Annotated in this window: 48 protein-coding genes and 1 other RNA gene (1 of these 49 cut by a window edge); 16 read left to right on the top strand and 33 right to left on the bottom strand. The window is 71.2% G+C overall.

Features of this window, described 5'->3' with window-relative positions; all coding sequences use genetic code 11:
- From ABD785_RS32010 to ABD785_RS31970, 9 genes are all read right to left on the bottom strand, one after another.
- Positions 1-895, bottom strand: partial view of a lipid-transfer protein gene (locus ABD785_RS32010; protein WP_344835747.1) — the 5' portion only. Its footprint begins 296 nt before the window's first position; 895 of the gene's 1191 nt are visible here — the first part of the coding sequence; its start codon is at positions 893-895; its stop codon lies beyond the left edge, outside the window.
- Positions 892-1329: a Zn-ribbon domain-containing OB-fold protein gene (locus tag ABD785_RS32005; RefSeq protein ID WP_344835746.1), complete on the bottom strand. Its 438-nt coding sequence runs from the start codon at positions 1327-1329 to the stop codon at positions 892-894. Before ABD785_RS32005 ends, ABD785_RS32010 begins: the two co-directional genes overlap by 4 nt.
- A gap of 95 nt (positions 1330-1424) precedes the next feature.
- Positions 1425-2930: a serine/threonine-protein kinase gene (locus ABD785_RS32000; protein ID WP_344835745.1), complete on the bottom strand. Its 1506-nt coding sequence runs from the start codon at positions 2928-2930 to the stop codon at positions 1425-1427.
- A gap of 30 nt (positions 2931-2960) precedes the next feature.
- A complete protein-coding gene (locus ABD785_RS31995; RefSeq protein WP_344835744.1) occupies positions 2961-3416 on the bottom strand; it encodes a MarR family winged helix-turn-helix transcriptional regulator in 456 nt (151 codons plus the stop codon).
- Positions 3417-3513: 97 nt separating this feature from the next.
- Positions 3514-5115, bottom strand: coding sequence for an acyl-CoA synthetase (locus ABD785_RS31990; RefSeq protein ID WP_344835743.1), 1602 nt, complete (start codon positions 5113-5115; stop codon positions 3514-3516).
- A complete protein-coding gene (locus ABD785_RS31985; RefSeq protein ID WP_344835742.1) occupies positions 5115-6272 on the bottom strand; it encodes a thiolase domain-containing protein in 1158 nt (385 codons plus the stop codon). Before ABD785_RS31985 ends, ABD785_RS31990 begins: the two co-directional genes overlap by 1 nt.
- Before the next feature lie 3 nt (positions 6273-6275).
- The gene (locus ABD785_RS31980; RefSeq protein WP_344835741.1) at positions 6276-7319 is read right to left on the bottom strand and encodes a thiolase domain-containing protein; all 1044 of its coding nucleotides are present in this window, start codon (positions 7317-7319) and stop codon (positions 6276-6278) included.
- Positions 7320-8240: a Zn-ribbon domain-containing OB-fold protein gene (locus ABD785_RS31975; protein WP_344835740.1), complete on the bottom strand. Its 921-nt coding sequence runs from the start codon at positions 8238-8240 to the stop codon at positions 7320-7322. It abuts the gene before it with no gap.
- A gap of 10 nt (positions 8241-8250) precedes the next feature.
- Positions 8251-9816, bottom strand: coding sequence for an acyl-CoA synthetase (locus ABD785_RS31970; RefSeq protein WP_344835739.1), 1566 nt, complete (start codon positions 9814-9816; stop codon positions 8251-8253).
- Positions 9817-9992: 176 nt separating this feature from the next.
- Between ABD785_RS31970 and ABD785_RS31965 the strand changes: the two genes are divergently transcribed.
- Positions 9993-10811, top strand: a complete 819-nt coding sequence (locus tag ABD785_RS31965) for a crotonase/enoyl-CoA hydratase family protein (RefSeq protein WP_344835738.1) — start codon at positions 9993-9995, stop codon at positions 10809-10811.
- Positions 10812-10846: 35 nt separating this feature from the next.
- Here the strand turns inward: ABD785_RS31965 and ABD785_RS31960 are convergent, their stop codons facing one another.
- The 3 genes from ABD785_RS31960 to pgfA form a co-directional block, all read right to left on the bottom strand.
- Positions 10847-11986: a thioester domain-containing protein gene (locus ABD785_RS31960; protein ID WP_344835737.1), complete on the bottom strand. Its 1140-nt coding sequence runs from the start codon at positions 11984-11986 to the stop codon at positions 10847-10849.
- A 245-nt stretch (positions 11987-12231) separates the two neighbouring features.
- A complete protein-coding gene (locus tag ABD785_RS31955) occupies positions 12232-13344 on the bottom strand; it encodes an NAD(P)H-dependent flavin oxidoreductase (RefSeq protein ID WP_344835735.1) in 1113 nt (370 codons plus the stop codon).
- A gap of 49 nt (positions 13345-13393) precedes the next feature.
- Positions 13394-14416: a cell envelope lipid trafficking protein PgfA gene (gene pgfA, locus ABD785_RS31950; RefSeq protein WP_344835732.1), complete on the bottom strand. Its 1023-nt coding sequence runs from the start codon at positions 14414-14416 to the stop codon at positions 13394-13396.
- A 94-nt stretch (positions 14417-14510) separates the two neighbouring features.
- On the opposite strand from pgfA, the gene ABD785_RS31945 reads away from it, so the two are divergent.
- The 4 genes from ABD785_RS31945 (at position 14511) to ABD785_RS31930 (ending at position 21327) form a co-directional block, all read left to right on the top strand.
- A complete protein-coding gene (locus ABD785_RS31945) occupies positions 14511-16046 on the top strand; it encodes an MmpA family trehalose lipid delivery protein (RefSeq protein WP_344835730.1) in 1536 nt (511 codons plus the stop codon).
- Positions 16047-16108: 62 nt separating this feature from the next.
- Positions 16109-16240 (top strand): hypothetical protein, encoded by a 132-nt coding sequence (locus tag ABD785_RS31940; protein WP_344835729.1) that lies wholly within the window; start codon positions 16109-16111, stop codon positions 16238-16240.
- Between the two features lie 13 nt (positions 16241-16253).
- Entirely contained in the window at positions 16254-17444 is a 1191-nt protein-coding gene (locus tag ABD785_RS31935; RefSeq protein WP_344835727.1) for a glycosyltransferase family 4 protein, read from the top strand.
- On the top strand, positions 17434-21327 hold the full coding sequence (locus tag ABD785_RS31930) for an alpha-(1->3)-arabinofuranosyltransferase domain-containing protein (RefSeq protein WP_344835726.1): 3894 nt from the start codon (positions 17434-17436) through the stop codon (positions 21325-21327). Before ABD785_RS31935 ends, ABD785_RS31930 begins: the two co-directional genes overlap by 11 nt.
- Here the strand turns inward: ABD785_RS31930 and lipB are convergent.
- Positions 21235-21900, bottom strand: coding sequence for a lipoyl(octanoyl) transferase LipB (gene lipB, locus ABD785_RS31925; RefSeq protein ID WP_425547845.1), 666 nt, complete (start codon positions 21898-21900; stop codon positions 21235-21237). The two genes, ABD785_RS31930 and lipB, sit on opposite strands and share 93 nt — an antisense overlap.
- Positions 21901-22088: 188 nt before the next feature.
- On the opposite strand from lipB, the gene ABD785_RS31920 reads away from it, so the two are divergent.
- Positions 22089-22241 (top strand): hypothetical protein, encoded by a 153-nt coding sequence (locus ABD785_RS31920; protein WP_344835724.1) that lies wholly within the window; start codon positions 22089-22091, stop codon positions 22239-22241.
- A gap of 28 nt (positions 22242-22269) precedes the next feature.
- On the opposite strand, the gene ABD785_RS31915 is transcribed toward ABD785_RS31920, so the two are convergent.
- The gene (locus ABD785_RS31915; protein ID WP_344835723.1) at positions 22270-23400 is read right to left on the bottom strand and encodes an acyltransferase family protein; all 1131 of its coding nucleotides are present in this window, start codon (positions 23398-23400) and stop codon (positions 22270-22272) included.
- 86 nt (positions 23401-23486) lie between these two features.
- Here ABD785_RS31915 and ABD785_RS31910 point away from each other — a divergent pair, with 86 nt between their 5' ends.
- Positions 23487-24251: an FkbM family methyltransferase gene (locus tag ABD785_RS31910; RefSeq protein ID WP_344835722.1), complete on the top strand. Its 765-nt coding sequence runs from the start codon at positions 23487-23489 to the stop codon at positions 24249-24251.
- Positions 24252-24282: 31 nt separating this feature from the next.
- Positions 24283-25152, top strand: coding sequence for a hypothetical protein (locus tag ABD785_RS31905; RefSeq protein ID WP_344835721.1), 870 nt, complete (start codon positions 24283-24285; stop codon positions 25150-25152).
- On the opposite strand, the gene ABD785_RS31900 is transcribed toward ABD785_RS31905, so the two are convergent.
- The 8 genes from ABD785_RS31900 to ftsE all read right to left on the bottom strand — a co-directional run bounded on the left by ABD785_RS31900 (position 25153) and on the right by ftsE (position 34647).
- Positions 25153-27192, bottom strand: a complete 2040-nt coding sequence (locus ABD785_RS31900; protein ID WP_344835720.1) for an acyl-CoA dehydrogenase family protein — start codon at positions 27190-27192, stop codon at positions 25153-25155.
- Positions 27193-27247: 55 nt separating this feature from the next.
- Positions 27248-28513, bottom strand: a complete 1266-nt coding sequence (locus ABD785_RS31895) for a hypothetical protein (protein WP_344835718.1) — start codon at positions 28511-28513, stop codon at positions 27248-27250.
- A gap of 370 nt (positions 28514-28883) precedes the next feature.
- Positions 28884-29258: a transfer-messenger RNA gene (ssrA, locus tag ABD785_RS31890) on the bottom strand.
- A gap of 327 nt (positions 29259-29585) precedes the next feature.
- Positions 29586-31583, bottom strand: a complete 1998-nt coding sequence (locus ABD785_RS31885; protein WP_344835716.1) for a penicillin-binding transpeptidase domain-containing protein — start codon at positions 31581-31583, stop codon at positions 29586-29588.
- Between the two features lie 61 nt (positions 31584-31644).
- On the bottom strand, positions 31645-32121 hold the full coding sequence (smpB, locus tag ABD785_RS31880; protein WP_344835715.1) for an SsrA-binding protein SmpB: 477 nt from the start codon (positions 32119-32121) through the stop codon (positions 31645-31647).
- 15 nt (positions 32122-32136) lie between these two features.
- Complete coding sequence (locus ABD785_RS31875; RefSeq protein WP_344835713.1) at positions 32137-33027, bottom strand: S41 family peptidase; 891 nt, start codon at positions 33025-33027, stop codon at positions 32137-32139.
- Between the two features lie 9 nt (positions 33028-33036).
- Positions 33037-33948 (bottom strand): permease-like cell division protein FtsX, encoded by a 912-nt coding sequence (gene ftsX / locus ABD785_RS31870; protein WP_344835711.1) that lies wholly within the window; start codon positions 33946-33948, stop codon positions 33037-33039.
- 9 nt (positions 33949-33957) lie between these two features.
- A complete protein-coding gene (ftsE, locus tag ABD785_RS31865) occupies positions 33958-34647 on the bottom strand; it encodes a cell division ATP-binding protein FtsE (protein WP_344835710.1) in 690 nt (229 codons plus the stop codon).
- A 146-nt stretch (positions 34648-34793) separates the two neighbouring features.
- Here ftsE and ABD785_RS31860 point away from each other — a divergent pair, with 146 nt between their 5' ends.
- Positions 34794-34979 (top strand): hypothetical protein, encoded by a 186-nt coding sequence (locus tag ABD785_RS31860; RefSeq protein ID WP_344835708.1) that lies wholly within the window; start codon positions 34794-34796, stop codon positions 34977-34979.
- A 24-nt stretch (positions 34980-35003) separates the two neighbouring features.
- Here ABD785_RS31860 and prfB read toward each other — a convergent pair whose 3' ends face one another.
- Entirely contained in the window at positions 35004-36125 is a 1122-nt protein-coding gene (gene prfB / locus ABD785_RS31855) for a peptide chain release factor 2 (RefSeq protein ID WP_344835707.1), read from the bottom strand.
- Positions 36126-36221: 96 nt separating this feature from the next.
- Between prfB and ABD785_RS31850 the strand changes: the two genes are divergently transcribed.
- Together ABD785_RS31850 and ABD785_RS31845 are read left to right on the top strand one after the other, a co-directional pair.
- Complete coding sequence (locus tag ABD785_RS31850; RefSeq protein WP_344835705.1) at positions 36222-37220, top strand: DUF8094 domain-containing protein; 999 nt, start codon at positions 36222-36224, stop codon at positions 37218-37220.
- A gap of 85 nt (positions 37221-37305) precedes the next feature.
- Positions 37306-38262 carry a DUF8094 domain-containing protein gene (locus ABD785_RS31845; RefSeq protein WP_344835703.1) on the top strand — a complete coding sequence of 319 codons (957 nt, stop codon included), beginning with the start codon at positions 37306-37308 and terminating at the stop codon, positions 38260-38262.
- A gap of 90 nt (positions 38263-38352) precedes the next feature.
- Here ABD785_RS31845 and ABD785_RS31840 read toward each other — a convergent pair whose 3' ends face one another.
- On the bottom strand, positions 38353-43158 hold the full coding sequence (locus tag ABD785_RS31840) for an NAD-glutamate dehydrogenase (RefSeq protein ID WP_425547844.1): 4806 nt from the start codon (positions 43156-43158) through the stop codon (positions 38353-38355).
- Positions 43159-43246: 88 nt separating this feature from the next.
- Positions 43247-44683 (bottom strand): serine/threonine protein kinase, encoded by a 1437-nt coding sequence (locus tag ABD785_RS31835; RefSeq protein WP_344835700.1) that lies wholly within the window; start codon positions 44681-44683, stop codon positions 43247-43249.
- Between the two features lie 325 nt (positions 44684-45008).
- Between ABD785_RS31835 and soxR the strand changes: the two genes are divergently transcribed.
- On the top strand, positions 45009-45494 hold the full coding sequence (gene soxR, locus ABD785_RS31830; protein WP_344835699.1) for a redox-sensitive transcriptional activator SoxR: 486 nt from the start codon (positions 45009-45011) through the stop codon (positions 45492-45494).
- A gap of 53 nt (positions 45495-45547) precedes the next feature.
- On the opposite strand, the gene ABD785_RS31825 is transcribed toward soxR, so the two are convergent.
- From ABD785_RS31825 to ABD785_RS31795, 7 genes are all read right to left on the bottom strand, one after another.
- Positions 45548-46069, bottom strand: a complete 522-nt coding sequence (locus tag ABD785_RS31825) for an NADPH-dependent FMN reductase (protein WP_344835698.1) — start codon at positions 46067-46069, stop codon at positions 45548-45550.
- Positions 46070-46113: 44 nt separating this feature from the next.
- Positions 46114-46821 (bottom strand): HAD family hydrolase, encoded by a 708-nt coding sequence (locus ABD785_RS31820; RefSeq protein ID WP_344835697.1) that lies wholly within the window; start codon positions 46819-46821, stop codon positions 46114-46116.
- Between the two features lie 32 nt (positions 46822-46853).
- Positions 46854-47441 (bottom strand): hypothetical protein, encoded by a 588-nt coding sequence (locus ABD785_RS31815; protein WP_344835696.1) that lies wholly within the window; start codon positions 47439-47441, stop codon positions 46854-46856.
- 130 nt (positions 47442-47571) lie between these two features.
- The gene (gene pruA, locus ABD785_RS31810; protein ID WP_344835695.1) at positions 47572-49200 is read right to left on the bottom strand and encodes an L-glutamate gamma-semialdehyde dehydrogenase; all 1629 of its coding nucleotides are present in this window, start codon (positions 49198-49200) and stop codon (positions 47572-47574) included.
- 175 nt (positions 49201-49375) lie between these two features.
- Positions 49376-49837 carry a hypothetical protein gene (locus ABD785_RS31805; protein WP_344835694.1) on the bottom strand — a complete coding sequence of 154 codons (462 nt, stop codon included), beginning with the start codon at positions 49835-49837 and terminating at the stop codon, positions 49376-49378.
- Between the two features lie 72 nt (positions 49838-49909).
- The gene (locus ABD785_RS31800; RefSeq protein WP_344835692.1) at positions 49910-51529 is read right to left on the bottom strand and encodes a glycoside hydrolase family 3 protein; all 1620 of its coding nucleotides are present in this window, start codon (positions 51527-51529) and stop codon (positions 49910-49912) included.
- A gap of 163 nt (positions 51530-51692) precedes the next feature.
- Entirely contained in the window at positions 51693-52715 is a 1023-nt protein-coding gene (locus ABD785_RS31795; protein WP_344835691.1) for an N-acetylglucosamine kinase, read from the bottom strand.
- Positions 52716-52778: 63 nt separating this feature from the next.
- Here ABD785_RS31795 and ABD785_RS31790 point away from each other — a divergent pair, with 63 nt between their 5' ends.
- Together ABD785_RS31790 and ABD785_RS31785 are read left to right on the top strand one after the other, a co-directional pair.
- Positions 52779-53699, top strand: a complete 921-nt coding sequence (locus ABD785_RS31790; RefSeq protein WP_344835690.1) for a MurR/RpiR family transcriptional regulator — start codon at positions 52779-52781, stop codon at positions 53697-53699.
- The gene (locus tag ABD785_RS31785) at positions 53696-54631 is read left to right on the top strand and encodes an N-acetylmuramic acid 6-phosphate etherase (protein ID WP_344835689.1); all 936 of its coding nucleotides are present in this window, start codon (positions 53696-53698) and stop codon (positions 54629-54631) included. The genes ABD785_RS31790 and ABD785_RS31785 overlap by 4 nt, the downstream gene beginning before the upstream one ends.
- On the opposite strand, the gene ABD785_RS31780 is transcribed toward ABD785_RS31785, so the two are convergent.
- Positions 54604-55800, bottom strand: coding sequence for an acyl-CoA dehydrogenase family protein (locus ABD785_RS31780; protein WP_344835687.1), 1197 nt, complete (start codon positions 55798-55800; stop codon positions 54604-54606). The genes ABD785_RS31785 and ABD785_RS31780 overlap by 28 nt on opposite strands.
- 64 nt (positions 55801-55864) lie before the next feature.
- Here ABD785_RS31780 and ABD785_RS31775 point away from each other — a divergent pair, with 64 nt between their 5' ends.
- Positions 55865-56527: an HAD family hydrolase gene (locus tag ABD785_RS31775; protein ID WP_344835685.1), complete on the top strand. Its 663-nt coding sequence runs from the start codon at positions 55865-55867 to the stop codon at positions 56525-56527.
- 56 nt (positions 56528-56583) lie between these two features.
- Positions 56584-57084 (top strand): DUF6912 family protein, encoded by a 501-nt coding sequence (locus tag ABD785_RS31770; protein ID WP_344835684.1) that lies wholly within the window; start codon positions 56584-56586, stop codon positions 57082-57084.
- Positions 57085-57175 lie beyond the last annotated feature (91 nt).

The following is a 57175-nucleotide window of genomic DNA, read 5'->3' as shown; positions in this document are numbered from 1 at the left end:
ACAGGTCGTAGACCTCGGCCAGGGAGACGTCGGAGGGGGCGACGCCGGCCTGGGTGAAGGCGTCGTGGGCGAGGGACTCGCGGAAGGTCCGCTCCCCCGGGTCGACCGTCATCGCCGAGTCGGTCGCGAAGTCGGGCAGGTCGATGACCGTCTTGGGGAAGGCGGGCGTCCGGGTGGACAGGCCCGCGATCCGCACGGGGTGCAGGCCGCGGGAGCGCGCGAACTCGGCCGAGGTGAGGACCAGGGCGGCGCCGCCGTCGCTGGTGGCGCAGATGTCGAGCAGGCGGAGCGGGGAGGCCACGACCGGGGACTCCAGCACCTCCTCGACCGCGACCTGCTTGCGGTAGCGGGCGTTGGGGTTGGCGAGCCCGTGCCGGGAGTTCTTCACCTTGACGTGCGCGAAGTCCTCGACGGTCGAGCCGTACAGCGCCATGCGGCGGCGGGCCGCGAGCGCGAAGTACATCGGGTTGGTCGCGCCGAGCAGGCGGAACCGCAGCCAGTCGGGGTCGTCGGGACGGTCCCCGCCGACGGGCGCGAAGAAGCCCTTCGGGGCGGCGTCCGCGCCCACGACGAGGGCGACGTCGCACAGTCCGGCGAGGATCTGGGCGCGGGCGTTGGCGATGGCCTGGGCGCCCGAGGCGCAGGCGGCGTAGCAGGAGGAGACCTGCGCGCCCGACCAGCCGAGCGCCTGGGCGAAGGTCGCGCCCGCGATGAAGCCCGGATAGCCGTTGCGGATGGTGTCGGCGCCCGCGACGTACTGGACGTCCCGCCAGGACAGCCCGGCGTCCGCGAGGGCCTCGCGGGCGGCGGCGAGCCCGTACTCGACGAAGTTGCGGCCCCACTTGCCCCACGGGTGCATGCCGGTGCCGATGACGGCGATGTCTCTGCTGCTCATGCGACCGGGCTCCACATCCACACGACGTACTCGGCCTCGTCGTCCTCGTAGAGGGTGCCGACGGTCAGTTCCATCTCCTGGCCGACGCTCAGGTCGTCCAGGGAGACGCCGGGGGCGACCTGCCCGAGGATGACGAGCTTCTCCTCCGCCAGCTCGACCGCGGCCAGCAGGTAGGGCCGGAAGGGGTCGGGCGAGACGTAGGGGGCGGGCGGCTTGTAGCGGGCGTCCGCGTAGGACCAGAGCGTCCCGCGGGTGCCGAAGGCGTACTCCGACAGCTCGGACCCGTCCTTCGGCCCGGAGCATCCCGGGTTGCGGCAGGCGAGCTCGTTCCGCGGGAAGTAGGGGGTGCCGCAGGAACCGCAGCGGGTTCCGAGCAGGGCCACCGGGTCGGTGGTGAACCACCCCTCGATGGCGAGCCTTCGTTCCTTGAGCACCCGACCTCCTCAAAAACCAACCAAGCGACCGCTCAAATGTACAAGACGCGGCCGGGGCGGTACATGACGGGGCCGCCCTGGCCTGTAGACGGGTGCTAGCCGAAGGCGGGCTTGGTGAGGGCCATGAGGCCGGTGTCGAGCCTGGCTATGCACCGGTAGTAGCGCACGCCCTCCTTGAAGGAGGCCTCGGAGGGCGGCAGCACGTCGATCACCCAGCGGCGGGCGGGGATGCGGGCGCCGGCGCCCTTGCGCGAGGCGAGGAGGGTCCTGGTGCCGCAGACCCGGCGCATCGCCGGATCGACGGGACGGTCGTTCCGCACCAGCTCGGCGTAGTTCCAGGTCGGCGGGTCGGGGAGCGGCGCGACGGCGAAGGTCTCCCAGGTGTGCTGCCCGGTGCAGACGCCCTTGGTGCCCCTGGCGTCGCCCGAGCGGATCTCGATGCCGTCCCAGCACTCGGGGCTCTTGGTGCAGGTCGCCTCCAGCCCGGAGATCTTCGCCGCCGCGCAGCCGTCGTCGCTGACGTCGATGCCGGGGTAGGGGTCGGCGGCCGGGTCCTTCTCGTCGGCGCCGTTCTTCGGATCGGCGGACGCCGTCCTGCCGGGATCGTCCCGCGAACCCTGGTAGAGCATCACGCCGACGCCGCCCAGCGCGAGGGAGGCCACCGCCAGCGCGGCGACCCCGACCAGGAGGTGGGTCCGGCTCCTGCGTACCGGCAGGGCCCGCTCGGCGGCGGGCTCGGTGGGCGGCGGCCACGCCGGTCCGGTCTCCTCCGCACGGCGGGTGACCGGGCCCGCCCCGGCCAGGTCGAGGGCCGCGAGGGCGTCGCGGAAGGCCGCCGCCGAGGGCGGCCGGTCCTTCGGCTCGAACGCCAGCGCCCCGCGGAGCAGGTCGTTGAACGCCTGCGGAAGGCCGGGCAGCGGCGGGACGGGCTGCCGGAGCGAGGCCGCGAGCTGCATGATCGTCGGATTGCCGGTCTCGGGGTAGTGCGGCGGGCGCCCGCGCAGCAGCGCGTAGAGCGTGGCGGCGAGCGAGTAGACGTCGCCCGCGGCGGTCGGCTCCTCGTGCCGGAAGGCCTCCGGCGGGGCGAACGCCGGGGTCAGCGCGTTGCGGGTGGCCGACATCTCGGCACCCGCGACCTGCTCCGCGGCCAGCCCGAAGTCGGCGAGCGCGACCATCCCGTACCGGTTGACCAGCAGGTTGCCCGGCTTGAGGTCGCGGTGCAGCACCCCGGCCCCGTGCGCGGCGGCGAGCGCGTCGCCGATCCGCACGCCGAGATCACGGACCTCCTCCGCCGGGAACGGTCCCCGCTCGCGGAGCCGGTCGGCCAGCGACCCGTTCGGGCACAGCTCCATGACCATGTAGGGGCGGCCGTCCGCCAGGACGCCCGCGTCATGGACCGCGACGACGTGCGGATGCCCCGAGAGCCGTCCGGCGGTCGTGACCTCGCGCATGAACCGCCTCCGGTCCCGTTCGGTCGCCAGCACCCGGCTGTCGACCTTCAGCGCCACCCGGCGCCGCACCGACAGCTGTTCGGCCTCGTAGACGGTGCCGAACCCGCCCTGCCCCAGAACCCCGCCGATCTCGTATCCCGGAATCAGCATGAAAGTCATCTCCCGTCAGGATCGGGAGAATTATGGCAGCGCGCGGAGCTCCTGGATCACATCCGGCATGACCCCGTGGACGTCGTCCAGGAAGCGGATCAGCACCCGGCGCTCCTCGTCGGTGTACTTCTCCAGCCGCTCCCACGCGGCGTCCGCGACCGGGCGGAAGTACTCGGAGAACTGCTCGACCTGGTCGGCGACCGGCTCGACCAGGACACGGCGCCGGTCGGAGGGGTCGGGCACGCGCCGGACGAAACCGGCCCGCTCCAGCCGGTCGATGAGCGCGGTGATGGCCCCGCCGCTGGTCAGGCTCATCGCCTGCGCGAGCTGGCCCGGAGTGAGCGGCCCCGCCATCGTCAGCAGGTCGATGCACTGCGTGTCGGTGGCGTTCAGCCCGACCTTGGCCGCGGCGGCGCTGTGCAGCAGCACCGACCACATGGCGTTCCGGCGGACCTTGTCGCGCAGCTCGCATCCCAACTGATCCACGATTCAACAATAGTCGCCGCACGCCATGCCGCGAACGCGCCGGTCCCGCCCCCGCGGGCTGCGGGGACGGGACCGGACAGGGCGTACGTCAGGTGGCTCAGGACCCCTGGGCGATCTCCTTGGCCCAGCGGTAGTCGGCCTTGCCCGCGGGGCTGCGCTTCATCTCCGGGACGAAGGCGTAGGTGCGGGGGACCTTGTAACCGGACAGCTCCTTGCGGCAGTGGGCGTCGAGGTCCTCGCGGGCGACGTCCGGATCGCGGAGCTGGACGACCGCGGCGACCCGGTAGCCGAAGCGCTCGTCGGGGATGCCGGTGACGACGGCGTCGAAGACGGCCGGGTGGCCCTTGAGCACCGCCTCGACCTCCTCGGGGAAGACCTTCTCCCCGCCGGTGTTGATGGTCTGGGAACCGCGGCCGAAGACGGCGATGGTGCCGTCCTCCTCGACCGTCGCGATGTCGCCCGTCAGGAGCCAGCGGCGGCCGTCGGGGGTGGTCGGGAAGGTCTTGGCGGTCTTGGCCTCGTCCTTGTAGTAGCCGCGGGCGATGAAGCCGGTGCGCGCCACCTGGCCCATGACGCCCGACCCCGGCTGGACGATCTCGAGCCCGTCGTCGAGGACGGCGATGTTCTCGACGTCGGGGGCGAAGCGCAGCCCCTTCTCCGGGGACGACCCGGTGGTGGCCTGCGCGGTGGAGCCCGACTCGGTCGAGCCGAAGCGGTCCAGCACCATGACGTTCGGCAGCAGCTCCTGGATGCGGTCGCGGACCGTCCCGGTGAAGATGGCGCCGGTCGAGACGTAGGCGAACAGCGACGACAGGTCGTAGCCGTTCCCCTCCTTGACGGCCTTCTCCAGCGCGTCGGCCATCGGGATCGCCATCGCGTCGCCGGTGATGGTCAGGGAGTTGACCTTCTCGGTCTCGATGGTCTTCCACACGCCGTGGCCGTCGAACTTGCGGGTGAACACGACGGTCGCGCCCATCCACCAGGCGATCCAGATGGCCACCTGCGCCGCGCCGTGCATCAGCGGGGCGACGGGCATCATGGTGAGCGTGCCGGAGTTCGCGGCGTGGTCGATCCAGCCCTGCGGCGTCTCGGGCGCCGGGTAGGTGGGGTTGGCGAAGGCGAACAGGATGTCCTTCGTGTCCCACATGACGCCCTTGGGCATCCCGGTCGTGCCGCCGGTGTAGACGATGTAGGTGTCGTCCTCGCGGCGCGGCCCGAAGCCCCGCCCAGCGGGCTGCCCGGCGAGCAGCGCGTCGTACTCGACCGCGCCCGGCACCGCGCTGGCGCCGCCGACCGCGATCAGCGTCCTCAGCTTCTCCTGGACCGGCGCGACGTTCGCGACCCGGGCGTCGAACTCGACGTCGTACAGAAGCGCGACGATGTCGGAGTCGCCGTACAGGTACTCCAGCTCCGCCTCGACGTACCGGTAGTTGACGTTGACCGGCACCGCCCGGATCTTCATGGTCGCGATCAGCGCCACCACGTACGGGACGCCGTTGTAGAGCTGCATCCCCACGTGCTGCCCCGGCTGGACGCCCGCCGCCAGCAGGGCGTGCGCCAGCCGGTTGGCGACCTCGTCGAGCTCGCGGAAGGTCAGGTGCTCACCGTCGCAGGCCAGCGCGACGCGGTCGGGCAGCCGGTCGGCGATGCCCTCGAACAGATCGGCGTGGTTGAAGACCGGGCTCGGGTTCGCATCCATCAGGGCTTCTCGCTCCCAACGATCCACATGGCGTAGAACTGGGCTCCGCCGCCGTAGGCGTGGCCGAGGGCGCGGCGGGCCCCGTCGACCTGGTGCTCCCCGGCCATGCCGCGGACCTGGAGGGCCGCCTCGGCGAACCGGATCATCCCGGACGCGCCGATCGGGTTCGACGACAGCACCCCGCCGGAGGCGTTCCACGGGATGTCGCCGTCCAGGGCCGTGGCGCCGGACTCCGTCAGCTTCCAGCCCTCGCCCTCGCCGCAGAAGCCGAGGTTCTCCAGCCACATCGGCTCGTACCAGGAGAACGGCACGTAGACCTCGGCGACGTCGATCTCGCGGCGCGGGTCGGCGATGCCGGCCTGCCGGTAGACGTCGGCGGCGCAGTCCTTGCCGCCCTGCGGGTTGACCGTCTCACGGCCCGCGAAGAAGATCGGCTCGGAGCGCATCGCGGTGCCGTGGACCCAGGCCGGCTTGTTGGGGGCCTGCTTGGCGGCGTCCTCGGAGGCGAGGACCATCGCGCACGCGCCGTCGGAGGACGGGCAGGTCTCCAGGTAGCGGATCGGCTCCCACAGCATCGGCGTCATCTCGACCATCTCGCGCGAGATGCCCGGGATCTTGAGGTGCGCGTAGGGGTTCTTGAGCGCGTTCTGCCGGTCCTTGACGGCCACGAGCGTCCCGATGTGGTCGGGTGCGCCCGAGCGCCGCATGTAGGCACGGATGTGCGGGGCGAAGTAGCCGCCCGCTCCGACGACCAGCGACGTGCTGTGGGGGCCGCCGACGGTGAGCGCCCAGGTGGCGTTCGACTCCGACTGCTTCTCCCAGGCCACGGTGAGGACCCGCCGGTGGACGCCCGACTGGATCATGCTGGCGGCGACGATGGCCGTCGAGCCGCCGACCGATCCGGCCGTGTGGACGCGCATCACGGGCTTGCCCGTGGCGCCCAGGGCGTCGGCCAGGTAGGCCTCCGGCATCATGATGCCCTCGAACATGTCGGGGGCCTTGCCGAGGACCACGGCGTCGATGTCGTCCCAGGTGAGCGCCGCGTCCTCGAGGGCGCGCAGGGCGGCCTCGCGCAGCAGCCCGGCGACGGAGACGTCGAGGCGCTTGGTCGTGTAGTGGGTCTGTCCGACCCCGATGATCGCGCAGGGGTTGCCCATGGGTCAGGCCTCCAGGACGGCGACGAGGTTCTGCTGAAGGCAGGGACCGAGCGTCGCGTGGCCGAGGGTCTTGCGGGCCTCGCCGCGGTGGATGCGGGCGGCGGCCTCGCCGATCCGGATCAGGCCGGTGGCCATGACCGGGTTGGCGGACAGCGCTCCGCCGGACGGGTTGATCCGCACGTCGTCGCCCAGGTTCAGGGCCTCGCGGAGGATCAGCTCTTCGTGCGAGAACTGCGCGTGCAGCTCCGCGACCTCGATGCCGGGGCCGACGCCCGCCTTCTCCCCCGCGATGCGGGCCGAGGCCGAGACCGACAGGTCGCGGACGCCCGGCGAGTGCGCGTCGGAGATGTGGGCGATGCCGCGGATCCAGGCCGGCTTCAGGCCGGTCCGCTCGGAGATCTCGCGGACCTTGTCGCCGGTCGCCAGCACGATCACGGCGGCTCCGTCGGCCTCGCCCGCCACGTCGTGGACCTTCAGCGGGGCGACGTCGTAGGGGGCGTCGCCCGCGGGGTCGTCGAGGTGCAGGGCGAAGGGGTTCTCGCGCCCCGCCGCGCGGGAGCGGGCGGCGACCGCGGTGAGGTCGCCCTCCTTCGCGCCGGAGCGGGTCAGGTAGGCCTGGGCCTGGAGCGCGGCCAGGCTGACCTGGTCGACGCCCAGCGGCGCCAGGTAGTACGGGTCGAGCTGGCGGTTCATGACCTCGCGCAGGCTGCCCTGCGACGGCTTGCCGAAGCCGTAGACCAGAGCGGTCTCGATGTCGGAGTACTGGATCTTCACCCAGGCCTCGTAGAGCGCCCAGGCGGCGTCCATCTCGACATGGCTCTCCGAGATCGGCGGCCAGGCGCCGACGGCGTCCAGGGCGGACACGAAGGAGAACGGGGCGCCGATCAGGTAGTCGCAGGAGCCGGAGCAGGTGAAGTCGAACCGGCTGATCCCGACCTGCTCCTTGATCTCCTGGAACAGCGGGAGGAGCAGTTCGGTCTCGGAGTGCCCCTGGTCCTCGGCGGTGTGCTTCGTCTGCGTGAACGCGACGATCGCGACGTCTTTCATCTAGAGGTACCTCTCGATCTGCTCGAAGGGCAGGTCGGCCTCGCCGGTCGGTTCGAACCACCGGATGTTGGTGATGGTCCGGCCCCACTCCTCGCGCGGCTTCCACGCCGCCTTGACCCGCATGCCCATCCGCACCTGGTCGGCCGGGATCCCGGCGACGAGGGCGAGCATCGGCAGGTCGGCGCCGTCCAGGAGGATGTAGGCGCTGACGAAGGGGACCTCGGGCGCCCGGGGGTCGGGCAGGTTGTTGACCGCGAAGGTCGTGACGGTGCCCACGTCGGACACCTCGACCTCCTCGCTGGTCGGGACGCCGTCCTTGGGGCACAGGCCCTTCATCGGGACGATGACCTTCGCGCAGACCGGGCAGCGGTGGCCGAGGAGCTTGCCGTCGGCGATCCCCTCCAGGAAGCGGTCCAGGGCCTTGCCGGGCTTCAGGTCGAACTCCAGCCGGTTCGGCGCGGTGATCATGGTGACCTCCGGCCGGAACGCCTTGATGTCGGAGATGTCGCCGACGCGTTCGTCCTTGTACTCGGGCCGGACCCGCAGGCCGACCTTGAGGCGCTTCGGCGGCTTGGCGCCGCGCTCGTACTCGCCCACGTCGAGGGCGTGCAGGATCGCGGTGTCGGCGCCGTCCGGCTTGACCAGCGCCCAGGCGAAGGGCCGGTCGAAGGGGTGGGAGGGCAGCGGCTCGCCGACCCACGCGTAGGACTCGACGGTGGCCAGCGGGCCGACCTCGACGAACTCCTCGGTGACGGCGTGGCCGTTGGCGGGGTCGTACTCGGTCGGCGGGAAGATCACTCGGCCTTCGGCCGTCTTCACCCCGACCATGCGGCCGTCGCGCAGCTCCGACAGGAACCGGCCGATGACCGGGCCGACGCTGCGGGTGTAACCGCCGGGGAACTCAAGAATGTGGTTGGGCACTGTCTCTCCGTCAGATCGCGGTCGACCGGCCCGCCCAGTACGGGTCGCGGAGCTTGCGCTTCAGCAGCTTCCCGTTGGGCTCGCGGGGCAGGGACTCGGTGTAGTCGATCGTGCGCGGCCATTTCATCTTGGCCAGGCGCGGCTTGAGGAACTCGAAGATCTCTTCACTGAGGGCGGCACCGGGCTCCACGCCTGCGGCGGGCTCGATGACGGCCTTGATCTCCTCGCCCCACTCCTCGTTCGGGATGCCGAACACGGCGACGTCCGCGACCTTGGGGTGGAGGATGATCTCGTTCTCGATCTCGGCGGGGTAGATGTTCGCCCCACCCGAGATGATCATGTCCGACTTGCGGTCCGACAGGAACAGGAAGCCCTCCTCGGTGAGGTAGCCGATGTCCCCGACGGTGAAGTAGTCGCGCAGGCGCTCCTTCTTCGTCTTCTCCAGGTCCCCCTTGTACTCGAACTCGACGCCCATCATCTTCATGTAGATCGTGCCGGGGGTTCCGGCGGGGACCTCGTTGAAGTCCTCGTCGACGATCAGCAGCTCCGAGATCGGCCACTTGCTGCCGACCGTGCCCGGGTGGGCCAGCCAGTCCTCGGGCGAGGCGACGGTGCCGCCGCCCTCGGTGGCCGCGTAGTACTCCCAGACGCACATGCCCCACCACTCGATCATCTGGTGCTTGATCGGGACGGGGCAGGGGGCGGCGGCGTGGATGGCCTGCTTCATGGAGCTCGTGTCGTACTTGGCGCGGGTCTCCTCGGGGAGGGTGAGGAGGCGCTTGAAGTGCGTCGGCACCATGTGCGTGTTGGTGATCTCGTGCTTCTCGATCAGCCGGAGGGTGTCCTCGGCCTCCCACTTGTCCATGTAGACCAGGGTGTGGCCCATGTGGAGCGAGGAGCCGCCGAACTGGGTGACCGCCGTGTGGTAGTTCGGCGACGTCACCAGGTGGGCCTCGTGCTGCCCGGTGACGGGGCGTCCGGGGGTGTACTTGAAGAAGCTCAGCAGGAAGGTCATCAGCTCGGCGCTGTCGTCGGGGTCGATGCCGGCGAGCTTGCGCTTGACGCCCTTGGGCCGTCCCGTGGTGCCCGAGGTGTAGTGCATCGCGGCGCCGTTGCTGCGGTCCTCGGGGAGGGTGCCGGGGGCGTCCCGGGTGAAGTCCTCGAAGGGCGTGAACCCGGAGACCTTCCCGAAGGAGATGCGGCGGCGGGGGTCGAGGTCGGCCGCGTCCGCGCCCGCGACGCCCAGGTCGGCGAACCTCTCGTGGACGAGGAAGGCCTTCGCCTCGGCGTCCGCGACGATGTAGCCGATCTCGGGCCCGGTCAGGTGCCAGTTGATCGGGGTGTAGTACCAGCCTGCCTGCAGGGCCGCCAGGTAGACCACCAGGCCGTCGACGCCGTTCGGGACGAGCGCCGTGACACCGTCGCCCTTCTCCAGCCCGAGTCCGCGCAGCGCGTGGACCAGCTTGTTGGCCCGGGCGAGCAGGTCACCGGCGCGATGCTCGGTGCCGTCGGGGTCCACGGCGGCGATCCAGTCAGGATCCTTCTCTGCGAGCCGCCAGAAGCCCAGCGTCCCCATGCGGATCTCCCTTGCACTCGGGGGTGGTGTTCGAGAGTGTGAGACTCAAGTCCAGAACCGCAGTAGATCACGTTCCAGTTTGAGTCGGCAAGGGCGGGTCGGTGGGTTGTTACGCTGGAGATCGGCTAACTAGAATCTGTTCTTGTTTGCTGCCTGCATAGGAGAGCGTGCCACCCATGAGCGGTCCCGAGAAGCTGCCGATCAGCACCCCCCACTGCACCGTCGAACAGGACGGCCATGTGGTCATCGTCACACTGAACCGGCCAGAAGCCAAGAACGCCCTCAGTTCGGACATGCTCGTCGGCATGGCCGACGCCTGGGCCTACATCTCCGAGACCACCGAGGTGCGGGTCGGGATCCTGACGGGCGCGGGCGGCGACTTCTGCGCGGGCGCCGACCTCAAGGCCATGGGCACCCCCTCCGCCGACCCGAGGGTCCAGCAGCGGGCGGGCGAGATCCCGAACTTCCACTGGAAGGGCCTGCTGCGCGAGGCCGTCCCGACCAAGCCGATCATCTGCGCCATCGAGGGCTACGCGGTGGCAGGAGGCACCGAGCTGCTCATCGGCACCGACCTGCGGATCGTCGCGCAGTCCGCCACGCTGGGCCTGTTCGAGGCCAAGCGCGGCCTGTTCCCCATGGGCGGCTCGGCGATCCGGCTCCCCCGCCAGATCGGCTACGCCGCCGCCATGGACATCCTGCTGACGGCCCGCTCGGTCAGCCCGGACGAGGCCCTGGCCATGGGCCTCATCAACAAGGTCGTGCCCGACGGCGAGGCGCTCAAGGCCGCCCGCGAACTGGCCGACCAGATCGCCGAGTGCGGGCCGCTGGCCGTCCAGGCGATCCTGCGCACCTACCGCGAGACCGCCCATCTGCCGGAGAAGGAGGCGCTGGAGGTCTCCGACGGCATCGGCTGGCCGGTCATCGGCTCCGAGGACGCCAAGGAGGGCTCCCGCGCCTTCCGCGAGAAGCGCCCCGCCAGGTACGAGGGCAGGTAGCACCGGCCGGACGGCCGCCGGGCACCGCGCGACGATCAGGAGCGGGCGCGGCGGCGGCGCGCCGCCACCACCAGGCCGCCCCCGGTCAGCAGCAGGGCCGCCGCCGCCAGGAGCGGGCCGCGCAGGGACGCGCCGGTCAGCGGGAGCCCCGCGTTCTGTACGGCGGGGACGGTCCGGTGCTCTTCCGGGCCGGGGACGGGTGGGGCGGCCGCGGTCTTCTTCGCCACGGGACCGTGCGGCGGGGTCTCGGGCTTCCCCGGCGGCGCGAGCTCGGCGGCGGCGACCTTCGGCGCCCGGAACGTGATCCTCTTCGCCGCGGTGACCGGGAGGGTCGCCTGCTCGGCCAGGATCAGCTTCTGGGCCTGGGCGGGCTGCGGGTCGTCGACGTCGTCCGGGGCATAGAGGAAGACGTTGCCCGACGGGGTCGTCAGTGACGCGGTCGCCTGGACGCGGGTGCTGCCCGCCCCGTCGCGGCGGACGTAGAAGGTGCCGCCGTTCTTCACCGGGGAGCCGCCGGGCAGCGGGACCGTGGCCGCGGCGTCGGAGTAGAGGCGGCCGTCGACGACGGTCACCTTGGCCTCGCGGGCCTGGGTGGAGAGGGTGAACGGGCCGATGATCTCGCCCGGCCTCCCCCGCACGGGACCCTCGATCGTGAGGGAGCCGCGGGTCCGCTCCCCGGACGGGCCCTTCGCCGTGACGGCGTCGATGATCTCCTGGACCGCCGGCTGGAGCGGGTCGTCCGCGCTGACGACGTAGTCGTCGGTGAAGAACCAGATCGCCGCCTGGACGGCCGCCGCCTTCTCCTCCGCCGTCTCCAGCGAGGACGGCCGGGCCGTGGCCGGGTAGTAGTCGTGGAGCACCTGGGCGACGTATCCGAGTCCGGGGACGTTAGCCGTGGTCCATTCGCCGCGTTCGTAGGAGACGCCGGGGCCGGTGTCCCGCGCGATGTCGATGCAGTAGAGGCGCTTGAGGGTGCCGCCGTCCCGCCCTCCGGCCGTCAGGATGCCGGCGCGGTGCTTCTCGACGGGGCCGCCCCGCACCGAGCCGGTGACGTCCCGGCCGCCGACCTGCTCGATGAGCGTCAGCTCCGCGGGGCCGTGGCCGCCGTGCCGGTGGAGGGGATCGGTGCGCCCCGCGTGGGCCGTCCCGCCGGGGCCGAGCAACGCGGCACCCACAACCGTCAGTACGAGCAACCGGTACCGTCGCAACTTCGCCCCCGACCCGAGATGGACCAACCCGAAGTCGCACGATCGCACGGCGCGCGCCGCGCCCGTGCCGCTTTGACCGGGCGTTGACCATCACCGTTCCCACAGAGTGATCTTCGGGGCGCGCGCGGGCCACGACGCGCGGAGGCGCCCCCGGCCGGGAGGATGGAATCGGCCGAGGGCGCCTGTCTGGGGGGCTTACCCGACTGCGGCGATCACTCGGCCTCGGTGATCGTCGTCAGGCGCTCGATGGCCTCGATGTACTCGGCCATGAGGTCGTAGACGACCTGGGCGGCCGGCTTCACCTGGTTCATCGAGCCGACGATCTGGCCCACCGGGAAGGTGACCAGCTCGCCGTCGCCGGAGCGGCCGATGCGCCGGAGCGCGTCGGAGATGAGCATGAACTGCATGGGCATCGGCAGGTAGCCGGGGGACTTCTCCGACTCCCAGGCCTCGGTCCAGGCCGTCTTGAGGAAGCGGGCGGGCTTGCCCGTCCAGGCACGGGAGCGGACGGTGTCGCGCGAGGTCGCCGCCAGCAGCTTGGGGATGGCCTGCTGGGGGGTGTCGGCCTCGTCGACGGTCAGCCAGATCGAGCCGGTCCAGGCGCCCTCGGCGCCCAGGGCCATGCCCGCCGCGACCTGGCGGCCGCGGCCGATCCCGCCGGCGGCGAGGACGATGGCCTCCTCGCCCACCTCGTCGACCACGTCGGGGATCAGGACCATCGTGGAGATCTCGCCGGTGTGACCGCCGGCCTCGGTTCCCTGGGCGACGATGATGTCGACGCCCACCTCGACCTGCTTGCGGGCGTGCCGCGCGCTGGACGCGAGCCCGGCGACCTTGACGCCGTGCTCGTGGGCGAGCGCGACGACGTCCGCGGGGGGCGGGCCGAGGGCGTTGGCCAGCAGGGCGATCGGGTGCCGGAGCGCCACCTCGACCTGCGGGCGGGCCGTCTGGTCGGTCCAGCCGAGGAGGGCGCGGCCCGCGCTCTCGTTCGACGGTTCCACGCCGTGTTCGGCGAGGAGTTCCTCCAGGAAGTCCTTGTGCTGCTGCGGGATCATGCCCTGCAGCTTTCCGAGGAGTTCCTCGGCGTCTCCCAGGTCGGCGCCCTCGTACTTGGCCGGCATCACGACGTCCACACCGTACGGCTTGCCGCCGACGTGCTCGTCGATCCACTTGAGCTCGAGCTCGAGCTCCTCCGGCGTGAAGTACAGCGCACCCAGGACGCCCATGCCGCCTGCGCGGCTCACTGCGACGACGACGTCGCGGCAGTGACTGAACGCGAAAATCGGGTACTCGATACCGAACAATTCGGTTACACGTGTCCGCACGCCTCAGAGAGTAGGCGAATCAAAAGTAGAACTGCAACGGGTTCTAGTTCTACTTTCGGCGGTCAGCGGCAAGGTCGGCGCGGGCGGGCGGAACCTGTTCTACTTCACCCGCGGGACGGGTGGGATTGGCGTGCCTGGCCTTCTTCGGGCCCTGGCCGCCGCCGTAGAGGGTGATGACGCCGCCCAGCGCGAGCAGGACGAATCCCGCCACGAGGGCGATGCCGGGGATGACCGTCCGGACGAGGTCGATCCGCTGGGCGTAGTGGTCGGAGCGGTCCGCGAGCGCCTTCACGTCCTTCTCCTCGGTGACCAGGTCGGCGGTGAGGAAGGTGCCCTCGTTCTTGCCGTCCCGGGTCCGCAGCGTCTCGTTGACCGAGAGCTGGGACTTGATCGGCATGCCGGTGCGCGGGTCGACCCAGTAGGTGTTGGTCGCCTGGTGCCAGCCGTCGACGCTGACGTTCGGGTGCTTCTTCGGCAGCCCGACCGTGGTGGCCCACTGCTTGCCCGTCACCTGGCTGATCTTCGTGGGCTCGACGACCTGGACGTACTTGTAGGCGTGGATCCCCCGCACCATCTCCGAGCCGGTGTACCGCATCGGCCAGGTGCGCTTGGAGATCACGTCGTAGAACTCGTAGGTGCGCTTCTGCACGTTGCCGACCGGCCACATGAGCCCGTAGCCGGACTGCGCCACCGCGGGGTCCTTGTCGACCTGGGTGCCCTTGAAGCCGTTGATCAGCTGGCCGCTGGTGCGGTCCATCGCCAGCCACCAGTCGACCATCCGGACGGTCCGGTCACCGGCGGAGAAGGCCAGGAAGGTGTTCCAGACCGCCACGTCGTCGGTCCCGGAGCGCACGTCGCCGCGTACGGTCAGGTAGGCGCCGACCTCGGTGTCGTCGTGGACCTTGCCGCTGAACAGGTCCAGATAGGTGCCGTGCTCGTCCCTCAGGGACACCTGCTGGTAGAAGTCCAGCGGCGCCCGGACGACCCCGTCGGCCACGTAGAACCGCATCAGCGGGGCGAGCGTGAGGAAGAACGCCCCGAGCATGACCAGCAGAAAGCCGCCGCGCCGCATTCGCCGCCCCTGGAAGTGTGTGTGAGAAGTGCGGGTGTGAGCCCGACGTACTGACGCGTAACCATACCGGAACGCCCCATCGAGGACCTTTGTCGTGAAAAGTCGAAACTGGACCGTAGTCTCGGGGACCACCACCGAGGCCACGGAGGACGGTTCGATCATGCGGCGGGCGCTCCCCCTGCTCACCGGGCTGGGGCTCGGCGCCCTGATGCTGGGCCCCGCGCTCCGTCCCGGCTACGTGCTGTCCTACGACATGGTCTTCGTGCCGCATCCGGCCATCACCGACCCGATGTTCGGCCGGACCGGCGGTTTCCCCCGCCAGGTGCCGAGCGACGCGTTCGCCGCCCTCCTGTCGGCGATCCCCTGGTCCCAGCAGCTGATCCTGCTGTCGATCTTCGCGATCGCCGCGACGGGCGCCGCCCGTCTGGTCCCCGACGTCACGCTCGCGCGGATCGCCGCCGCGGTCGTCGCCGTCTGGAACCCCTACGTGGCCGAGCGGCTCCTGCTCGGCCAGTGGGCCCTGCTGCTCGGCTACGCGGGCCTGCCCTGGGTGCTGGGCGCGATCGTCCGCCGGGCTCCGCTGCCCCGGCTGGCGCTCGCGTTCGTCCCGGCGGCGATCGGCGGGTTCGCCGCGATGAACCTGACCGCCCTGGTCGCGGCCGGGGCGCTCATCGCCGTCCGGGGAAGGGGGCTGGTCCGCACGGCGGCGGTCCTCACGGTCCTCGCGCTGCCCTGGCTGGTGCCCGCCCTGCGGGCCTCCGGGACGGCCACCGACCCGGCCGGGGTCGGGGTGTTCGCCGCCCGTCCCGACACGCCGCTGTCCACCCTGGGCAGCCTCCTGTCGCTCGGCGGGATCTGGAACACCGAGGCCGTCCCGCCCGGCTACTCCGCCCTGCTGCCCGCGCTGCTCCGGCTGGGGCTCTGCCTCACCGCGCTGACCGCGCTGGCCGTCCAGCGGACCCCCACCGCCAGGGGCGCGCTGTACGCGGGGACCGCCGGGCTGGCTCTGGCCTGCGTCGGGATCTCCGCTCCCGGACGGTCCGCGCTGGGCTGGGCGATCTCCCACTGGGCCGGGTTCGGGGTGCTCCGCGACGGCCAGCTCTTCATCGGCGCGCTCGCCCTGGGCGCGGCACTGGGCGCGGGGCACCTCGCCGCGGGGTGGCCCCGGCGGGCCTGGTACGTGATCATCGCGCCGGTCGCGCTGCTGCCGATGCTGGCCTGGGGCGTCTTCGGGCAGCTCGGCTCGGTCGGCTACCCCCGGGACTGGCTGGCCGCCCAGAAGCTGATCAACGCCGACCCCGCGCCGGGGAAGGCGCTGTCGCTTCCCTGGGGCGCCTACCGCAGGCCGGACTGGAACGACGGCCGCGCCGTGATCAACCCGATCCCCCGGATGCTCTCGCGCCGGGTCGTCTGGAACGACGGCCTCCAGGTGGGCCGGGTCGAGCTCGCCCGCGAGGATCCGCTGGCGATCGAGGCCGACGCCCTCCTCAAGGCCCCCGGCGACCCGTCCGAGGCCTTCCGCGCCGCCGGATACCGCTATGTCGTCATCGCCGACGGGACCACCGAGAACCGTTTCCTGTCGGGGAAAGTCGTGCTCCGGGCCCCCACGATCACCGTCATCCTGCTCTGAGCACTCTGGTCAATTTGCTATAAAGGCCACTAATCTTGACCGGCTGTGGAGAGGAGTCACCGATGCGCATCATGATCGCGATCATCGCCGGTGTTCTGCTCGCGACCGGTTCCTCGGTGGCGATCGTGAACGCCGCGACCGCGAAGCCCGACCCCAAGGCGGGCCGCGAGCTTTACAACTACGGAAAAAACTAGGCACGCGGCGGATGTGGCTCGGGTAGCGGGGGCGACGGCGGCGCGGCGGTTCCCGAGCGGGGAGGCGCCGGTCTCGCGCGTGGTCTTCGTGAACTGGCGCGATCCCTGGCAGTCCGCCGCCGGCGGCGCCGAGCTGTACGCCTGGCGGATCAGCCGGGAGCTGCGGCGGCGCGGCGCGCACGTCACCTTCGTGACGAGCCGCGAACCCGGCCAGCCCCGCACCGAGACCAGGGACGGCATACGGATCGTCCGCAGGGGCGGCACCTACTCCCGCTATCCCCTCGTCTTCTCCTGGCTCCTGCGGCACCGCGGCTCCTTCGACGTCGCGATCGACTGCATGAACGGCATCCCGTTCTTCTCGCCGCTGGCGCTCTCCTCCCGCACGAAGATCATCCTGCTGGTCCACCACGTCCACGCCGAGCAGTTCCAGGTCTACTTCGGGCGGTTCCTCGCCTCCTTCGGGCGGTTCCTCGAGGGACCCGTCGCGCGGCGGCTCTACCGGCGGCATCCGACCGTCGCGGTGTCGCGGTCGACCGTCCGGGCGCTGCGCGAACGGCTCGGCTGGCAGGGGCCCGTCCACATCGTCCCGAACGGGACACCGCTGCTGCCCGAGCCCGCCGCCGCCGAGAAGACCGCCGCCGCGCCCGCCGCGGAGACCGGCGGGCCCTCGCTGGTCTGCGTCGGGCGGCTGGTGGCGCACAAGCGCGTCGACCGGCTCGTGCTGGCCGCCGCCCACCTGCGCGAGCGCCGGCCGGGGCTGCGGCTGCACATCGTCGGGCGGGGCGAGCAGCACGACGCCCTGCGCGCGAGGATCGCCGCGCTCGGGCTCGAGGAGACCGTGATCCTGCACGGCTTCCTCAGCGAGGAGGACAAGCGGCGCGTGCTCTCCTCCGCCGATCTCCACGTGTCGGCGTCCCGGTACGAGGGCTGGGGGCTGTCGGTGATCGAGGCCGCGGCGCTCGGCGTCCCGACCGTCGCCTACGACGTCGACGGGCTGCGCGACGCCATCCGCGACGGCGAGACCGGCTGGCTCGCCGTGCCGGGAGAGGACCTCGCCGACACGATCGTCCGGGCCCTCAAGGACCTCGACGCCCGCCGTCCCGAGATCGCCGCCGCCTGCACCGCCTGGGCCTCCGCCTTCACCTGGGAGTCCAGCGGCGACCTGATGATCCGGCTGATCCAGGGCGATCTGGATGAGGACTGACCGCCGGACGGCCGTCTCCCTGCTCGTGCTGGTCACGGTCGCCTTCTGCACCGCGCCCGGCCGGATCCTGCCCGACACCAAGCTCGACATGGCCCTCGCCCCCGGCCGCTTCCTCGCCCGGGCGCTGCACATGTGGGACCCGTCCGCCTCGTTCGGGCAGGTCCAGAACCAGGCCTACGGCTACTTCTTCCCGATGGGCCCCTTCTACTGGCTCTTCGACGCCCTGCACGTCACGCCGTGGATCACCCAGCGGCTCTGGTTCTCGCTGGTGCTCTGCACGGCCTTCCTCGGCGTGGTCAGGCTCTCGGGGGCCCTGCGGATCGGGACGCCCTGGGCCCGGCTGCTCGCCGGGTTCGCCTACGCGCTGGCCCCCCGCGCCCAGGAGCTCCTCGGCTCCAACTCCTCGGAGTTCTGGCCGACGGCCGTCCTGCCGTGGGTGCTGCTGCCGCTGGTGGCCTGCCGGTCGCCGCGCCGGGCCGCGGCGCTGTCGGCGCTGGCCGTGGCCTGCTTCGGCGGGGTCAACGCGATCACCGAGCTGGCCGTCCTGGCGGTGCCGCTGGTCTACCTGCTGGTGCGGCGCAGGCGGCTGCTGGCGTGGTGGCTGCCGCTCACGGCCGCCGCGACCTTCTGGTGGCTGGCCCCGACCGCCCTGATGGGCCGCTACATCTTCCCCTTCCTCCCCTACACCGAGACGGCCACGACCACCACGTCGGTGACGTCGCTGACGAACGTCCTGCGCGGGACCCCGCAGTGGAACGGCTATCTGCCGGGCGGGTTCAGCCCCTGGTGGCCCGCCGGATTCGCCCTGTCGACGACCGCCTGGCTGGTCGCCGTCACCGCGCTGGTCGCGGGCCTCGGCCTCGCCGGGCTGCGGCGCTCCCCGCACCGGGACTGGCTGGTCACCGCCGTGCTGCTCGGGTTGGCGATCATCGTGACGGGCCACGACGGTTCCCTGTTCTCCGGCACGTTCCGCTCACTGCTCGACGGGCCGCTCGCCCCCTTCCGCAACCTCCACAAGTTCGATCCCCTGCTCCGGCTACCGATCGTCCTCGGGCTCGCCCATCTGCGGCCGCGTCCGCTGCGATGGCGCGGACGGGTCCTCGACGGCCGGGTCCCGGTGATCGCCGCCGTCGTCCTGGCGGCCTTCCCCGTGCTGTCGCCCGGACTCGGCGTCCCGAACGCCCCCCGGGAGATCCCGAAGTACGTCCGCTCGGTGACGTCCTGGCTGGACGCCCGTCCCGAGGGGACCGTCCTGGCCGTTCCGGGCCAGCAGTTCGGCCGCTACCTCTACGGCGACTCGATGGACGACCCGCTCCAGACCCTGTTCCAGGGCCGCTGGGCCGGCCGGATGGTCACTCCGGGCGGCTCGGCCGGGACGGCCAGGCTCATGGAGGCGATCGACCAGCGGTTCGCCACCGGCCGGGGCACGGCCGGGCTGAAGATCGTCCTGGAGCGCATGGGGGTCCGCTACCTCCTGGTCCGCAACGACATCGACCGCGCCGCGCTGGACGGGGCCTGGCCCGCCCGGGTCCACACCGCCCTCGACGGCATGGGCCTGGAGCGGATCGCGGCCTTCGGCGACCCGGTCGGCTTCCCCTTCGCCGACGCCTCCGCCTCGGTCGACCAGCGCTACGACCCGGTCGAGATCTACGAGCTCGCCCCGGCGCCCGCGGCCGCGGTCACGGCGGCGGAGCCCCTCCGGGTGGACGGCGGCCCCGAGGCCCTGCTCGACCTCGCCGACGCCGGCCTGCTGACCGGGCCGGTGATCTTCAACTCCGGGACGCCCGGCATCGCCACCGACACCCTGCGCAGGCGCGAGGTCGCCTTCTCCGACCTGCGCGGCGGCGGCTCCCCCACGATGACCGCCGGCGAACCCTACACCGGCACCGCCCGGGTCAAGGACTTCACCGAGCCCGGCTGGCGGCCGTCGGTGGCGGTCCTGTCGGGGATCGCCTCGGTCACCGCCTCCTCCAGCTCCTCCGATCTCGACGCCGTCCCCTCCGCCGGGGCGCGGGCCCACCACCCGTACGCGGCGCTGGACGGCGACCCCGCCACCTCCTGGACATCCGGGGGCTGGAAGGGCGCGGCCGGAGAGTGGCTGAAGGTCGCCTTCGACGCGCCCGTGGATCCCGGCACCGTCACCGCCGCGTTCGAGCGGAGCGACCTGCTCGGGCCCGCCGTCCGTGAGGTCGCGGTCGAGACCGCCGCGGGCCGGTCGGTCCAGCCCGTCCGGAGGACCGCCGGGGCGCAGACCCTGAAGGTGCCGCCCGGCCGGACCACCTGGCTGCGGATCGAGATCACCAGGACCGTCCGGGCCTCGGTCCCCGGCACCCGGGTCGCGATCTCCTCGCTCACGGTGCCGGGCGTCGCTCCCACCCGCTCGATCGCGCTGCCCGCCACCGCCCGCGACCAGCTCTTCACCGGCCTGACCGGCGCCGCGCCGCCCTGCGTGCGCGGGCCCGAGGCCTGGGTCTGCTCGCCCGTCCTGGGCGTGGGCTCCGAGGAGGGCGACGCCTTCGACCGCTCCTTCGACGCCCCGGCCGGGAAGGTCGCCCTCACCGGCTCCGCGATCATGACCTCGCCCGAGATGATCGCCCGGCTGACCGGGGCCGCCGGGATCTCGGCCTCCTCCACCTCGGCCGCCCACCCCGCCGACGCCGCCCGCGCCGCCTTCGACGGCGACCACACGACCACCTGGATCCCCGGCGCCGACGACGAGCACCCCACGCTCACCCGCGACCTCGGGCGGACCGTCACCCTGTCCCGGCTCGGCCTGCGCTTCGGCTCCCCGCAACGCGACCCCGTCCATGTCGTGATCTCCAACGGCCGCGATTCGAGGGACGTCTACGCCGACGGCTCGACGATCACCTTCGCGCCGCTGAAGGCCCGGCATCTGAAGCTCAGCTTCCCGGAGAACACCCAGGTCAGCGAGGTCTCCGGGCTTCCCGGACTGCCGCGGTCGGCCGCCCTTCCCACCCGTTGCGGCTCCGGGCCCGCCTTCACCCTCGACGGGCGCCGGATCGAGACCCGGCTGACCGGGGGGACCGTCCAGGACGTCCTCGCGGGCCGTCCCCTGCCCTATGCGGGCTGCACGGACGTCTCCAGGGGTCCCGGCCACCACCGGTTCACGCTGGAGCGCGGTTCCTTCCTGGTGGCCTCCGCCGCGCTGACCGGCCCCCGGGCCGCGGCCGTCCCCTCCACCGCGGCGACCACGCCCACCTGGACGAGCGCGGAACGCTCGGTCGTGGTCGACGCGCCCGCCGCGTCCTACCTCGGCGTCACCGAGAACTTCAACAAGGGCTGGACCGCCACCCTGGACGGCCGCCGCCTGACCCCGGTCAAACTCGACGGCTGGAAGCAGGCATGGGAGCTGCCCGCGGGCTCCCACGGCACCGTCCGCCTGGTCTACGGCCCGGACCGGCCCTACCGGCTGGCCCTGCTCGGCGGCGCGGCCCTGGTCCTGCTGGTCGTGCTCCTCGCCGCGCTGCCGCCGCGACGCCCCGCGCCACCGCTCCCGGCCGCGGTCCCGCGCGCGTGGTGGCTGCCGGCCGCCGGGCTGCTCGTGGCGCTGTGGACGGCCGGTCCGTTCGGGCTGGTGGCCGCCCTCGCGGCGCTGGCGTGGGCGAGGCGGCTCCCGTCGTGGGCGGTGACGGTGCTGGTGTCCCTGGCGGGCTGCTCGACCGCGCTGGCCCCGGTGCTGGCCGCGCACGGTGTGACCTGGCCCTATGACGCGCTGACCGGCTGGGTGCCCGCGGTGCTGAACACCGCGATGCTCACGGTGCTGTGCGCGTCAGGACGCCTCGAAGACCTCGGCGACGGTCCTGGCGAAGTCACCGAAGGACGGGACGGGCAGGCCCGCGTCCCGGAGTTCGCGCTCGAGTGAGGTCATGTCGACGTCCGGCATCCCGCAGGCGACCGCGAGCGACCACGGCGTGAGATCGCCGTCGACGTTCACCGCGAAACCGTGCGTGGTGACGTTCCGGCCGACCCGCATCCCGATCGAGGTGATCTTCCGTCCGGTGTCGGCGGTCCAGACGCCGGTGAGCAGTTCCGAGCCCTTCGGGGTGTCCCGGCGCTCCGCCGTGACGCCCGCCTTGCCGATGGCCTCGACCAGCCGGTGCTCGACCTCGCGGATGTAGTCGACCACGCCCTCGCCCGGCTGGAGCCTGACGATCAGGTAGCCGACGAGCTGGCCCGGGCCGTGGTAGGTGAGCTGGCCGCCGCGCCGCGTCATCAGCACCGGGATCCCGGCCTCGGGCGCGGGGTAGTGCTCCTCGTCGGTGCGGACGCCCGCGGTGAAGATCTGCTCATGGCTCAGCAGCCAGAGCGTGTCGGGCCGCCGCTCCGCGACGCGCTCCTCAAAGAGTTCCTGCATCCGGTCCATGGCGGCCGAGTACTCGATCAGCCGGTCGGTGTCGTCGATGAGGGCCAGCGGGCGAACTTTCACAGTTTCCATTGGTACCACGCCCCGATCCCTGCGCGGGCAGCTCCGGGAGGGCGTAGGTGAGGGCGGCCAGGGGTAGCACCACGACCGCGGTGACCAGCGTCACGGTGCCGAAGTCATGGCCCCGGACCGGCCGCCCGGTGGCCGGGTACCAGCCCTCGATCACCGCCATGTGCCACAGGTAGATCCCGTAGGACAGGGTGCCGAGCCAGGCCAGGGGCGCGACCCTCAGCGGGGCGGCACCGCCGAGCGCTCCGGCCGTCCAGGCGGTCCCGACCACGACCGCGCAGCCCGTCGAACTCCCGGATCTTCACGCCGGAAGTCTCGCGACCTCCCCCGTCTCCGCCCGGTGACGGATGTCAGCAATGAGGCATGAGGTTCTCATCGGCCCAGGCGCTGGGCGGGCTCCTCGACGAAGGTGTGGCTGAGGGAGGCGATCACCAGCGAGACGGCCAGGACGACGAGCAGGAGGAGCCAGAAGTCGCCCGCGTAGGCGGGGCGTCCGGTGAGGGCGTACCAGGACTCGATCACCGGTGAGTGCCAGAGGAAGACCCCGTAGGAGACCAGGCCGAGCTGGACCAGGGGGCCGTTCGCGAGCAGGCCGGTCGTCAGCGGATGGGCCGGGGCGAGGGCCGCGGGCGCCACCAGCGCGAGCGCGATCAGCGGGTAGAGGACGATCGTGACCACGTACTGGGCGGCGTTCTGCGGGCCGTACCCGGGCGTCGCGAGCGGCGTGGAGACCAGGGCGAGCAGGCAGAGCGCCACCACCCAGCCGATGCCGGGGGCGGCCCCCGCCGCCTCGGACAGGGCCGTCGGGCGCTCGGCCAGGACCGCCAGCGCCATCCCCGCCGCGAAGATCACCAGCGAGCGGGGCAGCAGCTGCTCGTTGGCGAAGAGCAGATCGATGTTCCCGCCGCACCTGACCGCGATCGCCTCGGCCAGCGAGAGCGCGCCCAGCACCGCGATCCCGGCCAGCAGCCGCGCCGCCGACCCGCGGGCCCACCGGTGCAGGAGCCGGGCCAGGACGGGCAGCAGCAGGTAGAACGAGGCCTCCACCGACAGGCTCCACATCGGGCCGAGCCCGCGGGGCCCGAGCCCCTGCCACCACTTTCCGGGGTCGTAGGGGTGGGTGAGGGTCAGGAACTCCAGCCAGGTGCGCGCCGAGCCCGCGTGCGGCCTGTTCTCGGTGAACACCAGCAGCGTGAACGCCAGCATCAGCCAGTAGGCGGGCAGGATCCGCAGCGCCCGCCGCCGCAGGTAGCGCCGCACGGACGGGGGCGGCGAGCCGTCGAGGGCGGCGCGGGCGAAGGGCCGGTAGAGCAGGAAGCCCGAGAGGACGAAGAAGATCGTCACACCGACGCCGCCGTTGGCCGCCATCCGCCAGAGCAGGGCGTCGGAGGAGAGCGTCCCGGTCGCCCCGGCGACGTGCAGGACCACCACGAGCAGGATCGCCACGGCGCGCAACCCGTCCAGGGCGGCCAGGTGCCGGGTCCGCACGAGGGTGGGCTGCATGGTCTTCTCCGGGGGCGCCGCCGTTCCGGAAGGCGGGTCCGCCCAGTTTGCCCCCTGACGCGGGGTGCCGGGTACGGTCTGGTCCCATGAGCCAGCGCGCCGCCCGGGCGATCGCCGCACTGACGCCCGAGCCCCTGCTCGGCGCGGTGATCAGGCGCGCCTATCCGCGGATCGAGCCCGAACTGGCGGACCTCGGCCGGCTGGTCCCGCCCGGCGGCACCGCCCTCGACGTCGGCGGCTGGTTCGGCCCCTGGACCCAGCGGCTCCTGCGGCACGCCGACCGGGTCGTGACGATCGAGGCCGACCCCGGCCTCGCCGCGCTCCTCCAGCGGACCTTCGGCGACGCCCGGGTGATCTCCGCCGCCGCCTCCGACCACACAGCGGGCGCCACCCTCTGGCGGCCTCCCGGCGGGGCGCTCGCCGGGATCTCCTCGGTGGAGCACCGGCCCGAGGGCGAGGCCGCCGCGACCCCGGTGCCGACCGTCCGGATCGACGACCTCGGCCTGGACGACCTGCGCTTCGTCAAGATGGACATCGAGGGCCACGAGCTCGCGGCCCTGCGCGGAGCGGAGCTGACGATCCGCCGCGACCTGCCCGTCCTGCTGCTGGAACTCGAGGCCAGGCACGGCACCGTCGGGCCCGTCCTGGACCTCCTGGACGGCTGGGGCTACGAGGGTTCGGTGGCCGGGAAGCCCCTCGCGGAGTTCGATCTGGCCGCCCATCAGGCCGCCCGCGCATACCAACTAGGTCGCAGTTTCCCCGCGAGGGTCCTCCGGCCGGGCGACCGATATGTGAATTCAGTAGTCTTCCGTCACCCCCGCCGTTGTTACTTATGGGTTCTATGCGGTTGAATTCTCCCCTGAGCCCCCAGGAGGAAGTCCCGTGGATCGTCGTACCGACCGCACCATCGGCCTGGTCACGATCATTGCCATCGCCTTCATCCCGACGGCGACCCTGAGCCTGGTCAAGATCGGGAATCCGTTCGAGGCGGGGCGGGCGATCGACACCGAGGTCACCCCGGTGTCCGAGGACTATCCCGGGGCCCCCAAGCCGTTCGTCCAGGCGCCCGTCACCTCGCCCGCGCTCCCGGCCGCGCCGCCGCCCCCCGCGCAGCAGGCGCCGCCGCCCCCGCAGCAGCAGTTCCCGAAGCCCGCGACCGTCCCGACGAAGATCACTTCCTTCGACCGGCTCACGAACCTGGTGACCTTCCAGGTCACCGGCAACGAGTGCCTTCAGGAGAAGGCCACCTTCACGCTCCCGCCGAAGTTCACGATGCGGGCCACGACGGTCCGCTCGAAGTGGAACGGCAAGAAGTGCGTGAAGAAGTTCTCCACGACGGTCGTCACGATCAAGGGGAACACCCGCAAGACCCGGGTCGGCAGCGGTCCCGTGAAGACCGAGACCCTGACCTCGTTCCAGCTCGACGAGATCCTGATCAACGCCGACCCGCACACCCTGACGCGCCTGGTGAAGAACTACCCGGGCGTCCAGAAGGCCCGGGTCAAGAAGACCTCGTTCTACACCTACACGATCAACGGCCTGCCGGCCACGATCTTCTATCCGCTCCTGCCCTCGGACTACCGCGACAAGTTCCCGATCACCGCGCTGTCCGGGCTGAACGTCAACGTGAGCGACCTGGCCGTGGGCCCGCCCGCCAAGGGCCAGCTCAAGGACGTGACCGTCCTGTTCCAGATGAGCGGCGTCGGCATGATCGGCGGAGCGGGCCTCGGCGTGGCCTACACCTTCAAGTGATCAGGCGTCGCGCGGCAGTCCCAGCAGCCGCTCGCCGATGACGTTCAGGTTGACCTCGGTCGTGCCACCGCCGATCGTCATGGCCCGCGACGCCAGCAGGTAGCGCGTCCAGCGTTCGGGCAGGGCCGCCTTCCAGCCTCCGGTCAGTGCGCCCCGGTCGCCCAGCAGCTCCTGGCCGAACTCCGTGACGAGCTGGCCGTGCTCCATCGCGACCAGCTTGCGGACGTTGGCCGTCGCGCCCGGGTCGGTGCCCGAGAGCTGCTTCATCGTCGCCCGCAGGCCCAGCAGCAGGTAGGCGTGCTCGTCTGCGGCGAGGGCGCCGAGCCCGCGCAGCGCCACCGGGTCGCTCGCGGCGCCCAGCTCGTTCATCAGCCGGACCAGGCTCGGCAGGTCGGCGCCGAGCTGGAAGGAGGAGGTCAGGCCGACCCGCTCGTTGGCGAGGGTGGTGCGGGCGACCTGCCAGCCGGAGTGGGCCGGGCCGACGACCAGCTCGTCGGGGACGAAGACGGTGTCGAGGAAGACCTCGTTGAAGACGGCGTCGCCCGTGCACTCCTGGAGCGGCCTGATCTCGATGCCGGGCGAGGCCATGTCGACCAGGAAGTAGGTGATGCCCTGGTGCTTGGGGGCGTAGTGATCGCTGCGGGCCAGGCAGATGCCCCACTGGGCCTCGCGGGCCAGGGACGTCCAGATCTTCTGCCCGGTGATCTCCCAGCCGCCCTCGACCTTCACGGCCTTGGTCCGCAGGGACGCCAGGTCGCTGCCCGCCTCGGGCTCGCTGAAGAGCTGGCACCAGATGATCTCGCCGCGCAGGGTCGGCGGCAGGAAACGCTCGCGCTGCTCGTCCGAGCCGTAGGCCACCAGCGAAGGCACCACCCATGACCCGATCATCAGCGGGACGGTCCGCACCCCGGCCGCCTTCAGCTCCTGGGCGATGACGACCTGCTCCAGCGGCCCGGCGTCCCTCCCCCAGGGGACGGGCAGATGCGGCGTCACCCATCCCCCTGCGGCCATCGCGGCCCGCTGGGCGAAGACGTCCAGGGAGGCCAGCCCGGCGACCTCGGCGGCGATCCGCTCGCGCAGCGGCCCGGCCTCCGCCGGCAGCTCCAGTCCCGTCGACGGCCTCGCGCCCGCGAGGGCCAGCAGGGCCAGGGCGTCCTCGCCGCGCCGGACCAGGGCCCGCAGGGTCAGCGCCCGCCGGTAGATCCGGTGGGCGTCGTGCTCGAAGGTGTAGCCGATCCCGCCGTGCACCTGGATGTTGTCGGCGGCACACCGGACGGCGGCATCCGGGGCGAGGACGGCGGCGGAGGCGACCGCGTAGGGATCACGCGAACGGGCCGCGTCCCAGACCGCGGCGCGGGCCCGCTCGACGAGCACGAGCATCCGCGCGAGCTTGTGCTTGATCCCCTGGAACCGGCCGATCGGCCCGCCGAACTGCTCCCTGACCAGGGCGTAGTCGACCGCGTCCGCGAGGGCCCGGGCCGCGACGCCGCAGGCCTCCGCCCCGAGGACCACCGCGATCGGGGCGTCGTCGAGCACGAGTTCGGGGGCGACGGCCCCGTCCACCGCCACCGCGGCCACGGGACGGTCGAGATCGAGGGATTCGGTCTCCGAGACCGTCACCTGCCCGGCCCTGAGCACCACCCAGGACTCGCCCACCGGCAGCAGGAACAGGTCGGCGCCCGCCGCACCGAGGACGACTCCGGCCGTCCCCGAGACGCTCTCCCCGTCGCGCACGAGGCCGGACGTCAGGGCGACGGCCGCACGCAGCGACCCGTCGGCGAGGCCCGGCAGGAACTCCCGCGCCCCGGCCGACCCCGCGAGCATCGCCGAGGCGAGCACCGTGGGCACGAACGGGCCCGAGTGCCGGGACCTGCCGAGCTCCTCGACGACCACCGCCAGCTCGACCAGGGACCCGCCCTGCCCGCCGAGTTCCTCGGGCAGGTGCACGCCGTACAGGTCGGCGGCGGGCTCACCCCGCTCCACCTGCCCGCGCGCGGACGCGGCGAGTGCTTCGTGTTCCTCGGTGACGCCGATGGCCATGACCTACTCCTCGGGAAGGGGTAAGTCACAAGTTACTAGAACGCCGTTCGGGCGACTAGGAGGCGATCTTCATCTTGGTGAGGACGGCGTTGATGTCCGGCCAGGACTTCTTCGCGGTGTTCGGCATCGAGACGAACAGCACGGCCGGGACCTCCCTGCCGGTGTCGACCACCGCGGTCACGACGACCTCGCCGGTGGCCTTGATCCCCGGACGCTTGTAGGTCAGGTAGTCCGCGACGACCCAGCCCTTGTGCCCGGAGACCGTGATCTCCTGGGAGGCGACCGGCTTGGTGGCGTGCCGGAAGGCGTACAGCCGGGTCCGCAGGGACGCGGAGGCGGCGATGGCCGTCTTCTTCACGTCGCCCTCGGTGGCCACGCGACGCTCTATGGGGCTGAGCGGCGAGGACAGGATGGTGCCGTACCAGTACTGGGTGCCGACGTGCTCGGTGACCATGATCTGCTGGCCGGTCCAGCCGGACTGGCCGAGCTTGTTCTGCTTGGTCGGCACGACCCACTTGCCGCCGAACTTCGGGTACACGAGCCCGGAGAGGGCGTCGGTGACCGTTCCGACGACCGGGGAGGCGGTCCCCTTGAACTTGACCAGCGCCTTGTCCGGCGGGGACGGAACGTCGACGGTGTCGGCGGGCTCGGGTGAGGGCGAGTCGGCGGGCTGCACCTTCGAGGGCGTGGCGCCCTCGTCCTTGGCGCCGTCGTCACCGCCGAGCACGACCACGGCGAGCCCCACGAACAGGCCGAGCGCCAGCACGCCGATCCCGGCGAACAGGAAGGTCCGCGAGCGGTCCTTCTTCATCTCGCCCTCGTCGAAACCGCCGCCGCCGACCGGGCCGCCGGCCCGCCGGTTGGCCTCGGTCTCCTCGCGCATCCACTCGGGCATCTGCCAGTTCCCCGAGGAGGGGATCCCGGCCTTCGGCGGCTCCGCGGGCCCGGACATGTCCACACCCGCGTACTGCGCGACTCCCGGCCCCTCGTCGAGCTCACCGAGCTCGACGCCCTCGGCCTCCCTGGCGGCGGGCACCGCGGGCGCCCGGAACACCGGCTGCTCGCCGGTCAGGCCGCCGTGACCCTGCAGGGCGACGTTCTGCGGCTGCACCGCGGCCGCCTGACCCTGGGCCGCCTGACCCTGGCCGAAGGCGTTGAAGACCCCCGGGTCGTCCTGGCCGAACCCGGGTCCCTGCGGCTCGGCGCCGGGCGTCCCCGTCTCGCTCTGTCCCGTCTCACCCTGTCCGGGCGTGCGCGGAGGCACGACGGAGTACTCCCCCGACGCCACCGGCTCGGGAAAAACAGCCTGGGGCCCCGTCATGGGCATCCCGGCTTCAAAGTCATCGTTATCGTGCTGCACGGCTCCACCTTCGACTCCGGATTCCGGACGCGCCGAAAGCTCCCCCTGATCGGACATGCGGCACAGGCTACGCGAAGATCAACATTTCTGACGCCCCGCGTCGATAACAAGTTAGAACGCCGTTCGCCCCAAACCCCCGCAGCCCCCATGCCCAAAGGCCCTGCCGACCTCGCACGTGTCGTACAGCACACCCATAACTACCACCAGCGCTCCCTTTGGATCAACACCGTCCCAACGACTGGACAGTAACCGGGAATCGCGGCGCGACCGGGAAATGACGAAGGCCGCCACGGCGGGAAGCGGGAGCTTCCGGCCATGACGGCCCACGAACGGGTGGAGCTGCAGGGAATCGAACCCTGGTCCTACGGCAATGAGACAGGACTTCTCCGGGCGCAGCCTTGTGCATCGGTCTACTCGGCCTCGGTGCTTTCACAGGCAATACACCGCCAGGCCCAGTCACTGTTTGGTTTCCCTGCACCCCCCGTGACCGGGGTTACAGGTGGAGTCTCCTAGCGATGCCGGATCCCGGGACGGAGACAAGCCCGGGCCGACAGACCACAGGTCGCTACTTACGCAGCGAGCTGGAAGTCAGTGCGCTTAGAGTTGGCACTTATTGGTTTGCTAACGCAGGATTTACGAGGTCGCGTAAGCCACCCTCGGCCCGCTTCTCCTGGCACGACTACCGCAGTCGAAACCAGTCAGCCCCATGTGGAGTTGTCAATGCTGACAGCTTACCGGGTAGAGCGCACGGCGGCCAACCGTTATTCCGCCGCGTCTGGGACACGTGAACCCCGGTGGACGCGCGACAGCGGGCGTCCACCGGGGTGACCGGCAGGGTCGGGCCGGTCCGGACACAGGGTCTCGCTCGAGGCGAGCCCCCGGTCGCATCACGGCGATCGGAGCCCGCAACCCCCCAAGCGGGATCCCCGATCATCCGTAGAGACGCGTCCGGCCCCGCTCCGGGTTGATCACTCTGGGCAAAGTGATCACAAAACCGGTGGCGGGGCCGTGACGTGTCGCTGATCGTCCGCGATCAGGCCGGAACCTGCGGGACCGTCGGCGTGGTGGTGCCGGGGGTCGCGGTGGTGCCGGGTGTCGCGGTGGTGCCCGGGGTCGCCGGGGTGGGGATGGTGGTCTTGGCGGTGATCAGGTCGTGGGCGAGGCGCACCATGTTGACGTTGCCCTCGACGGCGATCGCGACGCCCAGGTCGCTGGTGGTGTAGCCGATGAACCAGGAGACCGTCTTGCCGTCGGGCATGGTGACCGTCGAGACGAGGCCGCCCGCGAAGCCGGTGCCCTTGGCCGAGCCGCCGTTCTTCACCCCGGCCCGCATGATGCTGCTCAGGCCGTTGAAGACCCGCGGGGACAGGTTGCGGATGTCCTGCGCCTCGTCGGAGGAGGGTGAGACGAGGATGCTCGGGGCGTGCCAGGCGTTGTTCTGGATGGCCGCGGCCACCAGGGCCATCGTCAGCGGGCTGACGGTGATCCGGCCCTCGCCGAGCATCTCGTTGACCTGGTCGGCCGGGGTCTTGGGCTCCGGCACGACCGCCGTGGAGTGCGGGACGTTCGACAGGCCCCAGTTGACGTCGAGGCCGAAGGAGCGCAGCGCCTCACGGTAGGTCTTGGCGTCCAGGGACGCGCCGAGCCCGGCGATGGCCGTCCGGCAGCCGGAGGCGAAGTTCAGGCTGACGGTGGAGTTCTTCCGGGCGGGCGAGGACAGGCTCACCCCGCCGGCGTCGCTGGCCGCCGGGCATTCCTGGGGCCCGGGGGAGAGCCGGCCGTTGGCGAACATCGGGCCCGCCAGGACCGGCGCGAAGATCGTGCCCGGCGCGTACTGGCCGAGGAAGGCCTTGTTGACGCCGCCGGTGTTGTTGTTGGCCGCCGCGACGACCTCGCCGGTCTGGGCCCTGACCGTCACGATGGAGGCCGGCAGGTTGAGCGGGCGCAGCGCGTTCTCGGCCCTGGCCTGGTAGTCGCGGTCGAGCGTGGTGCGGACCGCGCGCGGCTCCTTGACCGAGGTCGTGGCCTCGTCGTCGGAACCGGGGTCGCCCGGCGTCGTGCCGGTCCCGGTGCCCGTGCCGGTGGTGTCGTCGGTGTTCTCGTTGAAGTCCTGGACCACCGTGGCGGGCGCGCCGGGGTTGAGGACCACGACGGTGACCTTCGGCTGGCCCGCGAGACGGCGCTGGTAGAGCAGCTGGAGACCGGACTCGCCGACGGTGTCGCCCGGCTGGTAGGGCGCACCGACCTGGGTCAGCAGGTCGGTGGTGGCGGGACCGACGGACCCGAGCAGCTCCTTGGCCATGACCGGCTGGTTGGGCTGCTCGCGCTCGAAGATCCTGACGTCCGGCGCCGTCGTCCGCAGCTTGAGGACCGTCGGGTCGGTGCCGGGCAGCGAGGCGAGCTGGAGGAAGTCCTTGGGCGGGGCCGAGGAGATGCGGCCCTCGAGCCGTTCGACGTCCTGGCCGGTGGCCGTGCCGATCGCCTTGGCGGTGGCCGCCGCGTTCTTCACCTGGCCGGGCACCACGCCGATCAGGGCCGTCTGCTCCTGCCGCAGCAGGCTCCTGCCCTTGTTGTCCTGGATGAGGGCGCGCCTGGGCGTCTCGGAGACGACCGCGAGCCTTCCGCCGTCCTTCAGGGACGGATGGATCACCGACGGGCTCCAGACGACCTTCCACGAGCCGCCGGAGCGCTTGAGCGACATGCCGCTCAGGTACTGCCAGGGCTTGCCGTTCTCACCGAGGTCGATCCGGACCACGAACCGGGCGAACGCCTCGTCGCCCTTGCGGTCCACCCGGCCCGGATCGTCGGGGACTCCCGAGGTCGGCGCCGACTTGAGCTGGAGCCGCAGCGAGGCGGCGTCCAGCTGGGTCCTGACGTCCTCCAGGGCGGCCTCGACGGCCTTCTTGTCGGCGGCGTCGGTCTTCCTGGCGGCGGCGTCGTAGTTGCCGACCTGCCAGGCGATCAGGAAGTCCTTGACCGTGGAGAACGGGGAGGCCTGCGCGCAGGCCGAGAGAGTGCCCAGGGCGAGCACGGAACCGGTCGAGGCCGCCAGAATCCGGCGAGTCCTCCTCGACGTTCGAGTCACTCGACGTTCACCGGCCCTTGTTCCGTGCGCGCATCGTCCGGGCGATCTCCCGGTCGGAGTCCCGCTTGGCGATGGTCTGCCGCTTGTCGTAGTCCTTCTTGCCGCGGGCGAGACCGATCTCGACCTTGGCCCTGCCGTCCTTGAAATACAGGGACAGCGGGATGAGCGTCAATCCCGGCTCGTTGGTCTCTTTGATGATCTTGCTGATCTCGCGGCGGTTCAGCAGCAGCTTGCGGGTCCGCCTGGCCGTGTGGTTGGTCCAGGTGCCCTGCGAGTACTCCGGGATGTGCACGTTGTAGAGGAAGACCTCGTCGTGGCCGTCGACGGCGGCGTAGCCGTCCGTCAGCGACGCCCGGCCCTGGCGCAGCGACTTCACCTCGGTCCCGGTCAGCACCATGCCCGCCTCCCAGGTGTCCACGATGTGGTAGTCGTAGCGCGCCTTCTTGTTCTGGGCGATGTACTTCTGGCCCTGTTCGCGCGGCACTAGCTCAGTTCTCCCCTACTCAACGTCCAGCACGTCCCGGGCGCGCTGCTCGGCGTCTGCCGACCGGACCGCCACGTCCGGCTCGATGCCGACCCCCTCGAGGTTACGGCCGCCGGGGGTACGGTAGCGACCGACGGTCAGTTCGACCGCCGATCCGTCCGAAAGCCTGACCGGCTCCTGAACCGTCCCCTTCCCGAACGTACGTGATCCTACGATCACCGCCCGGTCCCGGTCCCGCAGGCAGCCTGCGACGATCTCCGCGGCGCTCGCCGTTCCCCCGTCGACCAGTACGACGACGGGGACCCGCACATCGCCTGGAGATGTGACCTGAATCACCTCGGGGGCCAGGCCGCGCTTCTCGTACGTCACCACCGGTCCCGCGGCCAGGAAGGCCGACGCGGTCTCCACGGCCTCGTCCAGCAGCCCGCCCGGATTGCCCCTCAGGTCGAGGATCACCGCGCGCGAGCCGCGCACCGCGGCGCGCACCTGCGCGCCGACCCCCCGAGTGAACACCGCCACCCGGACGACCGTCACCTGCTTTTCGTGCCGCACCGTGACGTCGCCCGTCTCGGGATCGGGCTTGACGGACCTGCGCTCGGCGTTCAGCCAGCCGGTGAAGTCGGTGTAGTCCTGGGCCGGGTAGTACCGCGCCCACGGGTCGCCCAGCTCCTTGAGCATCCCGGCGATCGCCGCGTTCCTGAGCCGGTCGGTGCCGACGGGCTCCGCCGCCGAGGCCGAGATCCGCCGCGACGCCTCGTCGAGCAGCGAGGGGGGCTCGTGGGCCGCGGTCTCGATCCGCGAGGGACGGCCGGGGCCGCTCGAGACCGCTCCCAGGCCGTAGGCCGTCACCAGGGCGGCCGCGACGGCCGCCCCTCTGATCGCCCTGCCCCGGCCCGGAGGTGCCACAGGAGCAGCTTAAATCTTCAGGTACCGCCGCAGGGTGAGGAACGAGGCACCCGCACAGAGGAGCACGCCGACCGCGACCGAGAAGATGATGACCCCGGCCACCTGCGTCCAGGTCAGGTGGCTGGCGAAGCCGAGGGAGTCCTCCAGCCGGTCGATCAGCAGCACCTTGCTGCCGACCAGCATGACCGCCGCGATGATGCCGCCCGCCAGGCCCGCGATCGCGCCCTCGAGGATGAACGGAAGCTGGATGTACATGTTCGACGCGCCGACCAGCCGCATGATGCCGGTCTCCCGGCGCCGGTTGAACGCCGACAGCCGGACCGTGTTGCCGACCAGCAGGACCGAGGCGAACACCTGGATCAGCGCGATGAACAGCGCCGCCCACTGGAGCCCGTTGAGGATCTTGAACAGCTTCTCGAGCAGCTTGCGCTCGTTGATGACCTGGTCGACACCGTTGCCCTTGGACGCCTCGCCCAGGCTGATCACGTCGTTGATCTTCTCGGGGTTCTTGAGCTTCACCCGGAGCGACGGCGGGATGTCACCGACCTTGGTCGCCTGGGACATGCCGGGGCTGCTCGAGAACAGCTTCTGGAAGCGGTCGAACGCCTCCTGCTTGCTCTCGAACTTCACGTCGGCGACGACCGGCAGCTTGCTCAGGCTGTCCTTGAGCTCGGCGATCTGGTCCTCGGTGGCGTCCTTCTTGCTGCACTTGGGTTCCGAGCTCGTCTTGGTGCACAGGTAGATCGACACCTCGACCTTGTCGTACCAGTAGCCCTTGGAGGAGTCGACCTGCTTCTTGAGCAGCATGCCGGTGCCGAACAGCGCCATGGCGATCGCGACCGTGATGACGAGCGAGATCGTCATCGTCAGGTTGCGGCGCAGGCCGATCCAGATCTCCTGGAACACGAAGTGCAGTCTCATCGAAAATCCTTAGTAGGCCTGGCCGTAGACGCCGCGCGACTGGTCACGCACGACCCTGCCGTCCTCGAGCTCCACCACGCGCTTGCGGAAGGCGTCCACGATCGCGGCGTCGTGGGTGGCCATCACGACGGTGGTCCCGGTCCGGTTGATCCGGTCGAGCACCTTCATGATGCCGATCGAGGTCGCGGGGTCGATGTTTCCCGTGGGCTCGTCCGCCAGCAGGATCATCGGCCTGTTCACGAACGCGCGCGCGATGGCGACACGCTGCTGCTCGCCGCCCGAGAGCTCGTCCGGCATCCGGTGGCCCTTGCCCTCGAGGCCGACGAGGTCGATGACCTCGGGGACGACCTTGGAGATGAAGCGCCGGGGCTTGCCGATCACTTCGAGGGCGAAAGCCACGTTCTCGAAGACGTTCTTGTTGGGCAGCAGCCTGAAGTCCTGGAAGACACAACCGATGCGCCGCCGGAGGTGCGGCACCTTCCAGTTGGTCAGCTTGTTGAGGTCCTTGCCGGCCACGTACACGTGTCCCTGCGAAGGACGCTCTTCCTTGAGGATCAAGCGAAGGAACGTCGACTTACCCGACCCCGACGGACCCACCAGGAACACGAACTCGCCCTTTTCAACGGCGACGTTGCAGTGCTGGAGGGCTGGGCGGTTCTGGTTCGGGTAGACCTTGGTGACGTTGTCGAAATTAATCACGGCTGCATCACGGTGCGCCAGTCTAGGGGCTGATGGGCCATGGTGTCCCCCTCGGAGTTGGCTGAGGAGCAGTCTAGGGGTGACACTGGCATGGATAGTCCCTCTTCGGGACATCGGTGCGTCAGCAAGGGAAGGAGGACACGCTCATGAGTTGTGATCATTTGATCTGCGCCTACTGCGCGGGACCGGTCGAAGAAGGACGGTGCAGCAGCTGCCGCGCCGTGCGCGCGCAGATGCACGACCACGGCGGCTTCACCCCTCAGCAGCTCGCGATCGCCGCGGCGCTGCTGCTCATCCTGGCCTTCAGCCTGCTGGCGCCCCACCTCGCCTAGGGCGAGGGGGACGGGCGAGGGGGACTACTGCGACGCCTCTTCGGCCTCGCCCTTGCGGAGCCAGCGGATCTCGGCCTCGAGGAAGTCGTCGATCCAGCCGTCGAGGACCCGCTCGGGGTTGCCCTCCTCGTGGAGGGTCCTGAGGTCCTTGACCATCTGGTACGGGTGGACCACGTAGCTGCGGATCTGGGTGCCCCAGGAACTGGTGCCCTCACCGCGCAGCTTGTTCAGCTCGTCGGCCTCCTCCTGGCGCTTGCGCTCCAGCAGCTTGGCCTGGAGGACGTTCATCGCCGAGGCGCGGTTCTGGAGCTGCGAGCGCTCGTTCTGGCAGGAGACCACGATGCCGGACGGCAGGTGGGTGATCCGGACGGCGGAGTCGGTGGTGTTGACGCCCTGGCCGCCGGGGCCGGACGAGCGGTACACGTCGATCCGCAGATCGTCCTCGTTGATCTCCACATGGTCGGACTGCTCGACGACCGGGACGATGTCGACGCCCGCGAACGAGGTCTGCCGCCTCCCCTGGTTGTCGTAGGCCGAGATGCGGACCATCCGGTGGGTGCCGTGCTCGCCGCGCAGGGTGCCGTAGGCGTAGGGGACCTTGACCGCGAAGGTGGTGGACTTGATGCCCGCCTCCTCGGCGAAGGAGGTCTCGTAGATCTCCGTCGGGTATCCGTGGCGCTCGGCCCACCGCAGGTACATGCGCTGGAGCTGCTGGGAGAAGGCCGCGGCGTCGACTCCGCCCGCCTGGGCGTTGATCGAGACCAGGGCCTCGCGGGCGTCGTACTCGCCGGACATCAGGGTGCGGACCTCGAGGGTGCGCATCTCCTTGGCGAGGCCCTCCAGCTCGGCGTCGGCCTCGGCCTTGGTGTCGGCGTCGGCCTCCTCCGAGGCCAGCTCGTACATCACCTCGAGATCCTCAAGGCGTCCGCGGAGCGCCTCGACCCTCGTGACCTCGGACTCCAGGCTCGAGAGCTTCCTGGTCACGCTCTGCGCGTGCTCCTGGTCGCTCCAGAGGTCGGGGTCCGCGGCCTGGTCGCGCAGCTCGGCGATGTCTCGGCGCATCACGTCGAGATCCATGACGGCTTCGATGCCGTCGAGGGTCGCGCCGAGCTCCTTGATCTGATCCATGGGGTCGATGGCTGCCACCCGCCCAGCTTATAGCCCGGCTACACTTGGCGATCCATGGGGAAAGGCCACGCTTCCGGGCGAACGACCGGGCGGACGACCGGGCGAACGACCGCGATGGTCACCGGCTTCGTCCTGCTGTCCGCCGGGGCCCTGAGCGGCTGCTCGGACCGGCCCGCGAAGCCCAGGGCCACCCCGGTGGCGGTGGCCGCGCCCGCCACGGACACCCCGCTCACCCCCGCCTCGGCGCTCAAGGCCTTCAACCTGTGGGCCAACAACGACGACGTGGCCAGGGCCACCGCGGACGAGCGGCTCGGGCTCACCTGGGCCGACGACGGGCAGGTGGCCGTCACGGCGTCGGAGTTCCGCAAGGCGGCCAGGACGGGCATCCCGCCGATGCGCTTCAGCTACGGCGAGCCCACCCTGTGGGTGCCGCGTCTCGGCGGCTATCCCCAGTGGTTCGTGGCGAACGTGACCAGGAACGGGACCCCGAGCCTGCTGGCCCTGATCAAGAAGTCGCCGGGGCAGCGGTTCCGGCTCAGCATCGCGGTCACCCCGGTCAAGGGGGCGAAGCTCCCGCAGATCGCCACCGACGCCGACGGGTACGCGACGGCGATGGCCACCCGTGACGAGAGCCTGCTGGTCGGCCCCTCCCTGGTCGCCTCGCTCCAGGCGGCGGTCGCCGAGGACGGCTCGAAGAGCTTCTCCGCCCCCTCGCTCCAGTCCGGCCCGTTCACCACCGGCCTGGCCACCCAGAGCGCCAAGGAGGACAAGGCGGCGGGCAAGAAGGACCTGATCTACGGCAGCGCCTACACCGCCCCGCAGCTGCCGGTCTTCCCGCTGAGGACGAAGGACGGCGGGTGCATGGTGCTCTACCCGCTGGCGCACGACGTCGCGCTGACCCGCAGGACCGACGTCGGCCCATTGGAGGCCCCCGCCGACGCCGGCCATCTGCTGCCCACCCCGGCCGTCGGCATGCAGATGCGGATCTCGGCCAACCTCCAGTACGCGGCGGTGGTCCCGCCCAAGCCCGTCAAGAAGGTGAAGAACCCCGCCAGGATCGCGATCGTCGCGGCCGGCGGCGGCCCCGTCCGGGTGCAGGTCAAAACGGCCTGAGATTTCCTCGGGTGAACAATGGGTGATCGCCCGTTCACTGTGCGATGCTACGGGCGTTCCCGACCTTCACCCAGCGAGGCTCTCCATGCGCGCTCCCGTCATCGCGGCGCTTCTCCTTCCCGCGGCCCTCACCGCGGCCCTCACCGCGGCCTGCGGCCGCGCCGAGGACGCCGCGGCCCCGGCGGCTCCCGCGCTCACCAAGGAGCAGGCGCGGACCGTCCTCACCTCCTACGCCGCAACCAACGCCAGGGCGGACAAGGCGCTCGACCCGGCCCTGCTCGCCACGGTCGAGACGGGACCGCAGCTCGACATGGACGTCGCCGCCTACAAGCTGCACGCGGCCTCGAGGACGAAGCTGCGGCCGTACGCGTTCACCGCGCCCCGCTTCTACATCCCGCGCCTCAGCGGGCACCCGCGCTGGTTCGCGGTGGACACCGAGTCCGCCGCCAAGGGCGCGAAGATCCGGCACGCGCTGCTGTTCGTCCAGGACGAGGCGGGCGGCACCTGGAAGCTGGCCGCCGACCCTCAGCGCCGCGACGGCGGCCCGATCGACGGCATCGAGCTGGACGCCGAGGGCTACGCCAGGCCCGCCACCGGCGAGGGCCTCTCCGTGGCCCCCGCCTCGCTCGGCGAGGCGCACGCCGTCCTGCTCGACTCCGGCCCGAAGGCGCCCGGCGCGGCCGGGATCGCCGCGGGCTCCCAGACCACGCAGACCTACGACGTGCTCCAGCAGGTCAAGAGCCAGCTCGCCAAGGCCAGGCTGACCTTCGGCACCCGGTTCTCCGCGGTGCCGGGGCAGACCTACGCGCTGCGGACCGCCGACGGCGGCGCCGTCGTCTGGTACGTGCTCCAGCAGCAGGAGTCCTACGCCGGGAAAGGCATCCCGGTCGCCGGCGACCTGATCGGCCTCGTGCCCGAGGGCAAGGCGACCTCGCTGACCAGCACCACCCTGATCCAGTACCTGGCGGCGATCCCCGCCCGGGGCGACGCGTCGATCACCGGCGCCACCCGCAAGGCCGTCGCCGCGGAAACGACCCCCTAGAAGGCCCCTCAGGGCCCTCCCAGGACTACGGAGGAGCGGGGCGGACTTCCTGACCGCTGCTCGTCCCGCTCCTCCGTACCGCTCACTGAATCAGCCCGGCAGCGTGCTCGCCCGGACCAACGTGCGGATCGCCCGCAGTGCCACCGAAAGCGTGGCCAGGTCGTGGCTGTCGCTTTCCCAGATCTCCGAGAGGGTCTGGCGGGCCCGCAGCACCGACGAGTCGTTCTTCTCCGCCCACTCCTCCAGCCGCGCCTCCGGCGTGTCCGTCGCGGTGTTGCGCAGGACGTCGCTGGTGAGCTCGGCGTGCGCGGCGTACAGGTCGTCGCGCAGGGCCGAGCGGGCCATGGACTTCCAGCGGTCGTCACGCGGCAGGGCGATCACCCGTTCGCGCAGGCGGGCCAGCTGGAGCCGGTCGGCGAGGTCGAAGTAGACGTCGGCGACCTCCTCGACGGAGTGGCCGGTCGCCCGGGAGATGTCGACGATGTCGAGCGTCGAGTAGGCCGGGACCATCATCGCGACCTGCTCGGCCAGGTCCGCCGGGACGCCCCGCGCGGTGAACGCGTCGCGCCGCTCGCCGAAGGCCTCCAGGTCGCGCCCCGCGAGCTGTTTGGGCAGTCCCGGGACGAGCGCCAGCGCGCCGGGCGCGAAGGAGTCGATGGTCTCCCTGATGTCGAACGGGGGCCGCCTGCTGTGCAGCAGCCAGCGCGCGCCCCGCTCGGTGAGCTTGCGCGCCTCCAGCAGCATCGCGGTCTGGGTCTGCTGGTCGACGACGCCCTCCAGCGACTCGACCGCCGCCCAGAAGCGCGGCATGTCGAAGACCTCGCGGGCCACCAGGTAGGCGCGGGCCAGGTCGGACGCCGACGCGCCGGTCTCCTCGTTCAGGCGGAAGGAGAACGTGCAGCCGGAGTTGTTGACCAGGTCGTTCACCACCTGGGTCGCGATGATCTCGCGGCGCAGCGGGTGCCGGTCCATGTGCGCGCGGAACGTCGTCCGCAGGGCCGTCGGGAAGTACTGGACCAGCCAGGACGCCAGGTAGGGGTCGTCGGGCAGATCGGACTCCAGCAGCTCCTGGTCGAGGGTGAGCTTGGAGTAGGCGAGCACGACCGAGAACTCCGGCTGGGTCAGGCCGATGCCCTGCTGGCGGCGCTCGGCCATCGCCTTGTCGTCGGGCAGGAACTCCAGCCGACGGTTGATCTTGCCGTCGCGTTCGAGGCGCCGCAGGTAGCGGGCGTGGACGTGGAGCATGTCCGGGGCCTGGGCGCGGGCGGCGGCCAGCACGACGTTCTGCCGGTAGTTGTCCCGCAGGACCATCGCGCCGACCTCGTCGGTCATCTCGTCGAGGAGGCCGTCGCGCTGCTTGAGCGTCAGCTCCCCGTCCCTGACGACCTGGTCGAGCAGGATCTTGATGTTCACCTCGTGGTCGGAGGTGTCGACGCCCGCGGAGTTGTCGATGAAGTCGGTGTTGACCAGGCCGCCGGAGCGGGCGAACTCGATCCGTCCGAGCTGGGTGAGGCCGAGGTTGCCGCCCTCGCCGATGACCTTGCAGCGCAGTTCGCCGCCGTCCACGCGGATCGCGTCGTTCGCCTTGTCGCCGACGTCGGCGTTGTTCTCCGACGACGCCTTCACGTAGGTGCCGATGCCTCCGTTCCACAGCAGGTCGACCGGGGCGAGGAGCGCGGCCCGCATCAGCTCGAACGGGGTGAGCGCCTGCACCGACGGGTCGATGCCGAGCGCCTCCCGCACCTCGGGCGTCAGCCTGATCGACTTGGCCGAGCGCGGATGGATCCCGCCTCCGGCCGAGATCAGCGACGGGTTGTAGTCGGCCCAGGAGCTGCGCGGCAGCGCGAACATCCGCTGGCGCTCGGCGAACGACGCCGCGGGATCGGGGTCCGGGTCGAGGAAGATGTGCCGGTGGTCGAAGGCGCAGACCAGCTTGATGTGCTCCGACAGCAGCATGCCGTTGCCGAACACGTCACCGGACATGTCGCCGACGCCGACGACGGTGAAGTCCTCGGTCTGGGAGTCGCGGCCCATCGAGCGGAAGTGGTACTTGACCGACTCCCAGGCGCCCCTGGCGGTGATGCCCATGGCCTTGTGGTCGTAGCCGACGGAGCCGCCCGAGGCGAACGCGTCGCCCAGCCAGAACCCGTACTCCTTCGCGACGCCGTTGGCGATGTCGGAGAAGGTCGCGGTGCCCTTGTCGGCCGCGACGACCAGGTAGGGGTCGTCGCCGTCGTGCCGGACGACCTGCGGGGCCGGGACGACGTTCCCGTCGACCAGGTTGTCGGTGAGGTCGAGCAGCCCGGAGATGAACTCCTTGTAGCACTCGATGCCTTCGGCCAGCCACCGCTCCCGGTCGACCGCCGGATCGGGGAGCTGCTTGCCGACGAAGCCGCCCTTGGCCCCCGCCGGGACGATCACGGTGTTCTTCACGGCCTGCGCCTTGACCAGGCCGAGGATCTCGGTCCTGAAGTCCTCGCGCCGGTCCGACCAGCGCAGCCCGCCGCGTGCCACCGATCCGTACCGCAGGTGGACGCCCTCGACCCGGGGCGAGTAGACGAAGATCTCGAACTTGGGGCGGGGCTGCGGGAGGTCGGGGATCAGCGAGGGATCGAACTTCAGCGCCAGGTAGGGCTTGCCCTGCCAGAAGTTCGTGCGGAGCGTCGCGGAGATCATCGAGAAGAAGCCGCGGAGGATCCGGTCCTCGTCCAGGCTGGCGACCTCGTCGAGGCGCCCGCCCAGTTCCTCCGCGATGGCCTCGGTCCGCTCGAACGCCCCGGTCTGGAGCGAGGGGTTGAGCCGCGACTCCCAGAGCTGCACCAGCAGCCGGGCGATCGGCGCGTTCCGCTCCAGCACCTCCTCGATGTAGCGCTGGGTGAAGGTCGTGCCGGTCTGCCGCATGTACTTGGCGTAGGCGCGCAGCACCATGGCCTGCTGCCAGGTGAGGCCGCCGTGCAGGACGAGGGCGTTGAAGCCGTCGGACTCGATCTCGCCCTTCCACAGCGCCAGGAACGCCTCCTGGAACAGGCCCTTGAGCCGCGACTCGTCGACCTCGGTGTCGCCGTGCCGCAGGCCCAGGTCGTAGATCCAGTAGCGGCGGCGGTCGCCGGTGTTGATCTCGTACGGCCGCTCGTCGACGACCTCGACGCCCATGTGCTGGAGCAGCGGCAGGACGTGCGACAGCGAGATGGGCGAGCCCAGGTGGTAGATCTTGAGCCGGCGTTCGCCCGGCGCGGCCTCGTAGGGCTCGTAGAGGCTGATGGTGGTCTGCTCGGGCTCGTCGAGCGCGTCGAGCCGCCGCAGGTCGTGGACGGCCGTCCGGGCCGGGAAGTCGGCCTTGTAGCCCTCGGGGAAGGCGTCGCCGTACTTCACCGACAGCTTCCGGGCCGCCTCCTCGCCGCACTGCTGGACGATCGCGTCGGTCAGGTCGTCGGCCCAGGAGCGGGTCGCGGCGGCCAGGCGCTGCTCCAGCTCGTCGGCGTCGACCTCGGGGAGCGGCCTGCCGCGCACGCCCCGCACGACCACGTGCAGCCGGGCCAGGACGCCCTCGGTGACCTGGGCGGAGTAGTCGACGGTGACGCCGTTGAAGGCACGGCGCAGGATCTCCTGGATCCGCAGCCTGATCTGGGTCGTGTAGCGGTCGCGCGGCAGGTAGACCAGGCACGACATGTAGCGGCCGTAGTCGTCCTTGCGCAGGAACAGCTTGAGCTGCCGCCGGTCGCGCAGGCGCAGGACGCCGAGCGCGATGGGCCCCAGGTCGTCCACGTGGGTCTGGAACAGCTCGTCCCGGGGATAGTCCTCGAGGATCTCGACCAGGTCCTGGCCGTCGTAGGAGTCGGCGGTGACCTCGGCCTGGTCCAGCACCTCGTCGAGCTTGCGCTTGAGCACCGGGATGTGGGAGATCGACTCGCTGTAGGCGACATGGGTGAACAGGCCGAGGAAGCGGCGCTCGCCGACGACCTCGCCGTTCTCGAACCGCTTGACGCCGATGTAGTCCAGGTAGTGCGGCCGGTGGACCGTCGCCCGGCTGTTGGCCTTGGTGAGGACCAGCATCTTGGGCTCGCGCGCCTTCTCGCGCGCCTCGGGGGGAAGCGCGGCGAAGCTGACCGACTCGTCCTTCTCCTCGCGCAGGATGCCCAGGCCGCTCCCGGTGACGGGGCGCAGGGCGGTGCCGTCCTCGGAGAGGTCGTAGTCGCGGTAGCCGAGGAAGGTGAAGTGGCCGTCGGCCAGCCAGTCGAGCAGCTCGACCGACTCCTCGATCTCCTTGTCGGGCAGCGGGGGCGGCTCCTCCCTGACCTCCAGGGCGATCTGGCCGGCGAGGGAGCGCATCATGGGCTCGTCCTCGACCGCCACCCGGACGTCCTGGAGGATGCGCCGCAGGTCGGCCTCGATCTGGGCCAGGAGGGCCGGGTCGGTGGTCCGGTCGACCTCGATGTGGACCCAGGACTCGTCGACGTCGTCCAGGATGTCGCGGCTGTGCCGGAAGCCGGTGAGGGCGCCGCCGGGGTCGCGGTCCACGCCGAACAGCGGATGGAAGATCAGGTGGACGCCGAGCTCGTGCCGGCCCAGCTCCATCGCGATCGAGTCGATCAGGTACGGCATGTCGTCCGTGATCACTTGCACCACGGTGTGCCCGGGGTCCCAGCCGTACTCGGCGAGGGTCGGCGAGTAGACCCGCACCTTCTTCTCGCCCGCGGTGCGCTGCTCGCCCAGCGAGCGGTGCGCCAGCGCCGGACCGACCACGTCGGCCGGGTCCCGGGTGAGCAGGTCCTCCGGCGCGACCTGCCGGTAGTAGAGCCGCAGGAACTCCAGCACCGGGCCTTCCCCGCCCGGCTTGGCGCCGATCCGGGCGGCCCGCTGCAGGAGCTCGTCCTTGGCCTCTTCGAGTTTCCGCATCTTGCCCATTTTTTAACGCGACCCCTTCATCACTCCGTTGTGATGTGGCACTCATGTCAACGGCGCCAGCGTAGTCCGGATCGGGCTCTCAGGGGTTGAGCGGGGTCTCCGGGCCGGAGGAGGGCGGGTCGGTCACCGGCGGGTCGGTCACCGGCGGCGAGGTCGGCGGGTCGGTCACCGGGGGCGAGGTCGGCGGCGCGGAGGTGGGCTTGGTCGGCTTCGTCGGCTTGGCCGTGGGCTTGCCGGGCGAGCTCGACAGCGTCTGGGTGGGCCGGGTGGAGACCGAGGTCGTGGCGGACGGGTCGCCCGGGAGCGGGTTGATCCCGTCGCCGCTGGTGTTGGTGCTCGACTTCGGTCTCCCCTTGCCCGTCTGCTGGGCGTCGTTGAGACCTCCGTCGCTCGGCACCAGGACCGGCGCGTTGCTCGGCTTGCTCTCGCTGACCATCTTGTAGACGACCATGCCGGCGCCGCCCGCGGTGAACACAGCGAAGGACACGGCCGCGGCGGTGATGAACCACGGCACCCGGGCCTTGCGGGCGATCCGGGCGGCGGTGCGCGGCGGCAGCGCGGCGAGCACGTCGGTCTGGGTGTAGCCGACGGCGCGCGGATACTCCTGGACGGTCGTGCGCACGGCCCCGCCGTCGATGTGCGTGGCCTGGGCGTCGAGGTAGCCCTCGACCCCGGCCAGGGCGGCGCCCGCGCTCAGCATCTCGGTGGGGGCCTCGCCGGTGGCCGTGGGCACCGGGGTGGCGACCTCGGCCTGGCCGAGCAGGCGCATCAGGACGTCACGGGTGCGCGGGCGGGCGGCGGGGTCCTTGGCCAGGCAGTCGAGCAGGAGGTCGCGCAGCGGCGGCTGGATGCCGCCCAGGCTGGGCTCGTGGTGCACGATCCGGTTGATCACGGCCATGATCGAGTCCTGGCCGAAGGGGGGCTCGCCGGTGGCCGCGTAGACCATGGTCGAGGCCCAGCAGAAGACGTCGGCCGAGGTCGAGACGTCGTCGCCCTCGACCTGCTCGGGCGACATGTAGGAGGGGGTGCCGATCACCCGGCTGGTCAGGGTGGTCGAACCGGACAGGGCCTTGGCCACACCGAAGTCGATCACGCGGGGACCGTCGGGGCCGATCAGGACGTTGTGCGGCTTGAAGTCGCGGTGGACGATGCCGGCCTGGTGGATGGCGACCAGTGCGGTGGCCGTCCCCACGGCCAGGCGCTCCAGCTCCGCGCCGTCCATCGGGCCCTCGTCCTGCACCTTGTTCTGCAGGCTGGGGCCGAGGACGTACTCGCTGACGATGAAGGACTGGTCGCCCTCGGTGCCGACGTCGTAGAGGCGGGCGGTACAGAAGGGGGCGACCCGCTTGGCGACCTCGACCTCGCGCATGAACCGCTGGCGGGCCTTCTCGTCGGCCTCCGGGTGCATGAGCTTGATCGCGAACTGCTGTCCGCCGTCCTCGTGCCTGCCGAGATAGACGATCCCCTGGCCGCCCTCGCCCAGGCGGCCCTCGATCTCGTACGGCCCCAGCCGCAACGGATCGTTAGACCGAAGAACCGCCACCATTCCAAAGTCCCCCGTCGTTCCGGACATCCTGTTGGAAGACATCAAAGGCCAATCACCCGTCAGGACAGGTGTGTTTCCTGAGATGCATCTCCGCCGGGCCAGGTTCGCCCAAGTTTCGTACGGACTGTACCGCTTACCTCTGACAGCGACATCGAGGACAGTCCGTTTACTACTTCTTGTCCGAACCCGTCCCAAGGGTTCTTCTGCGAACCTCGCTAATCAGACGCATCGGTGTCCCCCTTTCGTTGTCCGGTGAGACGCAAGTCACATGAACCTTTCCGGATACGCTGAGGGAATGCCGCATGCGGAGTTGACGGTCGGCGAGGTCGCCGAGCGGAGCGGGGTTGCGACGTCCACGTTGCGGTTCTACGAGAAGGAAGGCCTGATCACCAGCCGGCGGACCGCCGGGAACCAGCGGCGCTACCAGCGCGAGGTGCTGCGCCGGGTGGCCTTCATCCGGGTCGCGCAGCGCGTCGGGATCTCACTGGCCATGATCAGGGACGCCCTGAATCTGCTCCCCGACGAGCGGACGCCCACCCGCGAGGACTGGGCGAACCTCTCCGCGGCCTGGGAGGAGGACCTGACCACCCGGATCCTGCTCCTCCAGCAGCTCAGGGACAGCCTGACCGGCTGCATCGGCTGCGGATGCCTGTCGATCTCCCGGTGCCCGCTGGTCAACCCCGAGGACCGGCTCGGCCAGTACGGCCCGGGGCCGCGCACCCTCCGCGGGTTCCAGGAGGCCCCGTCCGGGCGGCAGAACCTCCCCCTCGCCGAGCCCTGATCGTCCGGGCCATCCGGACGGACCGGAACGCGGGCCCGCCCGGCCGGGACCGGTCAGCCCCCGTAGGGCCGGACGGCCTTGGCCTCCTTCAGCGCCAGCGCCCACCAGCCGAGCTGGTCGATCATGATCCTCGCGGCCTCGGCGGGGGCGTCGGGGGCCACGGGGAAGGCGCCGTCGGCGTCGAAGTGCGACCACACGTTGTGGAAGGAGACCGTGTCCCTGACGGTCACCGCGTGCAGCTCGGCGAAGACCTGGCGCAGGTGCTCGACCGCCCGCAGGCCGCCGGAGACGCCTCCGTAGGAGACGAAGCCGACGGGTTTGGCCTGCCACTCCTTGTAGAAGGAGTCGATGAAGGCCTTCAGCGGCCCGGGATAGCTGTGGTTGTACTCCGGGACCACGATCACGTAGGCGTCGGCGTCGTGGACGGCCGCGCGGAGCTCCTCCGGCTCCGTGACGCAGTCCAGGACGGTCAGATCGATTCCGGGCCGGGGGCGGACCTGCCCCGCCAGCCAGTCCCCGATGACGGCGGCACGGCGGCCTTCACGGGAGCTTCCGAGGATCACGGCGAGTTTCATGGGTCTCCTTAGCAGGGGCTTCGCGAGGAGACTAAGAGTTGAAGTTAGGTTGAAGTCAACCGGTCGAGGGTGTGCAGGACCGTGGCGGTGTCGGCGAGGGTCGGCAGGACCGCGTCGGCCCCCGCCGTCCGCAGCTCCGACTCGGTGACCGCGCCCGTGGCGACGGCCAGGACCCGGGCCCTGGCGATCCGGGCCGCCCTGACGTCCAGGGGGTGGTCGGCGACCAGCACGGTCGCGGACTCGGCGAAGACCGTCCCGTACTTGCGGCCCGCGCTGATCCGCGACATCTCGATCGCGGCGCCCTTGGGGTAGACCGGCGAGAAGTAGCCGCCGACGGACAGGTCGAGCATCCGGTCGAGACCCAGCTCGCCCAGCTTGATCCGGGCCGCGGCCTCCAGCGAGCCGGTCAGCACCGACTGGACGACCCCGGGCAGCGCGGTGGCGGCCCCGACGGCCTCGGCGGCGCCCGGAAGCACCCGGCCGAAGGAGCGGACCTTGTCGCGGCGGGTGGAGTAGGCGGCCTCCAGCGCCCGGACGAAGGCCTCGAGATGGTCGTCGGAGGTGGCGATGCCGTTGAACGCCAGCGTCTCGAAGATGATCTCGGATTCGTTGCGTCCCGCCGTGGGGGCCAGCCTGACCATCGGCCGCCCCGTGACCTGCTCGAACGCCTCGGCATAGGCCTCACGGGTGACTCTGGCCGCGTCCAGGAGGGTGTGGTCGACGTTCCAGAGGATCAATCGGTATGCGGGCACGGGCACATCGTGGTCCGTGCGAAGCCTCCCGGTCAATCGGAGGCCGGGGCGGAGGCGGTGGGGGCTCCCCTGGAGGCGCCGGTGGGGGCACGGAAGCAGCCGCCGGTCTCGGCCCTGGCCGCGACCTCGAAGTTCAGGTCGCCGCCTGCGTCGGGGGCGAACCGGCCGAGGTAGGTGCGGATGCGCAGCTCGTCGCCCTCGGCGCGGGAACCGGCGCTCTCCGCCTCGACCGTGAACTCGCGGGTCTCGCCCGGATCCAGGCCGGCCACGACGCACTCGACACGGTCGCCGATCTTGCACTGACCGCCCTGGACGGCGTAGGCGCCGAGGCCGGAGCCCGCGCGTCCGCCGATGGCCTTCTCGCTCCGGACGGTCATGTCGTCCACCGGGGTCTTCCCCGCGTTGGTGACCTTGAAGGAGTAGCCGTAGCGGGCGCCCGGGACCAGGCCGCCCTCCTCGAGGGCGGAGACCGTGGCGTCCGCGGTGATCCTCACCTGGTCGAGCCCGGTGTGCCCGGTCGCCTCGACGAGCCGGGGGGATGAGAACGCCTCGACGGCCGTCACGGCCACCGCGGCCACGATGGTGAGGGTGACCGTCCAGATGAAGACGATCCTGCCCACGTTCCCACCTCCCCGCCTCGCCGGATCCCCAAAGTCGATCCCCGAAGAAGAGGGATCCCCTGGTGAGACAGGTTATGTTATGAATCCGTTATCTACCAAAGCGACGCCAAGGCCGGGCCTCGGTCCGCCCTCAGTGCCCCATGTGCGGGTAACGGTGGTCGGTCGGCGGCACGAAGGTCTCCTTGATCGTCCGGGCGTTGACCCAGCGGATCAGGTTGAAGATCGAACCGGCCTTGTCGTTGGTGCCGCTGGCCCGCGCCCCGCCGAACGGCTGCTGGCCGACGACCGCTCCCGTGGGCTTGTCGTTGACGTAGAAGTTGCCCGCGGCGAACCGCAGCCGCTCGGACGTCCGGGCGATGGCCGCCCGGTCCTGGGCGATGACCGCGCCGGTCAGGCCGTAGGGGCTGGCCGACTCCATCTGGTCGAGCATGGCGTCGTAGGCGCCGTCCTCGTAGACGTGGACGCCCAGGATCGGGCCGAAGTACTCCGTGGTGAAGATCTCGTCGGCCGGGTCGTCGGACAGCAGGATCGTCGGCCGGACGAAGTAGCCCTCGGAGTCGTTGGCGGTGCCGCCGGCCAGGGCGGTGACCTCTCCCCTGGTGGCGCGGGCCAGGGCCGCCTCGTGCTTGGCGAAGGCGCGCCCGTCGATGACCGCGCCCATGAACAGCGACAGGTCCTCGGCGACGTTGCCCACGCTCAGGCCCTCGACGGTGTGCGCGAGGTCGTCCCTGATCGCGTTCCAGAGCGTCCGGGGGATGTAGGCGCGCGAGGCCGCGGAGCACTTCTGCCCCTGGTACTCGAACGCGCCGCGGACGAGGGCGACCTTGAGGACCTCGGGGTCGGCCGACGGGTGGGCGACCACGAAGTCCTTGCCGCCGGTCTCGCCGACCAGCCGCGGATAGGACTTGTAGCCGGCGATGTTCTCCCCGACGGTCCGCCACAGGTGCTGGAAGGTGCCGGTCGAGCCCGTGAAGTGGATCCCCGCGAGGTCCGGGTGGGTCAGCGCGACGTTCGCGATCGCCTTGTGGTCGCCGGTGACCAGGTTGATCACGCCCTCGGGCAGGCCCGCCGCCTCCAGCAGCCGCATGATGAAGTGCGCGGAGAACTGCTGCGTGGGCGAGGGCTTCCACACCACGACGTTGCCCATGAGGGCGGGGGCCGTCGGCAGGTTCGCCGCGATCGAGGTGAAGTTGAACGGCGTGATCGCCAGCACGAAGCCCTCGAGCGGCCGGTACTCCAGCCGGTTCCAGATGCCGGGCTGGTTGCCGGGCTGCTCGTTCAGGAGCTGGCGGCCGTAGGCCACGTTGTAGCGCCAGAAGTCGATCAGCTCGCAGGCGGCGTCGATCTCGGCCTGGAGCGGGTTCTTCGACTGCCCGAGGACCGTGGAGGCGTTCAGCACCTGCCGCCACGGGCCCGCCAGCAGGTCGGCGGCCTTCAGGAAGACGGCCGCGCGGTCGTCGTAGCTCAGCGCGCGCCATCCGGGGGCGGCCTTCCGCGCCGCCTCGATCGCGTCCGCGACGTCGGCGTCCGTGGCGTTGTGCAGGGTGCCCAGCACCGACCGGTGGGCGTGCGGCTGGACGACCTCGATCGCCTCGGCCCCGCCGGGGCGCTGCTTCCCGCCGATCGTCATGGTCAGTTCGAGCGGGGTGCCGCCCAGTTCCTTGATCTTCGCTTCCAGCGCGACCCGCTCGGTGCTTCCCGGCGCGTACGACTTGACCGGCTCATTGTCCGGTACGGGCACATTTGTGACCGCGTCCATGGTTCTCCACCTCTATACGACGTCCTTGTCGATATACGTAGATCCTACGAGCCGCTCGACGAACCGCGCCCATCTGGCCCTTACCCCCTGGGAGACCCCCGCCACCAGCGCGGAGACCAGCAATTCGGAGATCGTTCCAGGCGGTGCGGGGAGAGGGAGGCGGTCCGGGGCGGGCTCAGAGGGAGAGCATCCAGCGGTCGCCGGTCAGGCGCATGACGAACCGGTCGGCGCGCGGAGTGGTGGGGGCCACCTGGCCCGGCCACTGGAGGGAGGGCGCCTCGATGACCCATTCCCGGTAGGTGTCGCCGTCGACGGCGACGGGGACCTTGACCTGGCGGAGCTTGGCACGGTCCGCGGGGGTGATCCCCTTGACCCAGGCGGGGCAGGCCGCGCCGAGGACCGTCTCGGCGAAGGCGGGGTCGACCCAGCCGCAGACCCTGGCGTTGCCCTGGCCCGCGCCCCGGAGGATCTTCTGGAAGATCGTGCGGGCGGCGAGATCATCGGTCCTGGGCTGGGCGGAGTCGAAGAGCGGGTAGCTCGGCTCCTCGGTCAGCGGCGGGATGGAGACGTCCTTGTGGCCGGTGCCGCACGCCGTCAGGACCGTCACCGACAGGAGCACCGCCGCCAATGTCCGCATCGCGCCTGACCTCCCGCAAAGACCTGATCCGGCCGAAACCTATCGTCACCGGGCGGGCGGGCGCGAACGATCTCAGAAAGTCGCGGCCCCGGTGCCGAGGGCCGGTCCGTGCGGGACCGCGACGGGCAGCCGTCCGGCCGGCGCGGCGCGGCCCGACAACACCCGGGCGAGACCGCGCAGAGCGATCATCTGCGGGGAGTAGACGGCCACCGAGGCCTGCGCGGGGGCGGTGTAGCGCAGCAGGTAGGGGTCGCCGAGCGCGACCACGACGACCTTGCGGCGCTCGGCCAGCCCGCGCAGGTAGCGGGCGGTGACGGGGCCCGCCTTCGTGATGACGACGACGAAGGTCCGCGCCCTCGCCGGGGAGATCACCCTGACCCCCTCGCGGCGCAGCGCGGCGGAGACCGCGACCCGGCTCGCGCCCGCCACGTGGACTCCGCCCTTCAGCGGCAGGACCCCGCCCGCGGCGCGGACGACCGTCACGGACGCGGTCGCGACGTCCAGGGCGGTGCCCCGGTGCTCCGGCGTCGAGACGGCGGCGCCGGGGGCCGCGGCCGAGACGCCGAACAGGCCGCGCCTCTCCTTCAGCGTGAGGACGTGCCGGACGGCCTCGTCGAGCCGCGCCGCCGGGATCCGCCCGTCCCGGACGGCCCCGAGCACGGCGTCGTAGGCGCTTCCGAGGTCCGGGGGCATCAGGATCTGGTCGGCTCCGGCGGCGATCGCCCGGACCGCCGCCTCCGGCGCCCCGCCCCTGACCCGAGCGCCCGCCATCTGGAGCGAGTCGGTGATGATGACGCCGTCGTAGCCGAGCTTCTGCCGCAGCAGCCCCGTCAGCACCCGCTTCGACATCGTCGCGGGCACCCCGGACGGGTCGAGCCCCGGCACGCTGATGTGCGCGGTCATGACGGCGTCGACGCCCGCCGCGATCGCGGCCCGGAACGGCGGCGCGTCCTGGGCCTCCCAGCGCGCGGTCGAGTGCCCGATCACCGGGAGCCCGGTGTGGCTGTCGGTCCCGGTGTCGCCGTGACCGGGGAAGTGCTTGACGACGGCCGCGACGCCCGCGTCGTGGAACCCCTCGATCGACGGCTTGAGCAGCGCCGCCACCCGCCGGGGATCCGAGCCGAAGGACCGGGTGCCGATGACGGGGTTGGCGGGATCGGAGTTCACGTCGGCGACCGGGGCGAAGTCCAGGTTGATCCCCACGGCGCGCAGCTCCGATCCGGTCACCGCGGCGGCCCTGCGCGTCAGCGGAGCGCTCCCCGCGGCGCCCAGCGCCATCGCGCCGGGGAAGCGGGTGGTGAACCGCGCCCGCGACACCGGCCCCGTCTCCTCGTCCACGCCGATCAGCAGCGGGATCCGCGCGGCGGCCTGGAGGGCGTTGGACAGGGCCGCCGTCTCGCGGGGCGTGCGCAGGTTCCCGGGGAAGTAGATGAAGCCGCCGACGTGGTACCTCTTCTGCGCCGCGACGCCGTCGGCCGTCCCCGCGACGGTCGGCACGAACAGCTGGCCGACCTTCTCACGCAGCGTCATCCCCTCGGCGAGCTCGAGGCCCAGGGCCCGCGGCGCGGCCGCCGGGGCCGCCGGGGCCGCGGGCGCCCTCCCGGCCTCGGGACGCTGCGCCTCCGCCGGATGCCCCGAGCATCCCGCCACCAGCCCGAGCCCTGCCACCGCGATGATCGTCCGTACCCCCATGACCCGCGAGCGTAACCGCGGGAAGCCATGAGGTCACGTTACGTGTCCGAACTTGTGCGTTTGTTACCCGTGACCTGCCCGGCGGCCCGAGCCGTCCGGAACACCGGGACGCCCCCCTGTCGCCCTCGCGCCGGGGAGGGACGCGCCCCGGTGGGATCGCGGGTCAGGCCGCGACCAGACGCCGGATGGCCATGCGGGCCGCTCCGGCGGCGCCGTCGCCGGCCAGCGCGGGGGCGGTGCCGAACCGCGCTTCGAGGCCCGTCCGGACGATCTCCGCCACCGGACCGCCGGTCAGGACCGATCCAGCCAGAACAACCGGGGCGCAGGGGTCGGTCAGCGCGGGCCGGACGGCGTCGACGTCCATGAGGAGCCAGTCGGCCGCCTCCTGGACGATCCGGGTGGCGACCGGGTCCCCGGTCTCGGCCGCGGCGGAGACGACCGGGCCGATCCGTCCGAGGGTCGCGGGGGGCTTGCCGTACACCTCTTTGAGAATCGCCTGCGGCAGCAGTGAGGGTCCGACCGGAAGATCATGGCCGGATCCGGCCAGTACCAGATGGCGCGGGGAGAGCTCAGCCATCACAGCCGCCCCGAGAAGCGCACGCGGAACGAGGTCGGAGAGGATCGTGGGAGTGCCGCGGCCGTCCATTGCGGACAGCGCCGCCTTCACGCCCTCCCGGCCGATCCAGACCGCGGAGCCCTCGTCCCCCAGGAGGTAGCCGTACCCGTCGGCACGACGAATGATCTCGCCGTCCTGGATGACGGCGGCACCCGCGCCGGTCCCGGCGAAGACCACGATCCCGGTGGCGGCGGGGGTCCCGCTGGCGAAGTTGATGGCGATGTCGGTGAAGACCTCGGGCTCCCCCGACATCCCCAGCGCCGACCAGGCCTTCTGCGACGCCGAGACCAGCGTGGGACGGCCCGCCGCACCCGCTCCCGCGATGCCGAAGACCCCGCCGATGACACACGTCGGATCGATGCCGTCGGTGGCCTCGCGGAGCGCGGTGAACAGGGCCGTCTCCGGGTCGCCGCCTGAGTTCGGGTTGGCCCCCGGGCCCTTGCCGGCGCCGACGACGGTGCCGTCGAGTGTGGCGAGGGCGCAGCGGGTATGGGTGCCCCCGGCGTCGATACCGATCACGTAGGCGGCGTCGGACAGGGAATCGGTGTTGGGACTGACCAAATCCATCATCACATCACGTCCGTAGACTCTCCGGCGTTGACGCGACAAACCCCTTGTAAGAAACTTTCTTCCATGAGGAAACCCGAAGGTCAAGACACGGGACACGCAGCACCTCCACTCAGCACGGTGGTCCGGGTCCGGTCACTGCTCCCCTCACTCCCGCCCGCCGAGCGCCGCGTCGCCCAGCGGGTCGTGGAAGACCCGGAAGGTGTCGCCAACTCCACGATCACGGAGCTGGCCCAGGCGTGCGGGACCTCGGAGACGACCGTCATCCGGTTCTGCCGTGCTATCGGCTTCACCGGATATCCGGAGTTGCGGCTGACGCTCGCGACCGAAGCCGGACGCGCTCAGTCCGCACAGGGCGGCCGCGTGGTCGGCAGTGACATCGGGCCCGATGACACTCTTGAGGATGTCGTGGAGAAGGTCACCTTCGCCGACGCGAGGGCGGTGGAGGAGACCGCGGCGCAGCTCGACCTCAAGACACTGGCACGTGTGATCGACACCGTCGTGGGCGCGCGACGCGTCGATGTGTACGGCGTGGGGGCCAGCGCCTTCGTCGCGCTTGACTTTCAGCAGAAACTGCACCGCATCGGTCACACCTCCTATGCGTGGTCCGATGCACACATCATGCTGACGAGTGCGGCAGTTCTCCAGCCCGGTGACGTTGCAGTGGGTATCTCACACAGCGGAACCACCGTCGAAACGCTTGACGCGCTGGCCGTAGCCGCAGGAAGAGGAGCCACGACGATCGCCCTGACCAACTTCCCGAAATCGCCCATCGCCGAGGCCGCCGATCTCGTCCTCACGACCGCCGCACGGGAAACGACGTTCCGTTCCGGCGCCACCGCCAGCCGCCTCGCCCAGCTCACCGTCATCGACTGTGTCTTCGTGGGGGTCGCCCGGCAGACCTATGAGCCGACCAGAGATGCCCTGGAGGCCACTTTCAACGCGGTACACGGCCGCAGCGTCCGGCCCGAGAGGAAGCGTCGATGAACGACCTCCCCATTGATCTGCCCACCGAGCGCCGCAACCCGCGCACGCTCGATGTGGACGAGCTCCCCACCCTGGAGGTGCTGCGGCGTATCAACGCCGAGGACGAACGCGTGCCCGCCGCCGTCGCGGAGGTGCTGCCACAGGTCGCCGAGCTCGCCGAGCTCGCCGTCGAGGCCCTGCGGGCCGGAAGGCGGGTGCACTACTTCGGCGCCGGGACGTCGGGGCGGCTCGGCTTCATCGACGCCGCCGAGCTGCCTCCCACCTTCGGCACGCCGCCCGAGTGGGTCGTGGCCCACCACGCCGGCGGTTCGTCGGCCCTGTCGTCGGCCATCGAGGGCGTCGAGGACGACGTCGAGCTCGGGGCGTTCGACGCCGCCGGGATCCGGGCCGGTGACGTCGCCATCGGGATCGCGGCCAGCGGGACCACGCCCTATGTGGTCGGCGCGCTCCGGCACGCCGCGTCGGCCGGGGCGAGCACCGGGCTGATCTCCGCCAACCCGACCTCGTGGTTCGGCAACGAAGTCGACGTCCACATCGGCCTCGACACCGGCCCCGAGGTGATCAGCGGCTCCACCCGGATGAAGGCGGGCACCGCGACGAAGATGGTGCTCAACGCCTTCTCGACGACCGTGATGATCCGGCTGGGCCGGACCTACTCCAATCTCATGGTGAGCGTCAACGCGCTCAACTCCAAGCTGCGCAGGCGCCTGGTCCGCATCCTCGTCGAGGCGACCGGACTCGACGCGCGGACCTGCGAGCACGCGCTCGCCGACGCCGGCGGCGACACCCGCGTCGCGCTGATCACCCTGCTGGCCGACGTGACGCCGCAGAGCGCCGCCCACGCCCTCGAAGCCGCGGGCGGCGCGGTCAAGGAGGCCCTGACCCTGCTCGACGACATCCGGTCTCAGGAGAGATACGGCCTCAGTTCCTGACGGGCGACGGTGCGGACGTGGACCTCGTCCGGGCCGTCGAAGATCCGCATCGCTCGCACCCAGGTGTACATCTGCGCCAGGGGGGTGTCGTCGGAGACCCCCGCTCCCCCATGGATCTGGATCGCCCGGTCGATGACCTCGAAGGTGATCCGCGGAACCACCACCTTGATGGCCGCGATCTCGCTGCGCGCGCCCTTGGCGCCGTGCCGGTCGATCAGCCACGCCGTCTTCAACGTCAGCAGGCGCGCCTGCTCGATCGCCATCCTGCTCTCGGCGATCTGCTGCTGGACGACGCCCTGAGCCGCGAGGGGCTTGCCGAACGCGACGCGCTCGGCGGCCCGGCGGCACATCAGCTCCAGGGCCCGCTCCGCCATGCCCAGGGCCCGCATGCAGTGGTGGATGCGGCCGGGGCCGAGCCGGGCCTGGGAGATCGCGAAGCCGTCCCCCTCCTCGCCGATGAGGTTCTCGACCGGGACGCGGACGTCCTCGAAGCGCAGCTCGGAGTGGCCGTGCTGGTCCTGGTAGCCGAAGACCGGGAGATGGCGCACGATCGTGAGGCCGGGGGTGTCGCGCGGGACCAGGATCTGCGACTGCTGCCGGTGCGTGGCGGCGTCGGGGTCGGTCTTGCCCATCACGATGAAGATCTTGCAGCGCTCGTCGGCGGCACCGGTGATCCACCACTTGCGGCCGTTGATGACGTAGTGGTCGCCGTCGCGCTCGATGCGGGTGGCGATGTTGGTGGCGTCGGAGCTGGCGACGTCCGGCTCGGTCATCGCGAACGCGCTGCGGATCTCGCCCGCCAGCAGCGGCTCCAGCCACTGCTTGCGCTGGACCTCCGTGCCGAACATGTGGAGGACTTCCATGTTGCCCGTGTCGGGGGCGGCGCAGTTGATCGCCTCCGGGGCGAGGTCGGGGCTGCGGCCGGTGATCTCGGCGAGCGTCGCGTACTCGAGGTTGGTCAGGCCGCCGACGTCGGGCAGGAAGAGGTTCCACAGGCCGCGCCTGCGGGCCTCGGCCTTGAGCTCCTCGACGACCGGAGGCAGGGCGTGCGGGTCGTTGGCCGCGCGCCACTCGGCGTAGGTCCGCTCGGCGGGGTAGACGTGGTCGTCCATGAACTCTTGGAGACGGTCCTGATATTCGCGCGCCTTAAGGCTCAGCTCGAAGTCCATGCCGTTCAGTCTTCCAGACCCCCGTCAGAGATCACTTACTGGACCGGGTCGTACGATGCGGCCTATGACTCTGCGCGCGGTGATCACCGACTGGGGCGGCGTGCTGACCTCCCCCCTGAACGAGGCCGTCGCCGCCTGGCTGGCCGCCGACCAGATCGACGTCGAGGCGTACAAGCGGGTGATGCGCGCCTGGTTCCAGGGCGCCTACAACGGTGACGCAACGCTCGCCGTCGCCGGGCCCGGCAACCTCATCCACCAGCTCGAGGACGGCTCCCTCGCACCCGCCGAGTTCGAGCGGCTGCTCTCGCTGGAACTGCGGACCGTCACCGGGGGCGTCGTGCCCCCCGAGGGGCTGCTCGACCGGATGTTCGCCGAGTTCGCGCCGGTGGAGCACATGTACGAGACCATCCTCGCCTGCCGTGCCGCCGGGCTGCGGACGGCTCTGCTGTCCAACTCCTGGGGCAACACCTATCCGCGCGAGCGCTGGGCCGCGATGTTCGACGCCGTCGTCATCTCCGGCGAGGTCAGGATGCGCAAGCCCGCTCCGGAGATCTTCGACCACGCCGTGACGCTCCTCGAGGTCGACGCCGCCGAGTGCGTCTTCATCGACGACATCCCCGCCAACATCGCCGCGGCCGAGCAGCTCGGCATGGTCGGCGTCCTGCACACCGACCCGGTCGAGACCCGGGCCCGCCTCGGCGAGCTGTTCGCCCTGCCCCTGGCCTGAGGCGGTTCGGCGGGTGGAGTGCGGCCCCGGCCATCCCGAGCTGGCAGACTGTGGGCATGCGCGTCTACCTGCCCGTCACGCTGCCGCTCCTCGCCCAGGCTCTGGCCGAGGGCGAGATCAGCGTGCACCTCGCCTACGCGGTCACCCCGGCCCTCCGCGAGTGGTACGCCGACGGTGACCAGGAGGAGCTGGAGTACGCGGCCATGCTGTCGGCCGCCCGTGCCTCCCTCCGGCTCCTCGCGGGCGACCCCGGCGCCCCGTCGCGGCGGGTCGTCCTGGCGGCGGAGGTCCCGGACGGCGCGGTCGCCTACGAGGGCGGGTACGAGAACCTCGGCGACTCCGACCGCGCCGAGGTCAGGCTGCGCGACGTCATCCCGGTCAAGAAGATCGTCTCCGGCCATGTCGACGATCCCGCCGCGGCCCCCGACATCCAGGCGGCCTCGGCCGCCCTCGGCGCCGCCGACCAGGGCGACCTCGACGCCGAGTTCGTCGTCGACGGCGCCGAAGGCCACGAGCTCATGTGGTTCGCCACCCAGGAACTGCCCGACCTCCCCTAGGGGCTGTTTCAAAGTCGGCGCCCGTGGCGAGCGGCGTCCAGGTGCGTGCCTCGCGGGGGCGGAGGAGGGAGTCGACCTGGTTGGGTCGGCG

Origin of the sequence: Actinocorallia longicatena (assembly GCF_039534125.1) — a bacterium.
GTDB classification, from domain to species: Bacteria; Actinomycetota; Actinomycetes; order Streptosporangiales; family Streptosporangiaceae; genus Actinocorallia; species Actinocorallia longicatena.
The sequence above is the reverse complement of the archived record's forward strand: the minus strand, read 5'-3'. Positions and strand labels throughout refer to the sequence as shown.

Excerpts from the sequence above, each read along its gene's own strand:
- ABD785_RS32000 (WP_344835745.1), bottom strand. The coding sequence starts at position 2,930 with ATGCTGATTCCGGGATACGAGATCGGCGGGGTTCTGGGGCAGGGCGGG.
- ABD785_RS31990 (WP_344835743.1), bottom strand. The coding sequence starts at position 5,115 with ATGGATGCGAACCCGAGCCCGGTCTTCAACCACGCCGATCTGTTCGAG.
- ABD785_RS31985 (WP_344835742.1), bottom strand. The coding sequence starts at position 6,272 with ATGGGCAACCCCTGCGCGATCATCGGGGTCGGACAGACCCACTACACG.
- ABD785_RS31980 (WP_344835741.1), bottom strand. The coding sequence starts at position 7,319 with ATGAAAGACGTCGCGATCGTCGCGTTCACGCAGACGAAGCACACCGCC.
- ABD785_RS31970 (WP_344835739.1), bottom strand. The coding sequence starts at position 9,816 with ATGGGGACGCTGGGCTTCTGGCGGCTCGCAGAGAAGGATCCTGACTGG.
- ABD785_RS31965 (WP_344835738.1), top strand. The coding sequence starts at position 9,993 with ATGAGCGGTCCCGAGAAGCTGCCGATCAGCACCCCCCACTGCACCGTC.
- pgfA (WP_344835732.1), bottom strand. The coding sequence starts at position 14,416 with ATGCGGCGCGGCGGCTTTCTGCTGGTCATGCTCGGGGCGTTCTTCCTC.
- ABD785_RS31940 (WP_344835729.1), top strand. The coding sequence starts at position 16,109 with ATGCGCATCATGATCGCGATCATCGCCGGTGTTCTGCTCGCGACCGGT.
- ABD785_RS31930 (WP_344835726.1), top strand. The coding sequence starts at position 17,434 with ATGAGGACTGACCGCCGGACGGCCGTCTCCCTGCTCGTGCTGGTCACG.
- lipB (WP_425547845.1), bottom strand. The coding sequence starts at position 21,900 with ATGGAAACTGTGAAAGTTCGCCCGCTGGCCCTCATCGACGACACCGAC.
- ABD785_RS31915 (WP_344835723.1), bottom strand. The coding sequence starts at position 23,400 with ATGCAGCCCACCCTCGTGCGGACCCGGCACCTGGCCGCCCTGGACGGG.
- ABD785_RS31910 (WP_344835722.1), top strand. The coding sequence starts at position 23,487 with ATGAGCCAGCGCGCCGCCCGGGCGATCGCCGCACTGACGCCCGAGCCC.
- ABD785_RS31900 (WP_344835720.1), bottom strand. The coding sequence starts at position 27,192 with ATGGCCATCGGCGTCACCGAGGAACACGAAGCACTCGCCGCGTCCGCG.
- ABD785_RS31895 (WP_344835718.1), bottom strand. The coding sequence starts at position 28,513 with ATGACGGGGCCCCAGGCTGTTTTTCCCGAGCCGGTGGCGTCGGGGGAG.
- ftsX (WP_344835711.1), bottom strand. The coding sequence starts at position 33,948 with ATGAGACTGCACTTCGTGTTCCAGGAGATCTGGATCGGCCTGCGCCGC.
- ABD785_RS31860 (WP_344835708.1), top strand. The coding sequence starts at position 34,794 with ATGAGTTGTGATCATTTGATCTGCGCCTACTGCGCGGGACCGGTCGAA.
- ABD785_RS31850 (WP_344835705.1), top strand. The coding sequence starts at position 36,222 with ATGGTCACCGGCTTCGTCCTGCTGTCCGCCGGGGCCCTGAGCGGCTGC.
- ABD785_RS31845 (WP_344835703.1), top strand. The coding sequence starts at position 37,306 with ATGCGCGCTCCCGTCATCGCGGCGCTTCTCCTTCCCGCGGCCCTCACC.
- ABD785_RS31840 (WP_425547844.1), bottom strand. The coding sequence starts at position 43,158 with ATGCGGAAACTCGAAGAGGCCAAGGACGAGCTCCTGCAGCGGGCCGCC.
- soxR (WP_344835699.1), top strand. The coding sequence starts at position 45,009 with ATGCCGCATGCGGAGTTGACGGTCGGCGAGGTCGCCGAGCGGAGCGGG.
- ABD785_RS31825 (WP_344835698.1), bottom strand. The coding sequence starts at position 46,069 with ATGAAACTCGCCGTGATCCTCGGAAGCTCCCGTGAAGGCCGCCGTGCC.
- pruA (WP_344835695.1), bottom strand. The coding sequence starts at position 49,200 with ATGGACGCGGTCACAAATGTGCCCGTACCGGACAATGAGCCGGTCAAG.
- ABD785_RS31805 (WP_344835694.1), bottom strand. The coding sequence starts at position 49,837 with ATGCGGACATTGGCGGCGGTGCTCCTGTCGGTGACGGTCCTGACGGCG.
- ABD785_RS31800 (WP_344835692.1), bottom strand. The coding sequence starts at position 51,529 with ATGGGGGTACGGACGATCATCGCGGTGGCAGGGCTCGGGCTGGTGGCG.
- ABD785_RS31795 (WP_344835691.1), bottom strand. The coding sequence starts at position 52,715 with ATGATGGATTTGGTCAGTCCCAACACCGATTCCCTGTCCGACGCCGCC.
- ABD785_RS31790 (WP_344835690.1), top strand. The coding sequence starts at position 52,779 with ATGAGGAAACCCGAAGGTCAAGACACGGGACACGCAGCACCTCCACTC.
- ABD785_RS31785 (WP_344835689.1), top strand. The coding sequence starts at position 53,696 with ATGAACGACCTCCCCATTGATCTGCCCACCGAGCGCCGCAACCCGCGC.
- ABD785_RS31780 (WP_344835687.1), bottom strand. The coding sequence starts at position 55,800 with ATGGACTTCGAGCTGAGCCTTAAGGCGCGCGAATATCAGGACCGTCTC.
- ABD785_RS31775 (WP_344835685.1), top strand. The coding sequence starts at position 55,865 with ATGACTCTGCGCGCGGTGATCACCGACTGGGGCGGCGTGCTGACCTCC.
- ABD785_RS31770 (WP_344835684.1), top strand. The coding sequence starts at position 56,584 with ATGCGCGTCTACCTGCCCGTCACGCTGCCGCTCCTCGCCCAGGCTCTG.